54 protein-coding genes and 1 tRNA gene (1 of these 55 only partly in view) are annotated in these 57361 nt (G+C 60.4%); 29 read left to right on the forward strand and 26 right to left on the reverse strand.

Annotated features, from left to right (window positions below):
* The 3 genes from ACO08A_RS01915 to ACO08A_RS01925 all read right to left on the reverse strand — a co-directional run.
* Nucleotides 1-310, reverse strand: partial view of a YHYH protein gene (locus tag ACO08A_RS01915; protein ID WP_422039582.1) — the 5' portion only. 686 nt of this gene lie to the left of the window's left edge; the window shows 310 of its 996 coding nt (coding positions 1-310); it begins with the start codon at nt 308-310; the stop codon falls past the left edge of the window.
* A 106-nt stretch (nt 311-416) separates the two neighbouring features.
* Nucleotides 417-1085: an immunity protein Imm33 domain-containing protein gene (locus tag ACO08A_RS01920; protein WP_422039583.1), complete on the reverse strand. Its 669-nt coding sequence runs from the start codon at nt 1083-1085 to the stop codon at nt 417-419.
* Between the two features lie 47 nt (nt 1086-1132).
* The gene (locus ACO08A_RS01925; RefSeq protein WP_422039584.1) at nt 1133-2032 is read right to left on the reverse strand and encodes an alpha/beta hydrolase; all 900 of its coding nucleotides are present in this window, start codon (nt 2030-2032) and stop codon (nt 1133-1135) included.
* Between the two features lie 394 nt (nt 2033-2426).
* Between ACO08A_RS01925 and ACO08A_RS01930 the strand changes: the two genes are divergently transcribed.
* The 4 genes from ACO08A_RS01930 (at nt 2427) to ACO08A_RS01945 (ending at nt 6605) form a co-directional block, all read left to right on the forward strand.
* Nucleotides 2427-3131 (forward strand): ParA family protein, encoded by a 705-nt coding sequence (locus tag ACO08A_RS01930; RefSeq protein WP_319386479.1) that lies wholly within the window; start codon nt 2427-2429, stop codon nt 3129-3131.
* 440 nt (nt 3132-3571) lie between these two features.
* On the forward strand, nt 3572-4528 hold the full coding sequence (locus tag ACO08A_RS01935; protein WP_422039585.1) for an HlyD family secretion protein: 957 nt from the start codon (nt 3572-3574) through the stop codon (nt 4526-4528).
* Nucleotides 4525-5463, forward strand: a complete 939-nt coding sequence (locus tag ACO08A_RS01940; protein ID WP_422039586.1) for an ABC transporter ATP-binding protein — start codon at nt 4525-4527, stop codon at nt 5461-5463. Before ACO08A_RS01935 ends, ACO08A_RS01940 begins: the two co-directional genes overlap by 4 nt.
* Nucleotides 5460-6605 carry an ABC transporter permease gene (locus ACO08A_RS01945; protein WP_422039587.1) on the forward strand — a complete coding sequence of 382 codons (1146 nt, stop codon included), beginning with the start codon at nt 5460-5462 and terminating at the stop codon, nt 6603-6605. Before ACO08A_RS01940 ends, ACO08A_RS01945 begins: the two co-directional genes overlap by 4 nt.
* A 301-nt stretch (nt 6606-6906) precedes the next feature.
* On the opposite strand, the gene ACO08A_RS01950 is transcribed toward ACO08A_RS01945, so the two are convergent.
* Together ACO08A_RS01950 and ACO08A_RS01955 are read right to left on the reverse strand one after the other, a co-directional pair.
* A complete protein-coding gene (locus ACO08A_RS01950; RefSeq protein WP_422039588.1) occupies nt 6907-7827 on the reverse strand; it encodes a DMT family transporter in 921 nt (306 codons plus the stop codon).
* A 219-nt stretch (nt 7828-8046) separates the two neighbouring features.
* A complete protein-coding gene (locus ACO08A_RS01955) occupies nt 8047-8343 on the reverse strand; it encodes a hypothetical protein (RefSeq protein WP_422039589.1) in 297 nt (98 codons plus the stop codon).
* Nucleotides 8344-8721: 378 nt separating this feature from the next.
* Here ACO08A_RS01955 and minC point away from each other — a divergent pair, with 378 nt between their 5' ends.
* From minC to minE, 3 genes are read left to right on the forward strand one after another with little or no spacing between them, the layout of a single operon-like run.
* Nucleotides 8722-9522 carry a septum site-determining protein MinC gene (gene minC / locus ACO08A_RS01960; RefSeq protein WP_422039590.1) on the forward strand — a complete coding sequence of 267 codons (801 nt, stop codon included), beginning with the start codon at nt 8722-8724 and terminating at the stop codon, nt 9520-9522.
* Nucleotides 9523-9571: 49 nt separating this feature from the next.
* On the forward strand, nt 9572-10393 hold the full coding sequence (minD, locus tag ACO08A_RS01965) for a septum site-determining protein MinD (protein ID WP_422039591.1): 822 nt from the start codon (nt 9572-9574) through the stop codon (nt 10391-10393).
* A complete protein-coding gene (minE, locus tag ACO08A_RS01970) occupies nt 10390-10650 on the forward strand; it encodes a cell division topological specificity factor MinE (RefSeq protein WP_305986260.1) in 261 nt (86 codons plus the stop codon). Before minD ends, minE begins: the two co-directional genes overlap by 4 nt.
* Before the next feature lie 75 nt (nt 10651-10725).
* On the opposite strand, the gene ACO08A_RS01975 is transcribed toward minE, so the two are convergent.
* A complete protein-coding gene (locus tag ACO08A_RS01975; RefSeq protein WP_422039592.1) occupies nt 10726-11208 on the reverse strand; it encodes a hypothetical protein in 483 nt (160 codons plus the stop codon).
* Between the two features lie 111 nt (nt 11209-11319).
* On the opposite strand from ACO08A_RS01975, the gene ACO08A_RS01980 reads away from it, so the two are divergent.
* Nucleotides 11320-11850: a hypothetical protein gene (locus tag ACO08A_RS01980; RefSeq protein WP_422039593.1), complete on the forward strand. Its 531-nt coding sequence runs from the start codon at nt 11320-11322 to the stop codon at nt 11848-11850.
* Nucleotides 11851-11859: 9 nt separating this feature from the next.
* On the opposite strand, the gene ACO08A_RS01985 is transcribed toward ACO08A_RS01980, so the two are convergent.
* Both ACO08A_RS01985 and ACO08A_RS01990 read right to left on the reverse strand, forming a co-directional pair.
* A complete protein-coding gene (locus ACO08A_RS01985) occupies nt 11860-13155 on the reverse strand; it encodes an MFS transporter (protein ID WP_422039594.1) in 1296 nt (431 codons plus the stop codon).
* Nucleotides 13156-13449: 294 nt separating this feature from the next.
* On the reverse strand, nt 13450-14190 hold the full coding sequence (locus ACO08A_RS01990) for a methyltransferase domain-containing protein (protein ID WP_422039595.1): 741 nt from the start codon (nt 14188-14190) through the stop codon (nt 13450-13452).
* Nucleotides 14191-14310: 120 nt separating this feature from the next.
* Between ACO08A_RS01990 and ACO08A_RS01995 the strand changes: the two genes are divergently transcribed.
* Nucleotides 14311-14523, forward strand: coding sequence for a hypothetical protein (locus tag ACO08A_RS01995; protein WP_422039596.1), 213 nt, complete (start codon nt 14311-14313; stop codon nt 14521-14523).
* Between the two features lie 224 nt (nt 14524-14747).
* On the opposite strand, the gene ACO08A_RS02000 is transcribed toward ACO08A_RS01995, so the two are convergent.
* Both ACO08A_RS02000 and ACO08A_RS02005 read right to left on the reverse strand, forming a co-directional pair.
* Nucleotides 14748-15215, reverse strand: a complete 468-nt coding sequence (locus ACO08A_RS02000; RefSeq protein WP_422039597.1) for a GNAT family N-acetyltransferase — start codon at nt 15213-15215, stop codon at nt 14748-14750.
* A 16-nt stretch (nt 15216-15231) separates the two neighbouring features.
* On the reverse strand, nt 15232-16833 hold the full coding sequence (locus ACO08A_RS02005; RefSeq protein ID WP_422039598.1) for a peptide chain release factor 3: 1602 nt from the start codon (nt 16831-16833) through the stop codon (nt 15232-15234).
* 218 nt (nt 16834-17051) lie between these two features.
* Between ACO08A_RS02005 and ACO08A_RS02010 the strand changes: the two genes are divergently transcribed.
* A complete protein-coding gene (locus tag ACO08A_RS02010) occupies nt 17052-17570 on the forward strand; it encodes a DUF2585 domain-containing protein (protein WP_422041843.1) in 519 nt (172 codons plus the stop codon).
* A gap of 677 nt (nt 17571-18247) precedes the next feature.
* Here the strand turns inward: ACO08A_RS02010 and ACO08A_RS02015 are convergent.
* From ACO08A_RS02015 to ACO08A_RS02025, 3 genes are all read right to left on the reverse strand, one after another.
* Nucleotides 18248-19879 (reverse strand): di-heme oxidoredictase family protein, encoded by a 1632-nt coding sequence (locus ACO08A_RS02015; RefSeq protein ID WP_422039599.1) that lies wholly within the window; start codon nt 19877-19879, stop codon nt 18248-18250.
* 279 nt (nt 19880-20158) lie between these two features.
* Nucleotides 20159-20833 carry a GntR family transcriptional regulator gene (locus ACO08A_RS02020; RefSeq protein WP_422039600.1) on the reverse strand — a complete coding sequence of 225 codons (675 nt, stop codon included), beginning with the start codon at nt 20831-20833 and terminating at the stop codon, nt 20159-20161.
* Nucleotides 20826-21863: a Gfo/Idh/MocA family protein gene (locus ACO08A_RS02025; RefSeq protein ID WP_422039601.1), complete on the reverse strand. Its 1038-nt coding sequence runs from the start codon at nt 21861-21863 to the stop codon at nt 20826-20828. The genes ACO08A_RS02020 and ACO08A_RS02025 overlap by 8 nt, the downstream gene beginning before the upstream one ends.
* 186 nt (nt 21864-22049) lie before the next feature.
* Here ACO08A_RS02025 and ACO08A_RS02030 point away from each other — a divergent pair, with 186 nt between their 5' ends.
* From ACO08A_RS02030 to ACO08A_RS02065, 8 genes are all read left to right on the forward strand, one after another.
* On the forward strand, nt 22050-23063 hold the full coding sequence (locus ACO08A_RS02030) for a TRAP transporter substrate-binding protein (RefSeq protein ID WP_422039602.1): 1014 nt from the start codon (nt 22050-22052) through the stop codon (nt 23061-23063).
* A gap of 116 nt (nt 23064-23179) precedes the next feature.
* Nucleotides 23180-23710 carry a TRAP transporter small permease gene (locus ACO08A_RS02035; protein WP_422039603.1) on the forward strand — a complete coding sequence of 177 codons (531 nt, stop codon included), beginning with the start codon at nt 23180-23182 and terminating at the stop codon, nt 23708-23710.
* A complete protein-coding gene (locus ACO08A_RS02040; RefSeq protein ID WP_319386462.1) occupies nt 23707-24990 on the forward strand; it encodes a TRAP transporter large permease in 1284 nt (427 codons plus the stop codon). Before ACO08A_RS02035 ends, ACO08A_RS02040 begins: the two co-directional genes overlap by 4 nt.
* Nucleotides 24991-25003: 13 nt before the next feature.
* Complete coding sequence (locus ACO08A_RS02045; RefSeq protein ID WP_422039604.1) at nt 25004-25294, forward strand: putative quinol monooxygenase; 291 nt, start codon at nt 25004-25006, stop codon at nt 25292-25294.
* A complete protein-coding gene (locus ACO08A_RS02050) occupies nt 25291-26088 on the forward strand; it encodes an N-acyl homoserine lactonase family protein (protein WP_422039605.1) in 798 nt (265 codons plus the stop codon). Before ACO08A_RS02045 ends, ACO08A_RS02050 begins: the two co-directional genes overlap by 4 nt.
* Nucleotides 26085-27311 carry a 3-oxo-tetronate kinase gene (gene otnK / locus ACO08A_RS02055; RefSeq protein ID WP_422039606.1) on the forward strand — a complete coding sequence of 409 codons (1227 nt, stop codon included), beginning with the start codon at nt 26085-26087 and terminating at the stop codon, nt 27309-27311. Before ACO08A_RS02050 ends, otnK begins: the two co-directional genes overlap by 4 nt.
* Complete coding sequence (gene otnC / locus ACO08A_RS02060; protein WP_422039607.1) at nt 27308-27955, forward strand: 3-oxo-tetronate 4-phosphate decarboxylase; 648 nt, start codon at nt 27308-27310, stop codon at nt 27953-27955. Before otnK ends, otnC begins: the two co-directional genes overlap by 4 nt.
* Before the next feature lie 10 nt (nt 27956-27965).
* Nucleotides 27966-29081, forward strand: a complete 1116-nt coding sequence (locus tag ACO08A_RS02065; protein ID WP_422039608.1) for an isocitrate/isopropylmalate dehydrogenase family protein — start codon at nt 27966-27968, stop codon at nt 29079-29081.
* Between the two features lie 8 nt (nt 29082-29089).
* Here the strand turns inward: ACO08A_RS02065 and ACO08A_RS02070 are convergent, their stop codons facing one another.
* Entirely contained in the window at nt 29090-30124 is a 1035-nt protein-coding gene (locus tag ACO08A_RS02070) for a LacI family DNA-binding transcriptional regulator (protein WP_422039609.1), read from the reverse strand.
* A gap of 202 nt (nt 30125-30326) precedes the next feature.
* On the opposite strand from ACO08A_RS02070, the gene ACO08A_RS02075 reads away from it, so the two are divergent.
* The 6 genes from ACO08A_RS02075 (at nt 30327) to ACO08A_RS02100 (ending at nt 44014) form a co-directional block, all read left to right on the forward strand.
* Nucleotides 30327-31850 (forward strand): sugar ABC transporter ATP-binding protein, encoded by a 1524-nt coding sequence (locus ACO08A_RS02075; RefSeq protein WP_422039610.1) that lies wholly within the window; start codon nt 30327-30329, stop codon nt 31848-31850.
* Between the two features lie 2 nt (nt 31851-31852).
* Nucleotides 31853-32875 carry an ABC transporter permease gene (locus ACO08A_RS02080; protein WP_422039611.1) on the forward strand — a complete coding sequence of 341 codons (1023 nt, stop codon included), beginning with the start codon at nt 31853-31855 and terminating at the stop codon, nt 32873-32875.
* Nucleotides 32876-32974: 99 nt separating this feature from the next.
* Entirely contained in the window at nt 32975-33931 is a 957-nt protein-coding gene (locus ACO08A_RS02085) for a substrate-binding domain-containing protein (RefSeq protein WP_420336193.1), read from the forward strand.
* A gap of 87 nt (nt 33932-34018) precedes the next feature.
* Nucleotides 34019-35074, forward strand: coding sequence for a sugar phosphate isomerase/epimerase family protein (locus tag ACO08A_RS02090; RefSeq protein WP_422039612.1), 1056 nt, complete (start codon nt 34019-34021; stop codon nt 35072-35074).
* A 197-nt stretch (nt 35075-35271) separates the two neighbouring features.
* Entirely contained in the window at nt 35272-36432 is a 1161-nt protein-coding gene (locus ACO08A_RS02095) for a Gfo/Idh/MocA family protein (RefSeq protein WP_422039613.1), read from the forward strand.
* Nucleotides 36433-37075: 643 nt separating this feature from the next.
* Nucleotides 37076-44014, forward strand: coding sequence for a LamG-like jellyroll fold domain-containing protein (locus tag ACO08A_RS02100; RefSeq protein ID WP_422039614.1), 6939 nt, complete (start codon nt 37076-37078; stop codon nt 44012-44014).
* 126 nt (nt 44015-44140) lie between these two features.
* Here ACO08A_RS02100 and ACO08A_RS02105 read toward each other — a convergent pair whose 3' ends face one another.
* Nucleotides 44141-44791 carry a hypothetical protein gene (locus ACO08A_RS02105; RefSeq protein ID WP_422039615.1) on the reverse strand — a complete coding sequence of 217 codons (651 nt, stop codon included), beginning with the start codon at nt 44789-44791 and terminating at the stop codon, nt 44141-44143.
* Between the two features lie 945 nt (nt 44792-45736).
* Nucleotides 45737-46117 (reverse strand): hypothetical protein, encoded by a 381-nt coding sequence (locus ACO08A_RS02110; RefSeq protein WP_422039616.1) that lies wholly within the window; start codon nt 46115-46117, stop codon nt 45737-45739.
* A 211-nt stretch (nt 46118-46328) separates the two neighbouring features.
* Here ACO08A_RS02110 and ACO08A_RS02115 point away from each other — a divergent pair, with 211 nt between their 5' ends.
* The 5 genes from ACO08A_RS02115 to pqqE are packed head-to-tail and all read left to right on the forward strand — an operon-like array spanning nt 46329 to nt 49655.
* Nucleotides 46329-46427: a pyrroloquinoline quinone precursor peptide PqqA gene (locus tag ACO08A_RS02115; protein ID WP_306140579.1), complete on the forward strand. Its 99-nt coding sequence runs from the start codon at nt 46329-46331 to the stop codon at nt 46425-46427.
* A 23-nt stretch (nt 46428-46450) separates the two neighbouring features.
* Nucleotides 46451-47392 (forward strand): pyrroloquinoline quinone biosynthesis protein PqqB, encoded by a 942-nt coding sequence (pqqB, locus tag ACO08A_RS02120; RefSeq protein ID WP_422039617.1) that lies wholly within the window; start codon nt 46451-46453, stop codon nt 47390-47392.
* The gene (pqqC, locus tag ACO08A_RS02125) at nt 47389-48231 is read left to right on the forward strand and encodes a pyrroloquinoline-quinone synthase PqqC (RefSeq protein ID WP_422039618.1); all 843 of its coding nucleotides are present in this window, start codon (nt 47389-47391) and stop codon (nt 48229-48231) included. Before pqqB ends, pqqC begins: the two co-directional genes overlap by 4 nt.
* Nucleotides 48232-48246: 15 nt before the next feature.
* Nucleotides 48247-48567, forward strand: a complete 321-nt coding sequence (pqqD, locus tag ACO08A_RS02130) for a pyrroloquinoline quinone biosynthesis peptide chaperone PqqD (protein WP_422039619.1) — start codon at nt 48247-48249, stop codon at nt 48565-48567.
* Nucleotides 48564-49655, forward strand: coding sequence for a pyrroloquinoline quinone biosynthesis protein PqqE (gene pqqE, locus ACO08A_RS02135; protein ID WP_422039620.1), 1092 nt, complete (start codon nt 48564-48566; stop codon nt 49653-49655). The genes pqqD and pqqE overlap by 4 nt, the downstream gene beginning before the upstream one ends.
* On the opposite strand, the gene ACO08A_RS02140 is transcribed toward pqqE, so the two are convergent.
* The 10 genes from ACO08A_RS02140 to ACO08A_RS02185 form a co-directional block, all read right to left on the reverse strand.
* The gene (locus ACO08A_RS02140; RefSeq protein WP_422039621.1) at nt 49561-50160 is read right to left on the reverse strand and encodes a hypothetical protein; all 600 of its coding nucleotides are present in this window, start codon (nt 50158-50160) and stop codon (nt 49561-49563) included. The genes pqqE and ACO08A_RS02140 overlap by 95 nt on opposite strands.
* 372 nt (nt 50161-50532) lie before the next feature.
* A tRNA-Phe gene (locus tag ACO08A_RS02145) sits at nt 50533-50608 on the reverse strand.
* 658 nt (nt 50609-51266) lie between these two features.
* Entirely contained in the window at nt 51267-52877 is a 1611-nt protein-coding gene (locus ACO08A_RS02150) for a bifunctional metallophosphatase/5'-nucleotidase (RefSeq protein WP_422039622.1), read from the reverse strand.
* 346 nt (nt 52878-53223) lie between these two features.
* Complete coding sequence (yacG, locus tag ACO08A_RS02155) at nt 53224-53418, reverse strand: DNA gyrase inhibitor YacG (protein WP_422039623.1); 195 nt, start codon at nt 53416-53418, stop codon at nt 53224-53226.
* A gap of 42 nt (nt 53419-53460) precedes the next feature.
* A complete protein-coding gene (locus tag ACO08A_RS02160) occupies nt 53461-54087 on the reverse strand; it encodes a Maf family nucleotide pyrophosphatase (protein WP_422039624.1) in 627 nt (208 codons plus the stop codon).
* 41 nt (nt 54088-54128) lie between these two features.
* A complete protein-coding gene (gene infA / locus ACO08A_RS02165) occupies nt 54129-54347 on the reverse strand; it encodes a translation initiation factor IF-1 (RefSeq protein ID WP_006939340.1) in 219 nt (72 codons plus the stop codon).
* Nucleotides 54348-54450: 103 nt separating this feature from the next.
* Nucleotides 54451-54834 (reverse strand): low molecular weight phosphatase family protein, encoded by a 384-nt coding sequence (locus ACO08A_RS02170; RefSeq protein ID WP_422039625.1) that lies wholly within the window; start codon nt 54832-54834, stop codon nt 54451-54453.
* A gap of 74 nt (nt 54835-54908) precedes the next feature.
* Nucleotides 54909-55412, reverse strand: a complete 504-nt coding sequence (locus ACO08A_RS02175) for a UPF0262 family protein (RefSeq protein ID WP_421981986.1) — start codon at nt 55410-55412, stop codon at nt 54909-54911.
* A gap of 25 nt (nt 55413-55437) precedes the next feature.
* Nucleotides 55438-56733, reverse strand: a complete 1296-nt coding sequence (gene hisD / locus ACO08A_RS02180; RefSeq protein WP_422041844.1) for a histidinol dehydrogenase — start codon at nt 56731-56733, stop codon at nt 55438-55440.
* An 80-nt stretch (nt 56734-56813) separates the two neighbouring features.
* Nucleotides 56814-57251, reverse strand: a complete 438-nt coding sequence (locus ACO08A_RS02185) for a DUF2948 family protein (protein WP_421981984.1) — start codon at nt 57249-57251, stop codon at nt 56814-56816.
* Nucleotides 57252-57361 lie beyond the last annotated feature (110 nt).

The following is a 57361-nucleotide window of genomic DNA, read 5'->3' on the forward strand; positions in this document are numbered from 1 at the left end:
CGCCGACATCGTGGTTGGGGATACCGTTCGACTGGATCGTGCAGGTATCGTCCTGGGCGGTAACGATCACCGCCCCGCTGAGCGATCTCTTTTGCTGAAGATCGGTGATTTCGGAGGAATAGGCACTGGCATAGTCTGCACAGTCCGGCGACGTGTTCGTCAGGATCTTTCCCGTGATCTTGACGGTCCCGGGATCGCTCTCGACGGCTTCAAGGATGACCCCTGCAGCTTCCTGAGCCGAAGCCGGTCCAGTGAACAGCAACGCGCCATATACGAAGGCCGTCCCGACTGCAAAACCTGATCGCATCATCCTTCCTCCCTACATTCATCGCAACCGAGGCAGCAACCCGAATGAACCTTGCCTGTTCTCAGAACGCCTTCGCCTTCGGCAAGCCACCGTCGCCGCAGCATCCTGGTCAGCTCTCGTCCTCATCCAACTCCAGTTCAGTCGGCTCGTAGTTATTGCCCTCACCGCGGAGAAACGCGCTGCCTACCGGAGCAGACAACAGATCGACAAAACTGTCATCCCTGTTCAGAACAGCCCCGATGGCGACGTAGGACGGGCTCGGGTTTTCGTTGTATTCCTCGTCACTGAGTTCGTCGACATCCGCCCGGATGCGCCAGCCCGTGTCAGGGTAACGATCGCTCTCCTTGTGCTCCGGCTGCTCACGATACAGGAAACCGGCGCGCGCGCGCCCCTCGAGAACCGCCTTGTCGACAAAACAGCGCGCGAACCAGTTGTTGAAGTCGGTCCTGAAGCGTTCCTTCTGCGCAGGATCGTCCCAATCGATGTCGATGATATGATGCAGGCGGAACGCGACCCTGTCTCCGCGTGCGAGGCCAGGGATGTCAACGGGCTCGTTGTCGAGAACTCCAGACAGCACATCGCCATCACGGTGGTCGATTTCCACCCACATGCGTTCGGCGCCATAGGTCTCGGTCGGGGGAACAGCCCTGAAGATCAGCTGCACGAGAACCCCGGCAGCGACTTCCTCCAGCTGTTCGTTTCCAGGCAGATAAAACGTATAGGGCGCTTCCCGCCTGATGGGGCGTGGGTCGTCCAATTCGTAACCGGCATCACTCATCGTTTCGTCCGCTGGCTGCAAACGTTGCCTTCAACCCCGTTCCACCGTCACCGCAGCATCCAGTTGAGCACCAGCCGCCAGTCGGTCATGCGGATCGGGGTGCCGTGGGTGCCGGTGTCGAACAGCGTGAACTTGATGGGATAGTTCGGTGCGCGCGACTTGATCTGCTTGAAGAAGTTTGCCTGGGTTTCCCAGTTGTAGACACGGTCCAGGGTTCCCTGGCCCATATAGATGGGGACGTTGCGCGACAGTGCGCCGGAACCGAAGATGTTGGGGTCCTTGGGCGAACCGAGCAGCATGATGCCGCTCAGGAGCTTCGCGTAGTTGGCATTGCGCACGAGGTTCCAGCAGATGATGCCGCCCATCGAGCCGCAGGCGACAACCACCTTCGCACCCGGCGACACCTGTTTCTGGTACTGGATCAGCGCAGCGACATCCGCTGTGCCGCGCTTGTCGAAATTCTTGATGTCCACGGTCAGATAGGCACCGCCGTTGCGCACCATCAGGTTCTGGATGCGGTTGAAATTGCCGCCGAAGGACACGTCGTTCATGCCCTGGAAGCGGTTGCCGCCCTGGCCGTGGATGTAGATCACGACCATGCGCGCGCCGCCCTTCCACTTGCCGGTCCCCATATAGGTGACGGTGCGCCCGTTGGCCTGGAGCTCCGCGCTGCCCCTGCCCCGCTTCGGCTTGTAGGAGACGTAGTTGCCGAACACCTTGCGTTCATCGACTTCGTCACGGTCGCGCAGGTCGCGCTGCTTGGAATATTCGACGACGATGAAATCACCGTCGTAAAGCGTTTCAGTGACCTTCTTGTATTTGAACAGGCGATCCTTGTAGGGCTTCAAGGCATCTGCCTGTGCGCTCCCCGCCCAGGCGACGAGCGTTCCCAGAACAATGGCCCCGGCCAATCGGGCCGGGACGACTGACTTCAATCGGTGCAGCATTCTGGGTCCTTCATTCGGGCAGCGCGTTCATTCGATTTGCAGGCCAGACTACGCGCCGCCCCGGATCAGTGCAATTGCGGAGGATGCGAAAGCGGGCGGTCATCCCCGCCGGAGAAGTCAAATATCCCGGAGAGTGGATTTCCGGCGCGAAACCCGGAACGGGTGCCAATCACGGGAAAATCAACTCGAAAAACCGGCTTTCACAATCTGTCACTGCGATTATTACCGAGGAATTCCTTAAGGTTATCCACACCTTAGAGCGTGTTTTGAATAACTTGCTCGCAAATTGCGAATTTAAGGAATTGGTAACCATAAAAATCCAAGACTGCAGGACACAAAGGTCCGCAAGAGGCCCGACCGCAAGACAATGCACGGCTAGTTCAGGAGAACCCAGATGCCAGTCATTTCCTTTGCAAATGCAAAAGGCGGCGCAGGTAAGACCACGGCCGCCTTGCTGCTTGCGACAGAAGTCGCGGCGCGGGGCAAACGCGTGACCATATTCGACGCCGACCCGCAGAAATGGATCTCCAAGTGGCACGACCTGCCCGAACACTGCCCCGGCATCTCGGTGGTCAGTGAAATGTCACCGGCCTCGATCACCGAACAGATCACCCATGCCAGCGAAACGTCGGACTACGTGATCGTCGATCTCGAAGGCACCGAGAACCTGATCGTTGCCAACGCGCTGTCGGTCTCCGACCTTGTCGTCGTTCCGATCCAGGGATCTTCGATGGATGCGCGCGGTGGCGCCAAGATCCTGACCCTGATCAAGAAGCTGGAGAAGATCGTCCGGCAGGATATCAACCACTGCGTTGTGCTGACGCGCACCAACGCGGCCGTGACCACCCGCGCCATGAAGGCAGTGCAGGACTTTCTGGCGGCCCAGAATATCGACGTCCTGATGACACCGATCGTGGAACGGGCCGCGTTCCGGGATCTCTTCGAATTCGGCGGCGGGCTCGCCGGTCTCGATCCGAAAGTCGTCTCGGGTGTCGCGAAGGCCAGGGAGAACGCGGCTCTTTACGCTGCCGAGATCCTGGAGCGGGCCATCAAGGTTCCCCAGAAACGGTGGTACAATATCTTCAAGCGCGCCAGTTGACGCCGCGCCATCATGACGGGCAGAAGCCGGGTTTTGTCCCGGCTTTTTCTTTTGGGAAACCCATCCGCTCACGCGCCTGCAAAAACCCTCGCGATTTTCTTCACTTGGTTTCCGGCCGGACGCCACGCTAGGGTACGGACCCATAAATGAAGTCAATTTGGTTTGGATCGGTTTGACCGTCTGTGAGGAGCGAAAGCTCAGGAAATGTGGTGCATTTTCAAGCCTTTTGCGACGATGCAGATGGCCGAAACGGCCAAATCCGAAGGACGGCAAAATGGCTTCCCCTCGCAGCGTCACCGCGCTTGACCGGGCAAAAAGCCCGCTCTGCACACGCTTCCTCGCGAGAATTTGCCATTTCTGTTGCCAAATCGGTTTCATTTATGGGTCCGTACCCTAAGGTAGCCACAGACCGCGCGCCGGTGAATGAACTGGAGGACCTCATGTTTCCGTTGCCCTTTCGTGCCACTCCCCTCTTCGCCGCCGGCTTCCTGCTTGCCGGCTGCTTCGGCGAAGACGGCAATGTTGCGCTCGGGACCATCGAGAGAGACAGGGTCGCGCTGACGGCCACCGCCAACGAGATATTGGTAGACCTGCCTGTCGCGCAGGGAACATTCGTCGAGGCCGGCACCATCCTTGCCCAGCTGGACCCGACCCAGCAGCAGGCCGTCGTCAATCAGGCGCGGGCCGAAATGCAAAAGAGCAAGGCAAACCTCGACAAGCTGGTCAACGGATCCCGGCCGGAGGAAATCGCCCAGGCGCGTGCGAGCGTTGCCAGCGCGCGGGCAAACCTTCTGAACGCGGAAGCCTCGTTCGAGCGCTATGACGACCTGACAACACGGGGCACCACAAGCCAGGCCCAACTGGACAGTGCCCGCGCCAGCCGGGACGCGGCGGCCGCCAGCCTCGACGGGGCAAGAGAGAATCTCAAGGAACTCGAGATCGGCTCGCGCGAGGAAGACATCCAGATCGCCAGGGCCGAACTTGCCGCGGCCGCGGCCAATCTGGAAACCCAGGAAACAATCCTCTCGGACCTTACGATCACGGCGTCCAGGAACGGTGTCCTGGACAGTCTGCCCTGGAACCTCGGCGAACGGGTCACGGTCGGCAGCCCGGTCGCCGTCATGCTGGCAGGCTCGGCTCCCTATGCCCGCATCTATGTACCCGAGCCCTACCGGGTGAAGGTCAAGGAAGGTGACAGTCTCGAGGTTCGGATCGACGGTCTCGACGCCACCATCGAGGGTGAAGTCAGGTGGATCAGTTCGGACCCGTCGTTCACGCCCTATTACGCGCTCAACCAGTCGGAGCGCGCGCGGCTGATGTATGTTGCCGAAATCCAGTTGCCGGACAGTGCGTCGGATCTTCCCAACGGTGTTCCGGCGCAGGTTGTGCTGCCGTGAGCGATCCGGACAGCGACATCGTCGTCAGGGCGACGGGACTCGTCAAGAAGTTCAAGGATTTCCGGGCTGTCGACGGGCTCGACCTGGTGATCGAGCGCGGCATGATCTACGGGTTTCTGGGCCCGAACGGCTGCGGCAAGACGACGGCGATGCGCATGCTGACGGGGCTTCTGACACCAACGGAGGGTACCGTTGAGGTCCTGGGTCTATCGGTGCCGAAGGACGCCGAAACGCTGAAATACAAGATCGGCTACATGACCCAGACCTTCTCGCTCTACGGCGATCTGACGGTGCAGGAAAACCTCAACTTCATGGCGACGATCTACGGCCTGACCGGAGCGCAGCGGACGCAGCGGATCGGCGAGGTCATGGAGCGCTACGATCTCACCGATCTCAAGACCCGCTTCGCCGGAAAGATGTCCGGCGGCCAGCGCCAGCGCCTCGCCCTTGCAACGGCCGTCCTGCACCAGCCGCAACTCCTGTTCCTGGACGAGCCGACCTCGGCGGTCGATCCGGAATCCCGGCGGCATTTCTGGGAACAGCTGTTCGACCTCGTCGAAGGCGGCACGTCGATCATCGTGACGACCCATTTCATGGATGAAGCCGAGCGCTGCCACAAGATCGCCATTCTGGAGGCCGGCCAGAAGCGGGCGGACGGTGCGCCGAAGGACCTGATGGCGGCGATGGGTGCGAATGTCGTGGAGATCGAAGGACCGAACCTGCGCGACATCCGGCGAAAGCTGCTCGGCTCGGAGGGCATCATGGCCGCGGCCCAGCTGGGGGCGCGGTTGCGTGTCCTGGTCAGGAACGACGTGCCCGAGCCCGAAACGTTCCTGAAGGACAAACCGGAGACCGATGGGGCCACCCTGATCGAGCGTGTCCGGCCGAACCTTGAAGACGTCTTCGTGACGGCAACCGGAGAGGGCCGGCAATGAGACCGCTTTCCCGCATCTCCGCAATCTTCTTCAAGGAGCTGGCCCAGCTCAGACGGGATCGCATGACTTTCGGCATGGTGATCATGATCCCGCTGATCCAGCTGATCCTGTTCGGTTATGCCATCAACACGAATATCCGCGACATCCCGGTTGCCGTTGTCGACCAGAGCCAGACCGGCCTCAGCCGCATCCTGATCCAGATGGTCGAGGCAACTCGGGTGGTCAAGGTGACCGAGCGGCTGGCAACGCCGGAAGAGGCGGAAGCGGCCATCAAGGCCGCGCGGGTGCGCGCCGCCTTCATCCTGCCCGATGACCTGCCCCAGCGCATCGCGCGCTCGCCTGCCGTCGGTCTCGGTACACCGCCGTCAACGGATGAAGAAACCAGCCGGCCGGTCGCACAGTGGATCGTTGACGGCTCCGACACGATGATCGCAGGTGCGATCAAGGCGCTCCGGTCAATGCCGCTCTCCGAACTCAACCGGCAGGCACCCAACCGGTCCACGCCGACTTTTGAGGTCGCGCTCTTCTTCAATCCGGAACAGATCACGGCCATCAACATCGTTCCGGGCCTTGTCGGGATCATTCTCACCATGACGATGATCATGTTCACGTCGGCCGCGATCGTGCGTGAACGCGAACGCGGCAACATGGAAATGCTGATCAATACGCCCGTTCGCCCGCTGGAGCTGATGATCGGCAAGATCATCCCCTATATCTTCATCGGTCTCCTGCAGACAGTGATCATTCTCGGGCTCGGGCATGTGCTCTTCAACGTGCCGTTCGGCGACAGGACCTTCGATCTCTTCATCGGAACGCTGCTCTTCATCGGCGCGAGCCTGTCGCTCGGACTGGTCCTGTCGACCATCGCGCAAAGCCAGCTTCAGGCAACGCAGATGACCGTTTTCGTGCTGCTGCCGTCGATCCTGCTGTCCGGTTTCATGTTCCCCTACGAGGGCATGCCGGTGATCGCGCAGTATATCGCCGAAGCCTTCCCCGCGACCCACTTCATGCGCATGATCCGCGGCTTCGTTCTGCGAGACGCCGACCTGATCGACCTGCACCGCGACGTGATCTGGATGTGCGGTTTCTTCGTCCTCGGCATGATCATCGCCGCCCTGCGGTTCAAGAAACGGCTGGATTGAGGGTTTCCATCCCAACCGCGACGGTCCAGACCGCCTGGCCACTGCCTCCCCAATCCCGGCTCTGCGCTGCGCTTGGCCGGGATGACGCATGGCTAACCGCCGCTCCCTGGCAGACTTCCCTTCTCCGGGTCATGCCATGGCCTGACCATGGCATCCATTCCGTTTCGTTTCCGCTGGATCGCTTCGCCGTTTGTGAAACGGAACGGCGTAGATCCCCGATCGAGTCGGGGGTGACACAAGAGGTGAGGCCAAGGCAGTCTGAACTGGCTACTGCGGGCCCTTCCGTGCTGACGCGGCATGCCTATTTCGGCTGCGGACCGGTGTCGACGCGGGGGTTCGCGGTGCGCAGAACCGGTGTCTTTTCCGAGACGTTTTCGCGGCTTTCGCGCCAGACGACGAACATGCCCGACAGGATGATCACCGACGAGCCGATGGCGACGTAGCGGTCGGGCGTTTCGGCAAAGAACAGCGCGCCAAACAGGGTCGCCCACAGGATCTGGCTGTATTGCAGGGGTGCCACGAAGGCGGCTGGCGCGGCCCGGTAGGCGCCCAGGATGCAGAGCTGGGCAAGAACCGACAGGAACCCGACAATCGCCATCAAGCCCAGGTCCGGCAGCGTCACGGGCACATAGACGACCGGCAGGGTCATCGACATCACCAGCATGGACAGGAGCATCGGAAACAGGATCAGGACCGCCGGCCGCTCCTTGCCGCCGAGTTTGCGGGCAAGAATGGAGGACATGGCGCTTGCCGCTGCGGCAATGAGACCGGCGGCATGGCCGGCGGTCAGCTCGGTCAGCCCCGGCCGCAGGACGATCAGGACGCCGACAAGGCCAACGACGACCGCGCCCCAGCGCTGCATGCGGACCGTTTCGCCGAGAAGCGGAACGGACAAGGCGGTGACCAGGAGCGGCGTCGCGAACAGCAGCGAATAGACCTCCGCGAGCGGCAACACCGTGAAGGCGTAGAACGCGCAGGACATGGCAACGATCGAGAGGCCGGCACGGCAAAGGACCAGAACCGGATAGTGCGGGCGGAAATTGTCGATGGCCTTGTCGGCCAGCATGATGATCGACATGGGAACGAAGGCGAACAGCATCGAGAAGAAGATGATCTGGAAGACTTCATAAGTCGCACCGAGCGACTTGATCACCGCATCATGCGTCGAGAACAGGGCGAATGCCCCGAGCGCGGCAAAGAGTCCCTTGAGCGTAGCTGTCATTGCCAGAGCCCTGTCGGTTCGTGCGGATCATGTTGCTTGTTGCGCCGTCCCGGAGACCGGGTCTCACCTGCGCAGCCGTGAATTGAGGCCGCAGGGTGCATCGGGAAAAACGCTCAGAAAGTCATCAATACCAGAAAAGGGGCAGCTGCAACAGATCGCGTGAAGGCCGTTCGGAAATATTGACCGGAGACTTCAAAAAGGTGCCGCCGCGCTGCCCGATCAGACGAACACCCGCGCCAGCGTTGCCACGGCAAGCGCGGTCGCGGCGCGTTTCGGGCCGTCGAATTCGGAGGCGGCCTGCCCGGGCACGGTCAGACGGATGCTGTTGAGGTCATCGGCTTCCAGATGATCAAGATCGGCGGACTTTGCCGCTTCTTCCGCGGACAAACGGATCTCGTCGAGCATCCGCACGAGTCCCTGCCAGATGTGCAGCGGCGGCGCCTCGCTTGTTTCGCACCAGCGAACAATTTCATCTTTCGACACATCAAGAGCCGCTGCAGCCTCGTCGGCCGTCAAGCCAATATATCGAACTATATCACTGAAATTACTCATTTTTTACCCCAAGCGCCGCACGCCGGAAAAATACTTACACCTTATAGTGCGCTGCAATATGGCGAAAATCCAGCACTTTACCAGATTTTCGTTAAATCCTGTTCGGGCTAAGGAATTCTGCGCCGGGTTTCAGCTCTGATTCTGCCGGCCGGGCTCGGTAGATCTGGCGAGCCCTAGCGGCGCCAATTCGCGATCAGGATAGGCTGAACAGTCAATTGCCTGAAATTGTTCGAAAAAATCGATATCGGTGGAAAACAGACCGCTCTCGGGATGCAAGCTCCGGATAATGCTAGGTTTATTCGACCAAATCACCTGACCAGACAATGCCGCCGGACCTCTTAAATGAAGTTCAAGGGAAAATCCTTTATTGCCATCGTGCTCGCCCCGGAGCAGCCGTTCGACAGCTGGTTCGCGGAGCTTGACCGGATCATCGAACGTTCGCCCGGGTTCTTTATCGACCGGCCGATCATTCTCGATGTGCGCGGCAGCAACATTCCGATCGAAGATCTCGAACAGGTCCTGGCCGGTCTCGCAGAGCGGTCGATACGTGTCATGGGCATTGACGGGATTTCCGGGACACGGCTGAAGGAGGGCATGCCGCCAAGTTTTGGCGGCGGGCGCCTGACCACCGACGTAGACGTACCGGAACCCGCTGCGCAGGCCGGCAAGGCTGACGAAGCCGCCGGCGGCAACAATCCACAGGTCAAGGAAAAGAACGGCCCCTCCGGCGATGCCCCGAGCGCATCAGAGGCGAATGGCCATTCTTTTGCCAAGTCTCTGGACGAGCTTGAGCGCGAAAGCGCCAGACAGGGAGATTCGTCCATCGTCATTTCCGATCACGTTCGCTCCGGGCAGAGCATTCTTCATCCCGACGGCGATGTCACCGTGATCGGGTCCGTCAGCTCCGGTGCCGAAATCATCGCCGGCGGCTCGATACACATCTACGGCACCTTGCGCGGCCGTGCACTGGCAGGCGTTGCGGGCAAGGACAATGCCAGGATCTTCTGCACCAAGCTCGACGCCGAGCTTGTTTCCATCAACGGACTTTACAAGGTCGCGGATGACTTCGACGGAACCTTGCGCAATTCGCCTGCGCAAATCCGGTTCGAGAACGAAACGCTGGTCTTTGAAGGACTGAGCTAACAGGGACCGGCTGGAGGTCAGCCGGCCCGGAACACACAGGACGGACACCATGAGCAACGCCACTGTCGTTGTGGTCACGTCGGGCAAGGGCGGCGTCGGCAAGACGACAACAACCGCCGCAATTGCCTCGGCGCTTGCCAAGGAAGGCTACCAGGTCTGCGCGATCGATTTCGACGTCGGACTGCGCAATCTCGACCTGATCATGGGTGCGGAACGCCGGGTCGTCTTCGACCTGGTGAATGTTGTTCGCGGCGAGGCATCCATCAAACAGGCGCTGGTCCGTGACAAGAAGCTCAGCAATCTCTACCTGCTGCCCGCCTCGCAGACCCGCGACAAGGATGCCCTCACCGAAGAAGGCGTCGAGACCGTCATCAACGAATTGCGCGGCTATTTCGACTATGTGATCTGCGACAGCCCAGCCGGGATCGAGCGCGGCGCGACGCTGGCCATGCGCCATGCGGACGAAGCCATCATCGTCTCCAACCCGGAAGTGTCTTCGGTGCGCGACTGCGATCGGATCATCGGCCTGCTCGACGCCAAGACGAAGATCGCCGAAGACGGCGGACGGATGCCAAAACACCTGATGATCACGCGCTACGATACGGACCGGGCGAAGACAGGCGACATGCTGGCAACCGACGACGTCGTCGATATCCTGTCCGTACCGCTGATCGGTGTCGTGCCGGAAAGCAAGGACGTCCTGAAAGCTTCGAACGTCGGGTTGCCCGTGACGCTCTCGGACGAGAACTCGCCACCGGCAAAGGCCTACTTGGAGGCAACGCGCCGGTTGCTGGGGGAGAACATCCCCGTGACGATCCCGGAAGAAAAGAAGAGCCTCTTCGGCAAACTCTTCAGAGGGAGGGCGGCATGAACATCCTGAGCCTCTTTGGCAAAAGAGGCGAAAGCGCCTCGGTCGCCAAGAACCGGCTTCAAATTCTGCTGGCGCATGAACGTGCCGACGACGGCTCGGACGCTGTCCTGATTTCAAGCCTCCGGGAGGATATCCTGGCGGTGGTTGCCAAGCGCGTCGAAATCGACCCGGACTCCGTACGCCTTGAGATGGACCGGTCCGGCGATGTCACCACGCTCGGCATCGATATTGAACTACCGGCGGCCAAGGCCTCCTGAAATTCGCGAACCGGCCCTCAAGGCCGGTTCGCCTTCGGAAAACTTGAGTTCATGCCCTTTCGTGCGAATGGACGGTTACGGGTTCAACGCCGCCTTGCCCGGATCGAGCAGTCTTGACGAATAGATGGCAAGCTGTCCCTTACCCTGACGTTTTGCTGAATAAAGTGCGACATCAGCCTGCCTGAGCAGTTCGGAGGTTGCGATCGCGTTGCTGTCCAGCGAGCGCGCGAGCAGAACAACGAGCGCCAAAGGGCTGACCGCGCCAATCAGAAGGGTTGCCCAAAAGGGTTTTGACAGATGGCGGATCTCCGCCGCCTGCGCGTCAGCCTTCACTTCGTGAAGGATTTTCGAAGGACTGTCGCGGCCCAATTCGACATTTCTGGACTCACTCAACCACCAGAACCCCCACGGTTTCATGTGGCGAATACAATCGTCCTTATCGATTTTAGAGTAAATTCGTGCTTTCACGTAAATAAATTCGAAAATATACCCTTGACTATGCTCAAGCTTTATCAGAACCGAAACTAGAAAGAACACGGTAATTTTCAACAATTCCAAAAATTTTCTACGCGAGTATGAGAAATATCTTTTTCCGGAACTGAATTTCGAACCGCGTTCGTTTTGTTGCTACACTCGCCCAGGCAACCATTCCAGACTGGGGAACCGATCATGTCCACAACCAGATTTCTCGCCTGCGTTTGCGTGTTTGTGCTGGCTGGCATGCCAGAACCCTCTTTCAGCCAGGAAAGCGGGCCCAACATTGGTGGCTGTCTTGATGCGGTCGGCACATACATGACCGAACGCACATCGCAACTGGACGGAAAATCGAGGATCGATCGGGGCCTTATTGCCCTAACGAATGGAGGTCATGCCTTTGTGACGGACTCCGCCCAGGGAGGGCTTGAAGGCTATCAGCCCTTTTCGAACGGAAGCGGTGTCTGGCGCTGTCTCGGAAAAGAGGGCGGCAAAGACAAGTTGAAAATCATGACCTTTGACTTCACGACCACACCGAACGCGCAGACCGATCGCTACATCGCGCGCGTAACCGTCGAGGCGATTGCGGACCCCGTGGCCAATGTCATCAGCGGCACCTCCGTGGTCGAGTTTCTGGCAATCGATGCAGCGCCGGACAGCACCGAGACGGTCCGGCCGCCGGTTTCATATGATTTCAAGGGCGTCAGGGTTGTCCTGAAAGACTGACGGCCGCTTTCATGCCGCGTTCGCTGTGCCGGGCGTCGCGAACTGCCCTGCCCTTTCGATAAGCTTCGGCAAGCGCCAGATGACGGGGATCGCAACAAGCGTTGCGGCGACCGCATAATAGACCGGTGCATAGTCGTCGCCCGTCCTGTTGACCAGGTAGGTTGCGATCATCGGAGTCGTTCCACCGAAGACGGCCATGCAGATGTTGTAGCCGAGGGCGACCACGCTGCAGCGCAGGTGCGCGGGGGCCGTGAGCGTCAGAGCCGTGACCGACAGCGCCCAGCCTGCCGTGCTGCTGAGCGTCAGGCCCAACTGGCCCGCAAACACGGAAAACACGTCCGTCCGGTGCATCAGCCACCAGCTCGGCCCGGCCAGAACCAGCGTCGCAATGGCCCCGGCCATGAAGACAGGGCGCAAGCCGAACCGGTCCGCCGCCAGGCCGCAGACCGGCACGAAGAGCGCCATGACGATGAGGTTGATCGTGGTGATATCCAGCGCTGACGCCGAGGAAAACCCGGCTTCGGAGCTCAGATAGGACACGGCATAGACGTAGATGACGAAGTAGATGACCGCCGTCGGGATCAGCAACAGGACCATCTGTCCGATGAGTGCTTTATGATCCCGCAGGCTCTGGATGACTGGAGACGTTCCGTCACCCGGATCCTCGGATCGTTCGCTTTCGGTCAGGTTCAAACGCAGGATCGCACTGAAGATCGCAACCAGGCCGCCAAGCGCAAACGGTATCCGCCAGCCCCAGTCCGTCATCTGTTCCGAACTGAGGATGGAACTGAGCCCGGCCGGAACGGCAGAGCCGAGAACACAGCCCCACATCATGGCAAAGGCAACCCAGGCGCCGGTCATCGCCTTGCGGCCTTCGCCCGCCTGTTCGACCAGCAGCACGCCGGACGCCGTATATTCCCCGGCGACGGATATTCCCTGAACGATCCGGATTGCCACGAGCAGGAACGCGGCCGTCAACCCGACCTGCTCATAGGTCGGCAATGCGGCGATCGAAAACGATCCGCCACCCATCAGGAGCACGGAAATCATCAGCGCTGCCTTGCGGCCGACCCGGTCGCCGATATGTCCGAATATGACGCTGCCGACCGGCCGCGCCGCGTAACCGACCGCGAGGACCGCGAAGGCGGACAAGAGCGAGGCCAGCTTGTCTTCGGACGGGAAGAACAGGGTTGCGAGCGTCGGGGCGAGAAAGCCGTAAACGGTGAAGTCATACCACTCCAGGACGTTGCCACTGGATGCGGCGACGATTGCCCTCGGTGTCAGTTTCGTTTTCTGTTCGGACATTGCATTCCTTTTGACAAGGATCCTGACGCGTGAAGCCGCACGCAGGCAACAGGCGGACAATCGTGGCGGCGTTAAAGTTCTGGATGAAGAGCGGCTGCGAACGGATTAGATGAGTCTTTGTCCGAGTTTAGAGCGTTTCGTTCCGAAGTTGAATCATTTCCTGAACAAGTACGAAAACGGGAAACAGGCCGTGCCCGCGAGGGTGTCGCGATAACTTGCCGGCGCGACAGGCGCAAACCGGACCACTCGAAAAGCGGCCTTGAAGCCCGTGACCTTTCAGGGCAGCGGTGCTGCCTACCCGGCCTTTTCCGCCGACAGGACGATGCAGCTCGGGTTGTCGAGATACCAGGCCCAGCCGACAAGGTGATGCTCCTGATCCGGCGGAAATTTCAAAGGATGCCAGCGGACATTTTTGAGCCCTGCGCGGTGCAGGGCCTGCTCATGCTGCTCCCTGCTCCACTGCCAGATCGGCACATCGAAATCCCCGATCACGAGCGCGTGCGCCGGTGGTTCGATGATGCGGTAGCGGAAGCCGATGCGGGCCTCCATGTCGTCCGGCGCACTGGTGAAGTCATAGTCCGGATTGATGGTGTAGGTGACGAACCTTCCTCCGGGCGCCAGGTTGCGGCCGATCAGGTCCGCCATCCGGTCGAGTTCTTCACCACTATGCGCATAGTGGAAGAGGTACATTGCCGTGACGATGTCCGCCGGCGGTGTCATCTGGAAGGTCTCGTCCGCCGCGCTGATCTCGGCATAGGTGACCCTGTCGGCGAAGGCTTCCGGCTGCCCCTCCACGTTCTGCGCGCGGGCGCGGTCCAGCATTTCCTCCGAGACGTCGAGCCCGAGAACCTCCGCTGCGCCGCCATGAGCCAGGACACGCGTCAGACGGCCATCCCCGCAGGCGAGGTCCAGGATCCTCCTGCCCTCGACGGAGCCGAGCACGTCCAGGAATGTTGTCCATTCAAGCAACCGGTAGGGGTTGTCGGCAACCGACTGCTGCAGGTACGGCGAGGGATTCTTGTCATAATCTGCCATCGAAGCTCCCCGTCGATTGCGGCACGGCCCATCCTGTCACGCATCGTGGCACGGGCTCTTGTTGTTCCGTGTCCGCAAACCTCAACAGGCTCTTGGACGCTGCCGGGAAGTGTCCTGCGAATGGCGCATGAAATCAATTTCGATTTTGGGCTGGCGCACTGCCGGCACCTGACCCATGTCGACTGGTTCCGCCTGCGTGGTTATCTTTCAGAAGGAAGTGCCTGCGATAGAGAGCCAAATATCGCCCCCCTTCCGATCGTCATTGCAGGGGCTGACCAACTGCTGTTCGGGTTAACCCTTAGGTCATCCAGTTGGGCGGTCCTCAGTCAATGAACCTGTCATTCCGGCTGAAGCGTAGCGGAAGGCCGGAACCCAGTAACCACCTGTTTTTCCTTCTTCTTGCAGCCTCGGGCCACAGGGAGTACTGGATCCCTGCCTTCGCAGGGATGACAAGAAGATAGACGTGCGCGGCTCCAGTTCGCACCAAGTGTTGCCGACAGACGACTGCGCCAGCGCGGGATGCCAGCGGTTTTCTCGGCTCGGAAGCCTGAGAGGCATCAATCCGGTGCCAGAAGCTTTTCCATTTCAGCTGTCCCCCGCCAGCCGTCCTGTTCGTAGAGCGGGCGGGACATGTCCGTTGCGTGGAGAACGGCGTAGGTCAGACCGCGCTTCCTGAATTCGCTCTCGGCTGCCTGCACCAGTTGCCGGGCTATGCCCTGCCCCCGCGCCTCAGGCTCCACAAAAAGGTTCAGAATACGCCCCCGCCTGGTGGTTTCGGGATGGGCCGGATGAGGCGGAAACTCGATCTCCATCAGACCAATGCCGCCGACGGGACGATTGTCCAGGTCGGCGACAAACCCGAAATAGGTCCCGTCAGAAAGCCGGTCCCGAAGCCATGCGCGAAAGGCAGGGTCCATCCGGGTGATCAGGTCCTCGGACATCTCCATCGAGCGGAACATGTCGTTGCGCTGTCGGCAGATCAGGTCCAGGTCGTGAGGCGTCAGGGGTCTGAGATCGCAGGTCATCGGCGGATGGGCAACGTTACGCCTCGTAGACGATCTCGCGGGTTTCGCGGAAGGTCACATCGGGGAATTTCTCGGTGACATGACCGACTTCCCAGGCGTTCTTGAACAGGAACACCGGCTTGTCGTCGCGATCGTTGGCGACCGACATGCGGTGACCCTCGATGATCTTCTGGAGCGTCTGGCCATCCGTCTCGATCCAGCGGGCGGTGTTGTAGGGCACCGCTTCAAAACCGATCTCGGTGCCGTATTCCGCCTTCAGCCTGTCGACAACGACGTCAAGCTGCAGGGCTCCGACCACGCCGACGATCCAGTTGGAGCCGAGATCCGGCTTGAAGATCTGCACGAGCCCCTCCTCGGCGAGGTCCTGCAGGCCCTGGCGCATCTGCTTGACGCGCATGGTGTCGGACAGGCGCACGCGGCGCAGGATTTCCGGCGCGAAGGCCGGTAGACCGGTGACGTGGATGTTCTCGCCCTCGGTCAACGTGTCGCCGACGCGAAGCTGGCCGTGGTTTGGGACGCCAATGACGTCACCCGGATAGGCCAGGTCGGCGATCTCGCGTTCCTCGGCAAAGAAGAAGATCGGCGCGGACACGGCGATCTGCTTGTTCGCACGCACGTGTTTCAGCTTCATGCCGCGCTTGAAGGTGCCCGAACACAGGCGCACGAAGGCGATGCGGTCGCGGTGCTTCGGATCCATGTTGGCCTGCACCTTGAAGACGAAGCCGGTGACCTTGTCCTCTTCCGGCATGATCGTGCGTCCACCGGTGGCCGGCTGGGAATGCGGTGCCGGAGCATTGTCGGCGATGAAGTCGAGCACTTCCTCGATGCCGTAGTCGCGAAGCGCCGAGCCGAAGAAGACCGGGGTCAGGTGGCCCTCGAGAAAGCTCTCCTTATCGAATTCGGCATAACCTTCGGCGCCGAGTTCAACGTTCTCGGTGAGCTCCTCCATGATCCGGTCGAACACGGTGCCGGTCAGCACCTCGTCCTCAAGGCCGGTGACGTCCTTCGTCTCGGCATAAGGCCCGCCGCGCTCGCCCTCGGAGGTGTGGAACTTCTTCTGCTGCCAGTCATAAACGCCGAAGAAATCGGAGCCCATGCCGACCGGCCAGGTCTGGGGCGAGACGTCAAGCGCGAGCGCTTCCTGCACCTCGTCCAGGATCTCCAGCGCGTGGCGGCCTTCCCGGTCGATCTTGTTGACGAAGGTGATGATCGGAATGTCGCGCAGGCGGCAGACCTCGAACAGCTTGCGGGTCTGCGTCTCGATGCCCTTGGCGGCGTCGATCACCATGATCGCCGCGTCCACGGCGGTCAGCGTGCGGTAAGTGTCTTCGGAAAAGTCCTCGTGGCCCGGCGTATCGAGCAGATTGTAGACGATGCCCTTGCGCTCGAAGGTCATGACCGAGGACGAGACGGAGATGCCGCGTTCCTGCTCGATCTTCATCCAGTCGGAACGCGCCCGGCGGCGCTCACCGCGTGCCCGCACCTGCCCGGCGGCCCGGATCGCACCGCCCGACAGAAGCAGCTTTTCGGTCAAGGTCGTCTTGCCGGCATCCGGGTGGGAAATGATTGCAAACGTGCGCCGTGCTTGAAACGGCGCTGCACCGTTGAGGCCAGACATGAAGGTCTCCTGGTCCGTTGAGCCGGCGGCGTCTGCGCATTCGCGACGGTTGAAACCGGTGCGCAACAACACTCTTGGTGGCCGGACGGATTGATGTTTCGTTGGCGCAAGGTCATAGAGGGAATAGCGGCGATTTTCCAGCAAAGAATCGCCGCAAGCCCCAGCGGTCACGGGAGAAACGTTTGAGCCACAAGAAATGCCTGATCATCGGCCTTCTCATGATCGTCGCGACGGCCGTCATTCTGCTGGCCATGGGCCGCATTCCGATCTGTGACTGCGGCTATGTTCTCTTCTGGACGCCTGCGGACGATCTTGCCGGCTCGTCCCAGCATATCGCCGACTGGTACACGTTCTCCCATATCATTCACGGCTTCATTTTCTACTGGGTGCTCTGGCTGCTGTTCCGCCGCAGCACGGTTTGCGAGCGCGCGCTGGGGGCGATCTTTCTGGAAGCGGCGTGGGAGATCGCCGAAAACAGTCCCTGGATCATCGACCGGTACCGCGAGGCGACGATCGCCGTCGGCTACACCGGCGACAGCGTGCTCAACTCCATCTTCGATATCCTCTGGATGCTGGCCGGGTTCTTCTTCGCCTGGCGCGTGCCGGTCTGGGTGACGATCCTCGTTGCAGTCGCCTTCGAACTGCTGGCGCTCTGGGTGATCCGCGACAACCTGACCCTCAATGTCATCATGCTGCTTTATCCCGTCGAGGCGATCAGGACCTGGCAGGGGGGGTAGCGGTCATGGACGCGGTGTTGCGAAACATATCCTCGAAGCTGTAATGCTACGCGAGTAAATCAGCGCTCAAGCTTGTCGCCCCACGCTCCTCATCCTGAGGAAGCGCAACGCGCTGTCTCGAAGGATGGGCTGCTTGCTCAGAGAGGGCCGCCCATCCTTCGAGACAGGCCTGCGGGCTTCCTCAGGATGAGGATGGAAGTCTTGAACAGCGCACAGATACCAAGCGGAACACTTCCAGCTCATCATCCCGGTTTGCCGTATAGGCGTCACCCCGGACAAGCGAGAGCGCAGATCCGGGGTCATCTCGCCTGACGACTTGTCTACGCGACTGCAGGCAACGTGTCGCTGCCGGCCCATGAACTGCGCCGGAAATGAGTTGGTTCCGGATCTCGCTCCGCTCGTCCGGGATGACGATGGAACGATTTAACTTTGCGGAAGTGTCACTTCCCTCGTTCCGGTATCTGAACCCCTGCCTAATTCTGAGGAGAACCGAATGGTTCGTCTCGAAGGATGGATTGCTTGCTCAGAGAGCGCCCCATCCTTCGAGACAGGCCTGCGGCCTTCCTCAGGATGCGGAGGCGTTGCGGGACGCTCCCTGGCCCTTTCAGCCCAGGGAGCCTGTGATCGATGACGGTGCAAAATGGCGGCCGGGCATTCAGGCCCGGCCACCTCACACCTCAGCGCAGCTGCGCGGCCGGCTTGACGGGCGGAATGGCGTTCACGTCCAGCGCGGCTTTGCGGACAACGCCCGGCGCAGCGTCCCGCGCGGCGTGTTCTTCCTCTTCTTTTTCCGGGTCGAGATCGATCAGGATCAGGTTTTCCAGGAAGGCGATCAACGCCGCACGGTCTTCCTCGGGCAGGGTTTCATAGGCCAGACGGCTGTCCTGAGCCTCGCCGCCATGGGCCAGGATGGCGTCTTCCAGCGTCGTTGCATTGCCATCGTGCAGCCAGGGTCCGGTCGAGCCGACGCCTGCCAGTGATGCCGTCGGCCAGACCGAGGCGCCAAACCCGTGTACGTCGACGGGGTCGGTGAGCTTTTCGCCCATGTCGTGACGCTTGAAATCGGCATACCAGGCAACCAGGGCAGACCCGTCTTCCGCTTTCGGGAACGCGCCCAGATTGACGACCTCGCCGCCCGGAAGCTCAACGTGGTTGTTCGGCGAGTCGCTCGTCAGGTCGAACCAGATGGCGGTGTCGGCAGCAAGGCCCGCATCCGCGGTTTTCTGGCCGGACGGAAACACGGTCTCCCGAAACCCATCCTGCAAGCTCGGCTCGCTGAAAATCGGGGTCGAAACACGCATGACGGGGATGTGGCAAGCCGTGCACTTCGCTTCGACAAGCATCTCCTCGCCCCGTTCGATCTGTGCCCTTTCCTCCGGCTCAAGCTGCAGAATTCCGCGGCGGTGAAGTTCCAGCCTGGACACCGGGCGCTCCAGCGCGGCCATGTAGATGGTCAGTGCCGTCAGGTCTCCGACGGACAATTCGTTGGTCACGCCGTCATGATCTCCGTCATGACTGCCCACGAGTTCTTCCGCCTGCATGCCGAGTTCGTTATGCGCCGCGTGGCGGGTGAAGGCGCGCAAGGTGGCGTGCGATCCCTTCCAGCCGAACATCCTGACGACAAGGTCCTCGTCAACGCCCTCCACGCCGCTGCGGTCATAGTCTGCGACACATGTTCCGGTTTCCGGACTGAGCATCGGCTTTGCCGACAGCATGCCGAATTCAACGCTTTTGGCGACAAGCGGTACGGACACGCGGTCGTTGAGCTTGCAGGCGTCCGCTTCTAGCTTCGCCTCCGCGGCTTTCAGCTCGGCCGTCATTTCCTCCGCAATGCGCTGGACTGCACCCAGCGCGAAGAGGTGCGGCGTGTTGCGATGGAGATACTTTGCCGGATCGCCCGAATGCAATGGATCGACAATGGCGTTGAGCGGGTTCGGGCCGGCCCCGTTGGCATAGGGCGCCGAGTGGCACGAGATGCAGGACTGGGCGACCGGTCCGGCCTCCCTCTTCGGCAGATGGTTGGTCCACTCGCCAAAGGCATCGAGATCCGCCCGGGGCATGCGCGTGAAACGGTGGCCGTCCTGAGAGACCTTGGCGCCGACACCGCGCTCCAGCGTGAAGGACGCCTCCGTCAACTCATCCCCCGCATCGAAGGCATCGATGAAGGCCTCCCCGGGGTCCTCCTTCACCTTCTCGTTCAGAACGGACTGGTCGAGTTTCTCGGGTGCCTCGGCCAGGCTGGTTGCGGGTACCCCGAGCGTTAGCAATATCCAGAGAATGCCAGTTTGACGTGCAGATGATGCGGCCATGATTACTGCCCTTATTTTCGGCTTTTCAACAATCACCGATCACGTTTGCGTGAGAATAAGGCGCAAAAAAGTATTCCCTCAAAAATTATTACATTAAATTTTTGGAACAAAATCCGACTTCAGGTGTAGCGAAACGGAGAGTATTTTTCTTATTTAAAATCAAAGGTTAGATATTTTCCGCTTCGGAACTTTATCTGACCATTTGCTTTGCTGTGGTCGCGCCGCCCGCGTTTGCGCGGTCAGTCGTTGACGCGAAACAGGCCATGTCGCTCCACGGATTTAGAGCTGAAACAGCTTGTGCTTCTTGAGAAGATCTATCAGCACCTCACGCGCATCGCGTCGGTGGTTGCGGTGGCGTTCGCGCGCAAGTGCCGGGTTGCCCTGCCGGATCGCGTCATAGACAGCGCGGTGATCTTCGTTCGACTTGACCGGCAACGGGCGGATGAACAGGGTCATGGCGCGCGCGCGCCGGACCTGGTTCGCCATCATCGCCACGATGGTCTCCACCCTGGAATTGCCGCCCAGCCTCACAAGTTCCTCGTGGAAGGCGTTGTCCGCGACGGCCCAGGCCTCACGATCCTGTTGCTCAAGCGCGGTTTCCATCGCCTCGATCGACTGCTTCAGCGCGCCCAGAGCGTCTTCGGAATAGTCCTTTTCCGCCGCTTGTTCCGCAGCGAGGCTCTCCAGTTCGGTCAGGACGGCATAGATTTCTTCCATGTCCTTCAGTGACAGGGATGAAATGCGAACGCCCTTTCTCGGACGGACTTCAAGGAGCCCCTGCTGGGCAAGCATCAGGGTTGCCTCCCTGACCGGTGTGCGCGACATCCCCAGACGCTCGGCAAGTTCACTTTCCAGGTGATCTGATCCGGCTGCAAGTTCACCATCGAAGATCAGCTGACGGATCTGTTCCATCGCCAGTGTCGTGATCGTCTTCGGCTTCGGTGCTTCAAGCAACGGCAAACTCCCGGATTTTCTGACCCAACCGGTCGGACTCATAGATTGCCTGTTCTATCGCAATTACCTTCAGATAGTCACTTGCCTCATTTTCCAATGGTTTACCGTCCAGCATCCCGTCAACCACGTGGCTGATGAGGTTCCTGACACAGTCGCCGCCGAACCCCTCCCATTCCCTCGCGGGAAGCAGGACGCTGTCTTCGAGCGATCCGAAATGGCGCAGATGAACGGACCCGTCGCCGGCAAGGGTCAAGGTGCCCCGCGTCCCCTCAACGAGCGCTTCGCCGAGCGTTGTCCGGCAGTTTTCAGCCGCGTGGTCGAGCAGACGATTGCCGTCGAAAAGCGCCCGCACGCCATTGGCATGATCGAAGATGAAATAACCGGCGTCCTCTCCGGCGATAACCGGATTGAGTTTGCGAAGGTCGGCATAGACGGCCTCGGGCTCTCCAAGGAGGTAGCGGAAGGTGTCGACCCAGTGCACGCCGGTTTCGTGGATCAGAAGCTTCGGCATCGTCTGAAAATAAGGCTGCCGGTCGAGGTAAGCCTCCGGCCCCTGCCCGTCCCCTGTGCGGAGCCTGAACGTGAGCTGGAGAAGATCTCCGATCAGGTTTTCGTCCAGCGCCTGCTTGATCGCACGATACCAGGGCTGGAAGCGGAAGTTTTCGTGGACCACCAGCACGACGCCCGCCTTCGATGCCAAATCTGCCGCCTCGCGCGCTTCGGACAGCGAGGTGCAAAACGGTTTCTGGCAGATGATCGCCCTGACCCCGCTTGAAATCGCGGCCGTTATTGCCGGCAGGTGGGTTGGCGGCGGCGTGATGATGTCCAGCAGGTCGGGACTGGTCATCCTGAGCATGGTGTCCAGGTCATCAAAGGCGGATTGTCCCGTTGCCTTTGCCTTTTCCGGATCGCGGTCGCACGCACCGACAAGTCTGACCCTTTGCAGTTTCCGCCAGGCTTCGTAGTGGAACCGGGCAAAATAGCCCGCTCCCAAGCAGGCGACGCGCAAGGTGTCCTTGCCTTCCACCATCGGTTCACTCCCCTTCAGACGAGTCTTTCTAGCAGTTCTTTTGAGCCGTTGCCCGCTGTTCCGGCGCCGGCCTGTTGCCTTTCGTGATACGGGAGCCGGGCCGAGTTGACAAGGGATTGAATTACGTATACGCAAACAAATGTGCAAATTGATACGATCTCAAATCCGATCGTGGGAGGAGACCCAATGCTTGACAAGAAATCCCTGAGCCGCCTGTTTTTGAGCGCGGCGCTCGTCGTCGCCGGTGCCGGCAGCGCCCTTGCCGTCGAAACGCTTCGGTTCAGCCACACCGACAACCCCGGCGGATCGCGCCAGGCGGCTGCGGAGCTGTTCGCCGAGAAGGTCGCCGAGTACACGGACGGCCGCTACGAAGTGCAGATCTTCCCGTCCGGACAGCTCGCCAACGACCCGAAGGCAATCGAACTTCTGCAGCTTGGCGGCATCGACTTCACGGTGTCCGCGACAGGCAGCTATGCAACGCATCTGCCGTCCCTGAACCTCACCGCCATGCCGTTCCTCGTCGACACCTACGAGCAGGGCTGGGAGCTCTATGACAACTCGGCCTGGCTGCAGGGCGAATTCGAAAAACTGCCGGAAAAAGGGTTCCGCGTCCTGTCGACCTGGGAAGCCGGCTTCCGCAGCTTCACCACCAACGAGCCGCTCGCGTCGCCGACCGATGCGGAATCAATGAAAATGCGCGTTTTCCCGAACGACATGATCCGCTGGTCCATGGAGGCAATCGGCTTCCAGACGGTGGTGATGCCGATCACCGACGTTTATCTCTCCATCCAGCAGGGCATCGTGAACGGCCAGGAAAACCCGGTCGACACGATCAACTCCCTGAGGTTCTACGAGGTCGCGCCGCATATCACGCTGACCCGGCACGTCTACAGCCCGCTGCCGCTGACCATCGCGGAAAAGACCTGGCAGTCCTTCTCCGATGAAGACAAGGAAGCCGTCCTGAAGGCGGCTGCGGAATCGGCAACATTCAGCCGCGACCTCGTCAAAAGCTCGGTCGACAGCCAGCTGACGCAGATGACCGAGGAAGGCGCCAAGGTCAGCGTGCCGGAGATCGGCCCGTTCCGCGATGCCGTCCAGCCGGTCTATGCAAAGGCGAAGGACGTCTATGGAGCAGAAGCCGTCGACAACATCCTTTCCGATGCCGCGGCCATCAGGGAAGCGCTTCCGGCTCAGAACTGACCAAGCAGGAAGGTCATCCCCTGCACGCCGGGCTGCAACGGCGTGCAGGCATGACCTGACGGATTGACTGGCCGGAACCGGATCGGTTCCGGCTCTTTTCGAAAAAGAGAAATCCCTTGGATTACCGAGATCATTATCCGGCTGTGCTGCGCTGGCTCAGCCATCTGGTGGACGTTTGCCTCATGCTGGGCGGGTTTTCCATCGTCACGCTGGTTTTCTGCAACGCATCGCTGCGCGGTTTTGCCGGCTTCGATCTGGCCTGGTCGCTCGAGGTCACCAGCTTCCTGTTGCTCTGGAGCACGTTCATCGGTTGCGCCGCAGCCGTTGCGAGAGGGGCGCATATGCGCGTGACCGAAATCGTCGAACGGTTGATGCCCCATCGCGGCCAGCGCGTGCTTTCGATCGCCATCGATGTCATCATCGCCGTCCTGCTCATGAGCCTGATCTACACCGGATACAACATCTCGGTTCATACCTGGGCGCAGAAGACGACGGTCCTCTACTGGCCGGTCGGGCTCCTGTACGCGTCCATGCCGGTCGGCATGGCCCTCACGCTGATTTTCCATCTCTTCAACATGGTGTTCGACATTCGCAATCCCGTCGTTCCCCATGCAACCCATTCTGACGGTGGCGAGGCGCTGCTATGATCCTGCTGTTTGTCGTTGCCGTTTTCCTGACGACGGTTTTTCTCGGTATTCCCCTGGTCTGGGCCATCCTGATCACGGCCGTTCTGCCCATCATCGTGTTCGATCTCGGCTATCCGCTGCAGGCGCTGTTCCTGAACTTCATCGGCGGTGTCGAACCGAACCACTTCCTCGCCATACCGCTGTTCATCGTCGCGGGCGAAATGATGAGCCGGGGCGGTGTCGGACTGCGCATCATCGGCTTCGCCCGTGCCGCCTTCGGCTTCATGGCAGGCGGGCTCGGAATGGTCGTCGTCGGCGCATCAATGATCTTCGGCGGCATTTCAGGATCGGCGATCGCGGACAGCGCCGCGATCGGATCGGTCATGATCAAGAACATGTCGCGGGAAGGCTACAACACCGCATTCGCGGCCGGGCTTGTCGCGGCAGCCGGCACCATCGGTATCATTATCCCACCCTCGATCCCGATGCTGATCTACGGTTTTGTCGGAAATGTCTCGGTCGCGGACCTGTTTCTGGCCGGCATGGTCCCCGGCATCCTGTTCGGCGCCATGTTCATGGCGGTCTGCTACTATGTCGGCAAGACCAGCAAATGCGATCCGGGCGGACGCACCACCACCTTGCAGGAGCTGACGAGCTCGTTCATCGGCACGGCCCCGGCCCTTTTCATGCCGGTGCTGATCCTAGGCGGCATCTTCACCGGATGGGTGACACCCACAGAAGCCGCGGCGCTTGCCGTTGTCTACGGCCTGTTCGTCACCACCGTCGTCTACCGGGACTTCAAGCTGAAGGATCTGCCCAGGCTGCTGGTCGATTCCTTCGTGACCAGTTCCGTCGTCATGGTCGTGATCGGCGCGACAACCGTCCTCGGCTGGCTGATCACGCTGGAACAGATGCCGCAGATCCTGGTGGGATTTGTCCAGGACTTTTCCAGCGGCCCGTGGATGTTCCTGCTCCTGGTCAACATTGTCCTCTTGGTTCTCGGCCTGGTGCTGGACCCGGTGCCCGCCATCCTGCTGACCGCGCCGCTGTTCCTGCCGACAGCCAAGGCGTTCGGGGTCGACCCGGTCCATCTCGGCGTGATCATGACCTGCAACGTGGCCGTCGGCCTGTTTACCCCGCCTGTCGGCGCGACACTTTATGTCGCCTCGAGGATCTCCGGGGTCGGCGTCCTGTCGATCGCCCGCAACATGGCGCATCTTTACCTGGCGGCGATCGCTGCCCTTCTCGCTGTCACCTACCTTCCCTTCGTGTCGATGGGTATGGTCTACTTGTTCCGATAGGGAGGAAAGACAGGTGTTTGCAGTCACAGTCCGATTCGAAATCAGGGACGGGATGTTCGAGACGTTCATGAACCTGATGCTCGACAACGCAAAAGCGTCTCTCCGGGAAGAGCCCGGTTGCCACCAGTTCGATGTCTGTACCGATCCGGGCAGGCCCGGCGAGGTTTTTCTCTACGAGATCTACGACGACGCCGAAGCCTTTCAGGTTCATCTGAAGACGCCGCATTTTCTTGCCTTCGATGCGCAGGTTTCAACGATGATCACGGACAAGTCGGTCGCGACCTATTCGAAGGTGAGTTCATGACACCCTGGGAAGTTTTTGCCGTCAAATATGCCGACCGGAATGAACGGACGCGGAAGGACAGTTTTCTTTTTGATGACGACCATCACCTGCCGCATGACATGGACTACTTCATCTGGGTGCTCCGGCGGGTCAACGAGATCATCCTCGTGGACACCGGTTACGACCAGGACGAGGGAGACCGGCGCGGCCGTCCGGTCCGGCTGAACCCCGTTGAGGCGCTGGCGCCGCTCGGGATCGATCCCGAAGCGGTCTCAACCATCATCGTGACCCATCTCCATTACGACCACGCCGGCGGTCTGAAACACTTTCCAAACGCCACCATCCACCTGCAGGCGGCGGAAATGGCCTACGCGACCGGCCCGTGCATGTGCCACGGCACCCTGCAGGCGCCGTTCACGGTCGACCACGTCTGCGAAGCCGTCAAGCGGCTCTATTCCGGGCGTGTCGTCTTTCATGAAGGCGAAGGTGAAGTCCGCGAAGGCGTCACCGTTCATCACACGGGCGGCCACAGCAAGGGGCTCCAGGCCGTGCGCGTGCTGACGCAGGCCGGCTGGATGTGCCTGGCGTCGGACACCTCGCACTATTACGAGAACTTCCTGGAAGCCAAACCGTTCCCGATCGTGGTCGATCTGGACGACATGCTGGAAGGCTTCCAGACCATTCGCAAGCTGGCGAGTTCCGACAGGCTCGTCGTGCCGGGGCACGATCCGCTGGTGCGCGATCTCTTCCCCGCACATGGACCGGATCATGTCATCCGTCTCGACGCCGGCCCGCAAAAATGGATCAAGCCATGAAGCTCGGCGTGATCGCAGACGATTTTACCGGCGCATCCGACATTGCACTGACGCTTTCGGAGGGCGGCCTGCGGACGGCCCAGTTCGTTGGCGTCCCGAAGCGTGCGCCGGACGGCGACATAGCGGCCGGAGTTGTCGGACTGAAGTCACGAACGATCCCGGCCGCCGAAGCCGTGAAAGGCTCACTGGCAGCCTGCGACTGGCTTCTCGCCCAGGGCTGCACGCAAATCGTGTTCAAGGTCTGCTCGACCTTCGATTCCACGGACGAGGGCAATATCGGCACCGTCGCCGCCGCGCTTGCCAAGCGTCTCGGCGAGACCCGGGTTCTGGTCTGCCCGGCGTTCCCGGAAAACGGACGGACGGTTTACCAGGGGCACCTGTTCGTCAAGGACACGCTGCTGAGCGAAAGCGGCATGCAGAACCATCCGCTCACGCCCATGCGCGATCCCGATCTTCGCCGGGTTCTGTCCCGGCAGACGGACTGGCCTGTCTCGCACCTGTCGCTGTCCGGTCTCCACGAAGGTGAAGACGCGTCTTCCGATCCAGCAGCGGACAAATCCATGGTCATCGCCGACGCGATCACGAATGAGGACCTGTTCGCGATCGGACGCGCCGCGAAAAACAGGAAACTGGTTGTCGGCGGTTCGGGCATCGCTCTCGGACTACCCGGCAATTTCGGAGCAACACCCGGAGATACCGCGTGGCAGGGGCATCGCGGCAAGGCAATCGTCCTTTCCGGTTCCTGCTCGGTTGCGACGCGCGAACAGGTCGAAACCTTCAAGGCCAAGGCCCCGAGCCGGGAACTGGCTGTCTCCGACATCATGGAAAACAGGCTGTCCCTTCAAGAGCTCGTCGAATGGACCCTGCAACAGGAACAGCCCCCCCTGCTCTATTCGTCCGCCGAGCCGGAAACCGTTGCTGCCGCGCAGCAGAAATACGGCAAGGAAAAGAGCTCTCAAGCCGTTGAACGGCTGTTTGCAAATCTTGCCGCGGCTCTTTCGCAGTCCGGTGTGACGCGGATCGTCGTCGCCGGCGGCGAAACCTCCGGCGCTGTGGTATCCGGCGTGTCTGCGCAATCGCTTGAAGTCGGTCCGCGTATCGCGGCGGGCGTTCCTGCGCTCAAGGTTGCCGAAAGCGACCTTCTGCTGGCGCTCAAATCGGGCAATTTCGGAGGCCCGGACTTTTTCCGCGAAGCGCTCTCGGTTCTGGGAGAGGCTTCGTGAGCGAAATCGCACGGACACGGGAACAGATCGCGACATACGCAAAGTCCATGTTCGACCGGGGCCTGACGCACGGCTCGACAGGCAACATATCGGCGAGACTTTCCGACGGCAGCCTCCTGGTGACGCCGACAGGTTCTTCCATGGGGTTTCTCGATCCGGCCCGCATCAGCCATCTGTCGGAAAAAGGCGCGCTCATTTCCGGGGACAAGCCGACCAAGGAAATACCGCTGCATGCAGCGTTTTATGAAACGCGGCACCGGACCGGGGCCGTGGTGCATCTGCATTCCTGTCATTCGGTCGCATTGTCGCTTCTGCCTGAAATCGACCCGGACAATGTGCTGCCTCCCCTGACCGCCTACGGAATCATGCTGCTCGGAAAGGTCCGCTTGCTTCCGTTTTTCGTACCAGGTGATCCGGCGATGGGTGATGCGGTCCGCGGTCTCGCCGGAAAACGGTCCGCCGTGCTCTTGGCAAATCACGGGCCGGTTGTTGCGGGGAAGGACCTTCAGGCGGCCGTTTACGCGATGGAAGAGCTGGAAGCGACTGCTAAACTCGCGTTGCTGTTGCGCGGCGCAAATGCTACCGCGCTGAATGAGGACCAGATAGATATGGTCGTGAAGCAGTTTGACGTTGAATGGACGTGAGGACAAAAGAATGAGAATTGCCCTGATCAAAGGCGACGGTATCGGCGTGGACGTTTCCGAAGCGACCATGGCCGTGGTGGAGTCCGCGCTTCACAAAACGGGACACGCCAAACCGTCCTATGACGAGATTCATGCAGGTGCCGGCTACTTCAGGGATACGGGAAGCGATATCGAAGCCGACGGCGAAAAACGCGCCGAGGAAGCCGACGCAATCTTTCTCGGCGCGATCGGCCTGCCGTCGATAAGGCATGCGGACGGCACGGAGATTTCGCCCCATCTCAGGCTGCGCGACGCTTTCGGCCTTTATGCCGGCGTCCGGCCGGTCAAGGCCTATCCCAACGCACCGCAACGGCTGGCAGACCCGCGTGCATCCGACATCGATCTCGTCATCCTGAGGGAGTCGACGGAAGGTCTGTTTTACTCCGCAGCCACCCACAATCGCAGTCTTGTCGTCAATGACGACGAGGTTCAGGACATTCTGAGGATCACCCGCAAGACCACGACGAAGCTGCATGAGTTTGCCTTCAACCTCGCCCGCAAGCGGCGCGAACGCGGCAGTTCCGGCAAACTGACCTGCGTCGACAAGGCCAATGTCTTCACCTCCCTCGCTTTCTTCCGGCAGCTCTTTGACGAGGTGAAAGCAAGGCACCCGGACGTAGACGTGGGTTACAACTATGTCGATGCGCAGGCGCTCGATCTCGTGCGCAAGCCCTGGGAATTCGACGTACTGGTGACCGAGAACATGTTCGGCGACATCCTGTCGGACCTGGCCGGCGGGCTGGTCGGCGGCATGGGCATGGCCGCCTGTGCGGAGATCGGCGATCAGGTCGGCCTGTTCCAGCCCGCACATGGCAGCGCACCCGACATCATGGGCCAGGACAAGGCCAACCCGCTCGCCGCCATTCTCAGCGGCGCCCTGATGCTGGACTACCTGTCGGAGAAACTCGACGACCCCGGCCTTGCAGACGCGGCGGATCTGATCAACGCAGCCGTGGACACAGGGTTTGCGCAAAATGCCCTGAGACCGATGGAATTCGGCGGCGACATGGGTACACGCGCGGTGACGGAGCAGATCCTCGCGACCATTCAGGACACATCGGCGGCGCGCAGCAGCGCCAGCGCGTAGTCGCGCGTTCAGCTCCGTTTTCTGGCAACGCCCGCGCAGCTTTCGCGCACGATCAGATCGCCGTGCAGAAGCTGCGAACGCGTCTCGAGCGACCGGTTCGCCAGGCGGTCGAGCAGAATGTTCATCGCCTTTTCGCCGATGTGGTGGCGCGGCTGGCGGATCGTCGTCAGCGCCGGCGAAAAATTGCTGGCGAAAGGAATGTCGTCAAAGCCCAGAACGGAAAAGTCCTCCGGGACCCGGTAACCGCGCAGCTGCAACGCCGAGATAACGCCGATGGCCGTGTTGTCGTTGAAGCAGAAGAACGCGGTCGGCAGGTCATCCTTGATGAACAGCCTTTCGACGGCCGCACGGCCGCTTTCGCTCGTGCCGTCTCCCTCGACGCGCCAGTCACGCAGGGCTTCGGGCGATTCCTTCAATCCCTGGCAATAGCCCTCGTGCCTCAGATCGCTGCGGATATCGGCACGTCCGCCGGAGATGAAGGTGATCCTGCGATGGCCGAGCGAGATCAGGTACTCCGTTGCCATCTTGGAGGCGGCCACATCGTCCACACCGACATAACTGATCTCGGAGGTGTTGACCGGCCGCTCCGTGGCAACGATCGGCGGCAGTGTCGTCAAAGGTGTTTTCGGCTCGCCGGCGACCGGAATGTGACCGGTCAGGAGCACAAGTCCGTCGGCCATGCCTGTCGACAGAAAGCGCAGGTAATTCTGTTCCAGACCCGTGGTTCCCTCGGTATTGCCGATGAGGACGCCGTAGCCGCGGTCGTTGGCCGCCTTTTCCAGACCAGTCAGGATGCCGGCGAAATTCGGATCGGCAATCGAGGACGCAAGCACCAACACCATCTTGGACCGCTGCATGCGCAGGTTCTGCGCCATCGCGTTTGCGGTGTAGCCGGTGCGCGCAATGGCGGCGGTGACCTTCTTGCGCGTGCTCTCGGCAACCTTTTCCGGTGACCGCAACGCGCGGCTCACAGTTGCGATGGAGACACCCGCAAGCTTTGCAACATCTTCAATTGTCGCCGGACGGTCCACCGGTTCGCTCATTCAACGATCCCTGCCGCGTTGCTCTTTGCACATCGATAAGTGCATGAAATTCAACGTACTCATTGCTGTATATAGCCTGAACTGATTCATGAAAAGGTTTACAAATGCGAATGTAAAGGTTTACATCAACTGTGAAAACGTTTACATAAGAATCATTGCGCCAGTGTGAAACAATATCAGCGGCGCGTGGGAGGATCTTCAGATGGATGTCGCGACGTCCGCTTCGGCGGCGGTGATTGAAGCTGTCAATATCAGCAAGTCATTCGGGCCCGTACCGGTTCTGTTCAGCGTGAGCATGGATGTCCGCGCCGGCGAAGTGCACGCGCTGATCGGCGAGAACGGCGCCGGAAAATCCACCCTGATGAAAATCCTCTCCGGGTTCCACGATCCGACATCCGGCCAGATCCGGCTGGACGGAAAGACCACCGACCTGCCGCCGAATGGCGGCGCGGAAAAACTCGGCATCGTTCTCATTCACCAGGAACTCAACCTTGCCGAACAGATGACGGTCGAGGAAAACGTCTTTCTGGGAAGAGAGACCCGTTCGCGCGGTTTTCTGGACCGCGCCGGCATGCGCCGGACCGTGCAGAAATACCTGGACGAGATCGGTCTCGACATCTCGCCCGCGGACCGGATCTCCGACCTGACGATCGCGCAGAAGCAGATGGTCGAAATCGTGAAGGCCGTCAGCCGGAATGCGCGTATCCTGATCATGGACGAGCCGACCGCCGTGCTCACCGAGGAAGAAACCGACGTGTTTTTCCGGCAGGTGGAGAAGCTGAAAGCCGGCGGTGTCGGCATCGTGTTCGTTTCCCACAAACTCAATGAAGTGAAGGCGATCGCCGACAGGATCACGATCCTGAGGGACGGGCAGTGGATCGACACGCGCCCGTCCGGTGACCTGACTCCGGATACCATGGCCCAGATGATGGTCGGGCGCGAATTGTCCGATCTCTATCCGCCCATGCACGAGGCGGATGTGGATGCCGACCTGGTCCTTGAGGTCACGAACCTGAAGGCGCCCGGCGTCCACGATGTCAGTTTCGGCCTGCGCAAGGGCGAGATCCTCGGATTCTCCGGCCTGATCGGCTCCGGACGCACCGCCGTCTTTGAAGCGATTTGCGGGCTCGCGCCGATCGAAAGCGGCACGGTCAGCCTTTACGGACGCGAGGCCGGCGCCATGAGCGTTGCCCAGGCCCGGGACGCGGGTCTCGCCTACCTGACCAAGGACAGGAAGGAAAAGGGGCTGCTGCTCGACAAGAAAATGCAGCCGAACCTCACACTGTTCGCCTTGCCGAAATTCGTGAAGACCCTTGCCGTGAACCGGAAGGCGGAAGAAAAGGCCCTTGAACGCGCCATTCGCCGCTTCGATGTGCGTGCGCGCGATCCGAACGTGACCGTCGGCAAGCTCTCCGGCGGCAACCAGCAGAAACTGCTGCTTGCCAAGATCATGGAATGCGATCCGAAGATCGTCATCATCGACGAGCCGACGCGGGGCATCGATGTCGGCACCAAGCAGCAGATCTACCATTTTATTGCCGCGCTTGCCGCCGAAGGCGTGTCCGTCGTGGTGATCTCGTCGGAAATGCCGGAGATCATTGGCATCTGCCACCGGGTCGCCGTGATGCGCGAGGGCCGGATTGCCGGTGTCCTGACCGGCGATCACATCAACGAAAACGAAATCATGCGCTACGCCGCCGGGCTGAAACGGGAGGACCTCCATTGACCATGATGACCGCATCTGAAGACGGAAACGCAAAGGCCGCCAGGAAGGTTGCCGTCGACTTCAAGACACTCGGCCCTGCCCTCGCCCTGCTGCTGCTGTGCGTGATCGGATACCTGCTCAACCCGGCCTTCGCGAGCGAGGGCAACCTGACCAACCTGCTTACACGTTCGGCCTTTATCGGCATCATCGCGGTCGGCGCGACCTTCGTCATCACGGCAGGCGGCATCGACCTGTCCGTCGGCTCGATGGCGGCAGCCATATCGGGTGTCATGATCATCGTCATGAACAACGCGGTGGAAACGCTCGGAACAGGCGTTCCGACGGTCCTGCTCGGATGCGGGCTGGCGATCCTGCTCGGCATCGGCGCCGGCTGGATCAACGGAGCGTTGACGACGAAAGGCAAGATCGAGGCCTTCATCGTGACGCTCGGCACGATGGGCATCTACCGCTCGCTGGTGACCTATTTCGCCGACGGGGGAACCCTGTCGCTCAACTTCGACATCCGCGGAACCTACCGCCCGGTCTATTACGACAGCTTTCTGGGACTGCCCTTCCCGGTCTGGGTGTTCATTGGCGTCGCCATCTGCGGCTGGCTGCTCCTGAACCGGACCGCGTTCGGACGGTACTGCACCGCGATCGGCTCCAACGAGGCGGTCGCCAAATACTCGGCCATCAATGTCGACCGCGTGAAAACGCTGACCTACATCATCCAGGGCCTGTGCGTCTCCTTCGCGACGATCATCTACGTGCCACGGCTCGGATCGGCCTCCGCATCCACCGGCGTTCTGTGGGAACTGGAGGCAATCGCGGCCGTGATCATCGGCGGCACCGTTCTGAAAGGCGGCTATGGCCGGATCGGCGGCACGATCCTGGGTGCGCTCATTCTCACGACCATCGGCAACATCCTGAACTTCACCGACATGATCTCGAACTATCTCAACGGAACGATGCAGGGCCTGATCATCATCGTCGCGGTTCTCCTGCAGCGAAGTGACTGGAAATTCGGCAAGAAAACCAAAACCTGACGTTCTGATTTCAACCCATCGGGGCCCGTCCCCTGCACGGAACCGGTTCGCACCGGACGGGAGAGGTGCGTCCGAACGGAAGCAATTGAGGAGGAAACAATGCTCTGGAAAACAACACTCGGAATGATGGCGGTCACAAGCATGCTGGCCTTTGCCGGCCCGGCCGCCGCCGAAGACAAGATCAAGATCGGCGTCAGCTATCCGACGCCGACCCACGCCTGGGCAGCCGGCATGAACTGGCACGCCGAGCAGGCTGAAAAACGCCTTGAGGCGCTTCACCCGGATGTGGATCTGATCCTGGTCAACTCGCCCGATCCGGGCGCTCAGGCAAGCGCCCTTGAGGATCTCGTGTCCGTTCACCAGATCGACGCCCTTGTCGTTTTGCCGTTCGAATCCGAGCCCCTGACCGATCCCGTTCTCAACGTGAAGAAATCGGGAGCCTGGATCACCGTCGTGGACCGGGGCCTCAGCCAGCCCGGTATCGAGGATCTCTATGTTGCCGGAAACAACCCGGAACTCGGCCGCGTTTCGGCGCAGTACATGAAGGGCCGCCTCAAGGACGGCGACAACATAGTCGTCCTGCGCGGCATTCCGACCGTCATCGACAATGAACGCTTCGACGCGTTCATGGCCGAGATCGAAGGTTCGGGGATCAATGTGCTGGATCACAAGCATGCCAACTGGAACCGCGACGACGGCTTCGAGGTCATGCAGGATTTCCTCTCGCGCTTTCCCGACATCGATGCCGTGTGGGCGCAGGACGATGACATCGCAATCGGTGTCGTGGCCGCCCTCAAGCAGGCCGGCCGGGACGGCAACGGCATGTTCGTCGTCGGCGGCGCAGGCATGAAAGAGATCATCAAGGGCATCATGGATGGCGATGAACTGATCCCGGTCAACGTGCTTTATCCGCCCGCAATGATCGCGACCGCCATGGACGCGACGGTCAATGCGGTCAAGTCGAACGGACCGGTCGCAGGACGCTATATCCTCGGCGCCACCTTGATCACACGCGACAATGCCGAGAGCTACTACTTCCCGGACTCTCCGTTCTAAGCACTGTCACGCACCTACCTGGCCGGGGTCTTTCGCGATGGGATCCCGGCCCTTTTTCAATCAGCCTGCCGGAATCGGGAGACCATCATGAAGACCATCAAGGGCCCTGCCCTTTTCCTTGCCCAGTTCGCCGGTGACGACGCTCCGTTCAATTCCTGGGACAGCATCACGAAATGGGCCGCCGATTGCGGCTATGCCGGCGTACAGATACCGAGTTGGGACAGCCGCCTGATCGATCTCTCCAAAGCCGCCAGTTCCATGTCCTATTGCGAGGATCTTGCCGGGCGCGCCAGGGAGAACGGCGTCGAGATCACCGAACTCTCGACCCATCTTCAAGGGCAACTGGTCGCCGTGCATCCGGCCTATGACACTGCGTTTGACGGCTTTGCCGCGCCGAAAGTCCGCGGCAACCCTTCTGCCCGGCAGGCCTGGGCCGTGGATCAGGTCAAACTGGCGCTGGCTGCGAGCCGGAACCTCGGCATCGGTGCGCATGCAACCTTCTCCGGCGCCCTCGCCTGGCCCTATCTCTATCCGTGGCCGCAACGGCCGGCCGGACTTGTCGAAACGGCGTTTGACGAACTGGCCAAGCGCTGGCGTCCGATCCTCGACTATGCGGACGAGATGGGTGTCGATGTCTGCTACGAGATCCATCCGGGGGAAGACCTGCATGACGGCGTCACTTTCGAGATGTTCCTCGACTGCGTCGATGCGCATCCGCGCTGCAAGATGCTCTACGATCCGTCGCACTACGTTCTTCAGTGCCTCGACTATCTCGACAATCTCGACATCTACAAGGACAGGATCGGCATGTTCCACGTCAAGGATGCCGAGTTCAACCCGACGGGCCGCCAGGGCGTCTACGGCGGCTACGCGTCCTGGGTGGACCGCGCCGGCCGGTTCCGTTCGCTTGGAGACGGACAGGTCGACTTCGGCGCGGTTTTCTCCAAGATGGCGGCGAACGATTTCGACGGCTGGGCCGTTGTCGAGTGGGAGTGCTGTCTGAAACACCCCGAGGACGGAGCCCGCGAGGGCGCGGCCTTTGTCCGGGATCACATCATCAGAGTGACGGAAAAAGCCTTTGACGATTTCGCAGATGGCGGTACCGATGATGCAGCCAACAGGAAAATGCTGGGTATAGGCTAGGCCCGGCCCACTCAGCGCCAAAGGTGAAACTTTGATACCCTTGAAGACCGGACACGAAAAACGCCACGACCCGTCACGGCGGGCCGGGCCCTTTTGCAGCCTCTTGAGCGATTGCCTGGCAAGAGGTTTCTCTATAGAAATGTAATCGATTACAGAGCGACTGCCCGCGCACATGAAGGGCAAACAGGAGGAGCAGAATGGCGATAGAAGGAAAAGACAATCCGCAGTCGAAACCAATCCGGCTCGGCATGGTCGGGGGCGGCAAGGATGCCTTTATCGGCGCGGTTCACCGCATCGCGTCGAGGATCGACGGACGCTACGAACTGGTTGCCGGTGCGCTCTCCTCGACGCCGGAAAAGGCCCTGGAATCGGGCCAGGCACTCGGGCTGAAGCAGGACCGGATCTACACCGATTTCGAGGCAATGGCCAAGCGCGAGGCGCGTCTGAAAGACGGCATCGAAGCGGTCGCCATCGTCACGCCCAACCATGTCCACTATCCGGCGGCAAAGGCGTTTCTCAAACGCGGCATCCACGTAATCTGCGACAAGCCGCTGACATCGACATTGGCCGACGCCAGGAAACTGGTCAAAGCGGCCGAAAGCTCAGATGCGTTGTTCTTCCTGACGCATAACTACACCGGCTACCCGATGGTGCGGCAGGCGCGCGAAATGGTTCAAAATGGCGATCTCGGCGCCATCCGTGTGATCCAGGTCGAGTATCCGCAGGACTGGCTGACCGTCGAGCAGAACAACAAGCAGGCGGACTGGCGCACCGATCCCGCCAGGTCGGGTGCCGGGGGATCGACCGGCGATATCGGTACTCATGCCTACAATCTCGCCTGTTTCATCACCGGCCAGTCCGCCGAAAGCCTTGCAGCCGACCTGCAATCCTTCGTGCCCGGACGGCAGGTCGACGACAACGGTCACGTCATGCTGCGCTACGCCAGCGGTACGCGCGGCATGCTCTGGTGTTCCCAGGTCGCGCCGGGCAACGAGAACAATCTCAAGATCCGTATCTATGGCGACAAGGGCGGCCTCGAGTGGCACCAGGAGAACCCGAACTACCTTCATGTCACGCCCTTCGGCGAACCGAAGCGCATCATCACGCGTGGAGGCGCCGGCATGCTGGACAGCATCGCCCCGGCAACGCGCATCCCTCCGGGCCACCCGGAAGGTTACCTGGAAGGCTTCGCAAATCTCTACAAGGACGCCGCGGATGTGATCCGGGCGCACCAGGCCGGCAATAACCAGGACTCGCTCGTGCCGGGCATCAGCGACGGACTTGTCGGTGTTCAATTCGTCGATGCGTGCGTCAGGTCCTCCGCGAGAAACGCCGCCTGGGTGAAGCTCGGCGGCTGAGGCACCTGATCCTCGGGCGCGGGGAGATCAAAGACCCCTGCCACGAGGCGAATGAAACCGACTGCCTGCGAAACCGGTCCGGACACGGAGCGTTTCGCAGGCAGTTGCATATTCAACGCATGGCACATGCGATTCATTTGCAGGCCAAACGCGGCCCTGTTCGCCGCTCAGTTGTATCCGGTGTCATGCTGCGCGTCTGGAACGCAGAACCCGCGATGCTCTGCGAAATGCAACCCGCCTACAACCAAGCTAAATTTTGATTGATAAATTTAATAGAAAAGAGCCTGAAAAAAGACTTACGGAATGTCAGGTCCGAGCCGCCTGAAGTTTAAGCGAAAATTAAATAATAATGGCCCTCCGGGCAGCGATGAGGATGAAGTCTCATCGTCATTTTTCACATTAATTCCAATGCCTTCATGATTTTTGACAAATCGACGCTTTTACTTGCGTTACTTGAGACAGATTTTTTTCAAATTATTGTATCTTTTTTGCCTTATTTGACCTGATTTTTTGTCAAATTGTCGCGAATACATTAAGCGCACAAGAACAAATCACCCAACAAATCGCTTGGACACAATCGCCAAAAATGCCGAGGCACACTTCGGCAAAACGGGCCTTTTTTGCCTGATCAGGGGAGCCAAGCATGCCAACGACAAGATCGACCACAGTCCCGTCTCCCGTCTTCGCTCTTGAAGGCGCAACGGAGTTCTCCGGCGAGAAGGGTGACTACCTGGATGCGGGCGATGCGCAAGCGCTGTCGCTTGAGGCCGGCACCATCGCCCTGACCTTCAATGCCGATCATGTCTGGGGCAGCCAGGCCCTGTTTTCCAAGGACGGCAGCGGCTATGACGACGGCGGGCATCTGACCGTCTGGCTCAAGGACGGGCGCATCATCGTGCGCCAGCAAACCGACGACAGCACCGAGTATCTCAAGGTCCCGGACCTGATGATCGAGAAGGACACCGACTACCACTTCGCCGTCTCCTTCGGCGAGGGCGGGCTCAATGTCTATGTCAACGGACAGCTCTGGGCCGCCGAGCCGGAGATGAAGCAGGGCATGGACATGAACGAGCGCTCCTTCCTGGTCGGCGCCTCCGGGGCCTGGCGATCCGATGACGCCCACACCGCACACCAGCAGTTCAACGGCACAATCTCAAACGTCATGGTCTTCGACGAACAGGTCGGGGGCGAGGCCATGGCAGCGCTGGCAGGCGAGGTCGACCCGGCATTCGAGGCCGATGCCCTGGCCGCCCTTGCCCAGGACGACCTGATGCCTGCCTTCCAGCAGCTCCATCACGGCTCCGACGAGGCCAAGGCGCTCGCCATGGCCTACGGCTTCAACCACATGGGCGAGATGACCTCCGGCGCCGCCTACCAGGAAGGCACCGACCAGGGCGAGACCATCGAGGGAACCGATCAGGACGACGCCATCAATGCCGGCCTCGGCGACGACACCGTCAACGGCAACGGCGGCAACGACATCCTCCAGGGCTCCTACGGCAACGACATTCTCAATGGCGGCGACGGCAACGACGTCCTGGACGGCGGACACGGCGAGGACATCCTCAACGGCGGTAACGGCAACGACCTGCTCATCTCCCAGTCCGACGGACGCGAGGGCGACGTCGCCTACGACCCGGACCGCGACGAGGGCGATCCGCTCGGAGAACTCACAAACGGCAAGCTCTATCCCGACCAGCCCCTTCATGCCGACGACGTCATGACAGGCGGTGCGGGCGCAGACACCTTCTACTTCCAGACCCTCATCAACGCCAAGGCCCGCTTCATCGAGGAACACACACAGGATGACGGCACAATAAGGTGGCATGGCGTGGCCGGAGAGAACGCCAACATCCACGACCACTGGGTCGGCGTCATCGGCAACGACATCATCACCGACTTCAACCGCGCAGAGGGCGACAGCATCCTGATCGAGGGACACACCACCAAGATCAGCTCCATCACCTATGGCGACAGCAACAATGACGGCATCGTCGACCACTCCGTCATCTCCCTTTATTCCGACCAGGGATCGGGCGGCGGTGCCCACGCGAATGACGAACTGGGAACCGTCACCGTCTATGGCGACCTGATCACGCTCTCCGACATCTCCACCTCGGCGAAACCGGCCTACGGCATCGTCAAGTCCATCGCCGACATCGACGAGGCCATCAAGCCCATCGAGATGGGAACCGACCGCGGCGAGATCGCACCGCCCGACGACATCCCAACCAAGGACGACCTGCCCCTGCCCGAAGGCATGGCCCCCGTCTTCGCCATCGCGGGACCGACGGAGTTCTCCGGCGAGAAGGGTGACTACCTGGATGCGGGCGATGCGCAAGCGCTGTCGCTTGAGGCCGGCACCATCGCGCTGACCTTCAATGCCGATCATGTCTGGGGCAGCCAGGCCCTGTTTTCCAAGGACGGCAGCGGCTATGACGACGGCGGGCACCTCACCGTCTGGCTCAAGGACGGGCGCATTCTCGTGCGCCAGCAAACAGACGACAGCACCGAGTATCTCAAGGTCCCGGACCTGATGATCGAGAAGGACACCGACTACCACTTCGCCGTCTCCTTCGGCGAGGACGGGCTCAATGTCTATGTCAACGGACAGCTCTGGGCCGCCGAGCCGGAGATGAAGCAGGGCATGGACATGAACGAGCGCTCCTTCCTGGTCGGCGCCTCCGGGGCCTGGCGATCCGATGACGCCCACACCGCACACCAGCAGTTCAACGGCACAATCTCAAACGTCATGGTCTTCGACGAACAGGTCGGGGGCGAGGCCATGGCAGCGCTGGCAGGCGAGGTCGACCCGGCATTCGAGGCCGATGCCCTGGCCGCCCTTGCCCAGGACGACCTGATGCCTGCCTTCCAGCAGCTCCATCACGGCTCCGACGAGGCCAAGGCGCTCGCCATGGCCTACGGCTTCAACCACATGGGCGAGATGACCTCCGGCGCAACATATTCCGAAGGCACCGACCAGGGCGAGACCATCGAGGGAACCGATCAGGACGACGCCATCAATGCCGGCCTCGGCGACGACACCGTCAACGGCAACGGCGGCAACGACATCCTCCAGGGCTCCTACGGCAACGACATTCTCAATGGCGGTGACGGCAACGACGTCCTGGACGGCGGACACGGCGAGGACATCCTCAACGGCGGTGACGGCAACGACCTGCTCATCTCCCAGTCCGACGGACGCGAGGGCGACGTCGCCTACGACCCGGACCGCGACGAGGGTGATCCGCTCGGAGAACTCACAAACGGCAAGCTCTATCCCGACCAGCCCCTTCATGCCGACGACGTCATGACAGGCGGTGCGGGCGCAGACACCTTCTACTTCCAGACCCTCATCAACGCCAAGGCCCGCTTCATCGAGGAACACACACAGGATGACGGCACAATAAGGTGGCATGGCGTGGCCGGAGAGAACGAAAACATCCACGACCACTGGGTCGGCGTCATCGGCAACGACATCATCACCGACTTCAACCGCGCAGAGGGCGACAGCATCCTGATCGAGGGACACACCACCAAGATCAGCTCCATCACCTATGGCGACAGCAACAATGACGGCATCGTCGACCACTCCGTCATCTCCCTTTATTCCGACCAGGGATCGGGCGGCGGTGCCCACGCGAATGACGAACTGGGAACCGTCACCGTCTATGGCGACCTGATCACGCTCTCCGACATCTCCACCTCGGCGAAACCGGCCTACGGCATCGTCAAGTCCATCGCCGACATCGACGAGGCCATCAAGCCCATCGAGATGGCAACCGACCGCGGCGAGATCGCACCGCCCGACGACATCCCAACCAAGGACGACCTGCCCCTGCCCGAAGGCATGGCCCCCGTCTTCGCCATCGCGGGACCGACGGAGTTCTCCGGCGAGAAGGGTGACTACCTGGATGCGGGCGATGCGCAAGCGCTGTCGCTTGAGGCCGGCACCATCGCGCTGACCTTCAACGCCGATCATGTCTGGGGCAGCCAGGCCCTGTTTTCCAAGGACGGCAGCGGCTATGACGACGGCGGGCACCTCACCGTCTGGCTCAAGGACGGGCGCATTCTCGTGCGCCAGCAAACAGACGACAGCACCGAGTATCTCAAGGTCCCGGACCTGATGATCGAGAAGGACACCGACTACCACTTCGCCGTCTCCTTCGGCGAGGACGGGCTCAATGTCTATGTCAACGGACAGCTCTGGGCCGCCGAGCCGGAGATGAAGCAGGGCATGGACATGAACGAGCGCTCCTTCCTGGTCGGCGCCTCCGGGGCCTGGCGATCCGATGACGCCCACACCGCACACCAGCAGTTCAACGGCACAATCTCAAACGTCATGGTCTTCGACGAACAGGTCGGGGGCGAGGCCATGGCAGCGCTGGCAGGCGAGGTCGACCCGGCATTCGAGGCCGATGCCCTGGCCGCCCTTGCCCAGGACGACCTGATGCCTGCCTTCCAGCAGCTCCATCACGGCTCCGACGAGGCCAAGGCGCTCGCCATGGCCTACGGCTTCAACCACATGGGCGAGATGACCTCCGGCGCAACATATTCCGAAGGCACCGACCAGGGCGAGACCATCGAGGGAACCGATCAGGACGACGCCATCAATGCCGGCCTCGGCGACGACACCGTCAACGGCAACGGCGGCAACGACATCCTCCAGGGCTCCTACGGCAACGACATTCTCAATGGCGGTGACGGCAACGACGTCCTGGACGGCGGACACGGCGAGGACATCCTCAACGGCGGTGACGGCAACGACCTGCTCATCTCCCAGTCCGACGGACGCGAGGGCGACGTCGCCTACGACCCGGACCGCGACGAGGGTGATCCGCTCGGAGAACTCACAAACGGCAAGCTCTATCCCGACCAGCCCCTTCATGCCGACGACGTCATGACAGGCGGTGCGGGCGCAGACACCTTCTACTTCCAGACCCTCATCAACGCCAAGGCCCGCTTCATCGAGGAACACACACAGGATGACGGCACAATAAGGTGGCATGGCGTGGCCGGAGAGAACGAAAACATCCACGACCACTGGGTCGGCGTCATCGGCAACGACATCATCACCGACTTCAACCGCGCAGAGGGCGACAGCATCCTGATCGAGGGACACACCACCAAGATCAGCTCCATCACCTATGGCGACAGCAACAATGACGGCATCGTCGACCACTCCGTCATCTCCCTTTATTCCGACCAGGGATCGGGCGGCGGTGCCCACGCGAATGACGAACTGGGAACCGTCACCGTCTATGGCGACCTGATCACGCTCTCCGACATCTCCACCTCGGCAAAACCGGCCTACGGCATCGTCAAGTCCATCGCCGACATCGACGAGGCCATCAAGCCCATCGAGATGGGAACCGACCGCGGCGAGATCGCACCGCCCGACGACATCCCAACCAAGGACGACCTGCCCCTGCCCGAAGGCATGGCCCCCGTCTTCGCCATCGCGGGACCGACGGAGTTCTCCGGCGAGAAGGGTGACTACCTGGATGCGGGCGATGCGCAAGCGCTGTCGCTTGAGGCCGGCACCATCGCGCTGACCTTCAATGCCGATCATGTCTGGGGCAGCCAGGCCCTGTTTTCCAAGGACGGCAGCGGCTATGACGACGGCGGGCACCTCACCGTCTGGCTCAAGGACGGGCGCATTCTCGTGCGCCAGCAAACAGACGACAGCACCGAGTATCTCAAGGTCCCGGACCTGATGATCGAGAAGGACACCGACTACCACTTCGCCGTCTCCTTCGGCGAGGACGGGCTCAATGTCTATGTCAACGGACAGCTCTGGGCCGCCGAGCCGGAGATGAAGCAGGGCATGGACATGAACGAGCGCTCCTTCCTGGTCGGCGCCTCCGGGGCCTGGCGATCCGATGACGCCCACACCGCACACCAGCAGTTCAACGGCACAATCTCAAACGTCATGGTCTTCGACGAACAGGTCGGGGGCGAGGCCATGGCAGCGCTGGCAGGCGAGGTCGACCCGGCATTCGAGGCCGATGCCCTGGCCGCCCTTGCCCAGGACGACCTGATGCCTGCCTTCCAGCAGCTCCATCACGGCTCCGACGAGGCCAAGGCGCTCGCCATGGCCTACGGCTTCAACCACATGGGCGAGATGACCTCCGGCGCAACATATTCCGAAGGCACCGACCAGGGCGAGACCATCGAGGGAACCGATCAGGACGACGCCATCAATGCCGGCCTCGGCGACGACACCGTCAACGGCAACGGCGGCAACGACATCCTCCAGGGCTCCTACGGCAACGACATTCTCAATGGCGGTGACGGCAACGACGTCCTGGACGGCGGACACGGCGAGGACATCCTCAACGGCGGTGACGGCAACGACCTGCTCATCTCCCAGTCCGACGGACGCGAGGGCGACGTCGCCTACGACCCGGACCGCGACGAGGGTGATCCGCTCGGAGAACTCACAAACGGCAAGCTCTATCCCGACCAGCCCCTTCATGCCGACGACGTCATGACAGGCGGTGCGGGCGCAGACACCTTCTACTTCCAGACCCTCATCAACGCCAAGGCCCGCTTCATCGAGGAACACACACAGGATGACGGCACAATAAGGTGGCATGGCGTGGCCGGAGAGAACGAAAACATCCACGACCACTGGGTCGGCGTCATCGGCAACGACATCATCACCGACTTCAACCGCGCAGAGGGCGACAGCATCCTGATCGAGGGACACACCACCAAGATCAGCTCCATCACCTATGGCGACAGCAACAATGACGGCATCGTCGACCACTCCGTCATCTCCCTTTATTCCGACCAGGGATCGGGCGGCGGTGCCCACGCGAATGACGAACTGGGAACCGTCACCGTCTATGGCGACCTGATCACGCTCTCCGACATCTCCACCTCGGCGAAACCGGCCTACGGCATCGTCAAGTCCATCGCCGACATCGACGAGGCCATCAAGCCCATCGAGATGGCAACCGACCGCGGCGAGATCGCACCGCCCGACGACATCCCAACCAAGGACGACCTGCCCCTGCCCGAAGGCATGTCCCCCGTCTTCGCCATCGCGGGGGAGATGGTGCTGGACGGCACGCGCGACGGCCAGATTGCGATACAGCATTCCGAGACAATGGAAATCCCTGAAGGAACGATCGCATTTTCCTTCAGGGCCGATACCGTCAGCGGCTGCGATGCGCTGTTTTCGAAGGATGCAAGCGGATACGTCACCGGCGGTCATCTCACCGCCTGGGTCACCGACGGAGGCGACATCAAGGTGCGCTTCCAGGATGAGACAAGTTCGCTATGGCTCAAGGCGGAAGACGTCTTCGAAGTCGGCAAGGAACACGATTTCGCGTTCACGTTCGGCGAAGAAGGCGCGGTCCTTTATGTCGACGGGGTCGCCGTCGACAGCGACGACGACTTTGAGTCCGACTGGCTCGGCAACGAGGAATACCTGATGATCGGTGCGAACGGCTGGAGCAGCCCGAGCGGTGAAATCGGATGGACCGGCAATCACTTCGACGGGGTCATTTCGGACTTCACCGTGCTGGGTGAACAGCTCGACGCGGACCGGGTCAGGGACGAGCTGTTCGCTTAGGCGACGTGGGCGACACGGACAGTCGTACATGCAGCGGCGGTCCGAGAGACATTGGCCCTGCTTGATCCGCCGCACAAAAAGAAAGCGGCCCGAGGGCCGCTTTCCAGAGATCTATAGGCAACGCGTTCAGGACGCTTTTCTTCTGCGCCAGCCAAAGAAACCGAGCGCACCCAGAGCACCACCCAGGAGCGGAAGTGCTGCCGGGATCGGCACGTTCGTCGGGTTGATGACAGTCCCGGAAATCGTGAACTGGCCGTTCATATTCGGATTCAACAATGACCACTCCGCCGTCGGATTGGCAATCGGCGTCCAGTTGAACTGGTAGGTTCCCGGTGTCAGACCCGCGAACAACGCACCCTGCCAGTGATCCGGCTGACCGAAGCTTGAAGCACTACCGGTACAGGAGTTTGTAAGCGCGCCGGTACTGTTACAACCGTAGAAGTTTGTAGTGCCATCGACCAAGCCCGCCGGCTTCGCGGCACCCTGATACCCGGCATAACCCTGCCAAAGCGCGCCACCGACACCGGCAGCAAGCGTGAACGGGTTGGTCTGATTGTAGATCACGTCCACACCTGTCAGGTTCATGCTACCTTCAAGATGGTGGCTGCTCGTGCCGTGGTTATATGTACCAAGCCAAACGGCGACGATCCCCGGACCGGCATTCGCATAGCCGATAGAGGTCGCGTGCGCGCTAGCCTCTTTCATTCCAACCAAAGAGGCGCCAGCTGCGAACAATCCCACAGCCAAGCCCCTCAAATATTTACTTTTAGCAAACATAAAAACCCCCTTCTTTCAAATCTCTAAATTCGCTAAAATTTACGCTTGGTTAGTTTAGCGTAAAAATTAAGCAAACGTCAATAAAATTAGCAAAATTTTAAATAATTTTCCTTTGCTGAACGCAAGACATGCTAAGATGATACTTAAGTTGAGCATGCGCACTCGGGACTTTGCCACAGTATTACTGTGACAGTCCTTGATCGGCTGACACCGTTCTAATCACTCAGTGTTGGTTCACCTATCGGCGAAATATGCCGAAGCCCCGTGAAAAAGCAAAATCAATCGATACTCAGCCCACGCCCCCATAAGCAAAATTATCACGTATATGTTATTCGTATTTTAAACAAAATTCAATCTAATTTTTGCCGGAAGCTCCGCGACAACCCTGCACCCTCCCCAACGGAAAAAAGAAATTAATCTAAATATCTGTCAGATATGATTATTTCTTGTCACTACGATTTCCGGAGAGCTGTATCCCGGGGCAGTATCATGCACTCTCCGGCCTATGAAGCGGCAATGACCGATCTGCAAACAGGAGAACAAGCCGCGCCGGAACAGGCAAGACGGGTCAGAACCTGGCCTGCCCGCAGTTGCACACAAATTGGTTCCACCGCGAGTGTGTTGTCCGGCGCAGGTGCGACCGGCCGGTCTTTGGCCCGTCCTCGTTTACCAAATCACACTAGGTGATGGACCCATAAATGAGACTGAAATGGCATGCGAAATGGCGAGATCCCGTTAGGAAGCGTGTGCGGAGCAGGCTTCCTGCCCGGTCAAGCACGCTGACGCCACGGGGTGAAGCCATTTCCATGTCCTTCGGATTTGACCGGATTGCGCCTCCCCGGCGTCGCGGAAGGCTTGAAAATGAGCCACATTTCCTGCGCTTCCGCTCCTTGAGGAGAAGCAATCCGCCTCACACCACCTCCGCCTCATTTAAGTGCCCGTACCCTAGAGGCCGTTTTGCGAGATGAACTGGCTCAACTCGTTCTCACAGAAGGATCTTTCCGGCCTCAGCCCGTAATCCTTGAGCCGCGTTACCAAAGTAACGCCGTTCAGATTTGCCGTGTAAAGATCGGCGCCCTCGCCGGCATCAAAATCAAACAGATCCTGGCTCAGCTCCTGATGGCCACACAGCACGGACAAACCCTTGACGAAGGCCGCGATTTCGGTGCGCTTCACCAATTCAAGCCTCCCGACCCGCGCGGACAGCTGATCGATTTCATGTATTTCCAAGCGTGCAATCCGTTCGGAAAGCTGATTGGTGACGTATAGGGTTCCTGTGAGAAGCACTGCGATGACCACGAGCGCGGCGTACCAGACAAGTTTCACTTGTATCTCCGAATCCGGAAGGTCCCCGCAACCTCCATGCAATCAGACGTGGTCGCCTTTTTCAATAGCTACTTTTCAGGGATTTGATCGTCTGCTGAACGATTCACCGCACCTGACATCTGTGCAGCGATACCGGCACCAAAGTACCGGTTACATATCCCGGATGGCATGCTAGGCTTTTTTTGCGAAAATCGCTTAGAGGAGGAAAAACATGAAAACCTGGAAAAAGCCGTCCACGAAGGCCACTGAAGCCGGCTTCGAAGTCACGCGTTACATGCCTGCCGAAATCGGCACCTGCAAGCGCAAGTAAGTCACGGCTAAGCAAGAGCCACGATGAAAATCAGGGTTCTGGGCGCGGCGGCCGGAGGCGGCTTCCCGCAATGGAATTGTAATGCGCCTCTCAGCCGCGCAGTTCGTGAAAACCGGCCCGGTTTTCTAGCCAGAACGCAGTCCAGCATTGCTGCGAGTGCCGATGGCCGGAACTGGGCCGTTTTCAATGCGTCACCGGACATCCGCCAGCAAATCGCCGCAACATCGGACCTGCAGCCTGCCGCCGATGCACCCCTGCGCTCAACGCCGATCAGGGCCGTCATTCTCACGAATGCCGACGTCGATCACATTGCGGGTCTTCTTTCCCTGCGCGAAAGGGAGCCGTTCACCCTTTACGCCACGCGGCGGGTTCTTGAGACGCTGGCCTCGAACAGCATTTTTCAGGTGCTCAACCCGGATCATGTCGAGCGCCGCGAGCTGGCGCTTGAAGGAGAAACGGAGCTTCACGGTCCCGATGGCCCTCTCGGCCTTTCCATCGAGACCTTCAGCGTCCCGGGAAAAGTTGCGCTGTTTCTTGAAGACCCGGAAAAGTCGGATTTCGGCACGTCAAGCGGTGACACGATCGGACTTGCCGTCCGCAGGACCGCCAACATCGGCGCGGCGGACAAGACGCTCTTCTACGTCCCCGGCTGTGCCGCAATCGAGGCCCCATTCAAGCAACGGATCTCCGGCGGAGGCTGCCTGATGTTCGACGGGACCGTATTTGAGAACGATGAAATGGCCAACACGGGCGTTGGCTCGAAGACCGGCGCGCGCATGGGGCATCTTGCCATCGGCGGACCGGAGGGAAGTCTGGCGGGCCTGGCCGATGTCTACCTGAAGCGCCGTGTCTTCATCCATATCAACAACACCAACCCGATCCTCGATCCGCGTTCGGCCGAAACGTCAGCCGTTCTTGCGGCAGGCTGGGAAGTCGCCTTCGACGGAATGGAGCTGGAGCTATGACAGATCTTGCCGTTTCTCACCCTGCCGCGATCGCGGAGCCGATCGGCAGCGGCGTCCCGGAATCGGCGGCGGACCGCATCAGGAAAGACGGCAGGCTGCTCTCTGCGGCCGAACTGACGGAGGTCCTGCGCACCGCCGGATTCGACCGCTACCATATCCATCACCCGTTCCACAAAATGATGAACGCGGGCGAGCTCAGCAAAGCGCAAATGCAGGCCTGGGCGCTCAATCGTTTCTGTTACCAGGATGCCATTCCCAAGAAGGACAGCATCATCCTGTCCCGGTCCGACGATCCCGAGTTCCGGCGGGAATGGATCAAGCGCATCGTCGATCACGACGGCAATGACGACCTTGAACAGGACGGTGGCATAAAGCGCTGGCTCAAGCTTGCGGAAGGGCTGGGGCTCGACACGGGCATGGTGCGCTCGCGCAGGTTTGCCCTGCCCGCAACGCGATACGCGGTCGGTGCCTATCTCGATCTTGTTTCGAATTCGTCCCTGCTTGTCGCCGTTGCCTCCTCCCTGACGGAACTGTTCTCGCCGGTGGCGATCGGCGAGCGCGTGCCCGCGATGCTAGCCCGCTACGACTACATCACCGAGGACACGCTGGCCTATTTCACGCCACGGCTGAAACAGGCACCGCGAGATGCGGAACATGCCCTGGCGCTCGTCATTGCGTGGGCGGACACACCGGACAAACAGGCCGATGCGGTCGACGCCCTTCTTTCCAAGTGTGACCTGTTGTGGGCGATGCTGGACGCGCTTCAGCACGCCTATGTTTCGCCCGGCAGCATTCCGCCCGGCGCGTTCCGTCCGCGCGAGGAAGACAAAAGACAATAAGGGTGGCGACAGGCCGTGACGGTGGTACGCAAACGGATAATCCTGAAAGCAGACAGCATTCCAAGACTGCCTGCGCATGTGCGCCTGGTTTTCAACGAAAAACGCGATAGCTGGGTGGTGCTTGCGCCCGAGAAAATCCTGTGGCCGGACGATATAAGCGTGGTGATCCTGAAAAACTGCGACGGCACACGGTCCATTGGTGAGATCGCGGAGGCCTTGTCGAAGGAATTCAGCGCGCCCTGTTCGGAAATCCTGGCAGACGTCCTGGAGTTTCTCCAGGACTGGAGCGACAGGCTGCTTGTCAGACCTGCTTGCGGGAATGGCGCTCCGCAATGAGCGACACGATCGACATGCCTCTCGGACTCCTTGCGGAACTCACGCACCGGTGTCCGCTGCAATGCGGTTATTGTTCCAATCCGCTTGAACTGCTGAAGGCCAACCGGGAGCTGGACACGGCAACCTGGCTCGACGTTTTCAGACAGGCCGCCGATCTCGGCGTCCTGCAGGTGCATCTTTCAGGCGGCGAACCGACGCTCAGGCCGGATCTTGAAAACCTTGTCGCCCGCCTCGCGGAAGGCGGCGTCTATACCAACCTGATCACGGCGGCCGTGACACTTTCTGCCGAGCGTCTGCAGGCCCTGAAAGACGCGGGACTGGACCATATCCAGATCAGTTTTCAGGGGGCAACCGACGAGACGACGTTCAGGATCGGGCATTACAGGAACGCCTTCGAAAAGAAGCGTGCAGCGGCCCGTCAGGCCCGCGAACTTGGGCTGCCGCTGACGATCAATGCGCCGATCCACAGGCTCAATATCGAAGAGGTTCCGAAGTTCGTGGAGCTCGCGCTCGACCTTGATGCGGAGCGTCTCGAGATTGCCAATGTGCAGTATTACGGCTGGGCGGAGCTCAACAAGGCGGCCCTCTTGCCCGACCGCGAGCAGGTCTCCCGGCAGATCGACTTCGTGACCCGGGTGCGGGAAGAGCTGACAGGTGTGCTCAACATCGACTTTGTGCCCCCCGACTACTACGCCGACTATCCTAAACCCTGCATGGGCGGGTGGGCGAAGGACGCCTTCATGATCGCACCTGACGGCACGATGCTGCCGTGTCATGCGGCGCAATCGATCACAAGCCTTTCCTTCGAGAACGTGCGCGAGAAACCGCTGCAAACGATCTGGGAGCACTCCGACAGCTTCAACGCCTACCGCGGAACGGACTGGATGTCGGACCGTTGCAAAGCGTGCCCGCGCCAGGACATCGATTTCGGCGGCTGCCGCTGCCAGGCCTTCGCCGTCACCGGCAATGCCGCGGAGACCGACCCCGCCTGCATCAAGTCGCCGTTCCACGAGGATCTGCGGGCCTTCTCAACCAGCACCACGGTCCACAAACGCGTGATCGGCGCAGGTAATACAGAACGGCACTGAGCCCCACTGAGACAAGACCCGTTGCAATGCCAACCATGAGGCGCTGAAAAACAGGTGCGACGTAGGTGTCGGCTGTTTCCGCTACCTGAGGCAACACGGGGATGAGCCGACTTTCCATGACATACGTGTTGGAAGCGACCATAATGAGCAGCAGACCGTTGAAACACAAAGCCCATTGCAGAAAAAGCAAGGCAAGATTGGCTGTTTGACGCATGGCTCGTTTCACCTTTGAATGAATCGTGCGCCGATCGGGAGACGCCATCCTTGTTTGTCGCGTCTCGTTCGGTATTCCAACCAGTTCTTCTGGTTTCAGATCGGGATATGCTTCGAAGATCGGGTTCATGACATCGAGCAACATGTTCCCCATCACCTTTCCGACCGACCGGCGATAGGTATTGTATTCGCTTTCGGAGCTGGCGTGCTGCACAAGTGACACCGACTGATCGAGCCTTGCACCGAACTCCAGAAACAGGTCAACGACCTGCGCTGCAACTTCCTTTTTCATATTGCTCAGGCGCTCCGTATTTCAGCCAAGAGCTTGTACACAAACCACATGGATGCCCGTTTTCCCTGGGTTCAGATCCCACGACCTCGTCACCTCGTGCCACGATTTCCGCAGAAAAAAGCCGGAAATAGGCTGCCATGGACCCCGCATTGTTCCTGTTGAAAGGAGGAAAACTATAGGAGAAGCACTGGCAGCGAATTATGCCGAGAGCGCAACTTCTGAAGACTTCGCCGTCACATTCAGCGTCTATTCCGGCGCACCAGCAAGCACCCCCGGCACACCAGAGAATACCTGCAGCGGCGTTTGTCCATATATTCCCCGCAACACGGGCGAATGGAGCAACAAAACAATGTGATAAAGGAAGGGAAAGAGTGGTGCCCAGAGGCGGAATCGAACCACCGACACGCGGATTTTCAATCCGCTGCTCTACCAACTGAGCTATCTGGGCGCGCTTGCAAGCAGGTGGAGCGGAGCCCCGTTCGTTGAAAGCCCGGTCCTTATAGAGGCTCGCTCAGACCTTGTCCAGCATTCCGGCAAAGTTTTTTGAGCTTCGATGACGATGTGGATGAGATCCTCCGGCAGAAGCATCAAGACGCTGAAAAACATGACCTTTCTGCGAACAATCGAAGCGGTTCGCGCGGCAGGAAATCAGCGTCCTGCCTCGGGTCGATGTCCCTGCCCGGTGCGGTCAGGCGCAGAGCCTGGCGGGCTTCCGGTTCATGACCTCGAAAGCAGGGCGTCGAGACGCGCAGTCGTCTTACGCCGGCGTCCTTCGAGACAGGCCTGCGGCCTTCCTCAGGATGAGACCGGGTCGGGAACAGGGATCGGAAAGCACCCATCCGTCGGTTTTTGCCAGACTTGATCCACTGCCGTCCGGTCCAACCCGGATATGATTTGTTGAGGCGATCTCCAATCAATGAACTTGTCATTCCGGCTGAAGCGCAGCGGAGGGCCGGAAACCAGTAGCCAGTTGTTTCTCCTTCTTCATTTCACACCCCGAGTGTCGGGGTACCGGATCCCGACCTGGCGCGTTACAGCGCGGGCAGCGGCCACATAAAAAAGCGCGCCGTGCTTCGGCGCGCTTCCTTTTCCCGCTAATGCGTGGATTACTGTTCGGTGATCCGGCCATCCGTATAGGGCGCATAGCCGCCCTGAGCGGCGATATAATCCGCCACGACGACCTCAAGACCCGGCCCGTAGTCATAGGCATTCATGCCGTTATCGGCGAAGACCTTGTAGCCGTCGCCACCGCCGCGCATGTAGTTGTTGGATACGACGCCATAGACCTTGTCCGGGTCAAGCGGCACCCAGTTGCCGTCTTCCATGACTTCCACCAGCAGAACGCGGCCAGCGCCCGGGTCCTTCTTGCGGGTCCAGGAGTACTTGATACCGGAGACCTGCGGGAAGCGCCCGGCGCCCTCCTCGACCTGGGAGACACCGTTTTCAAGTGCGGCCACGACGTCCGAGCCCTTCAGCTGAAAGGTGGACAGCGTGTTCTGGAAAGGCAGCACGGTCAGCACTTCGCCCATGGTGACTTCACCGCCGTCAATGGAGGCGCGCAGGCCGCCGCCGTTCTGGATCGCGATCTGGACACCCTGGTCCTTCACCCGGTCGAGCATGGCGTCGGCGACGAGATTGCCCATCTGGCACTCGCCAGCGCGGCAGGATCCGCGGTCGCCGTCGATCGCGCCTTCGCTCGACCCGATGACCTTTGCCTTCAGTTCCTCGATCGGCGCTGCCAGCTCCGCAACCCGGGCCGCAAAGCCCTCGTCCGGCGTCACGGATGCATCGAGAAGGATGGGCTCACCTTCGGCCTTCACAAGATTGCCGTCATCGTCCCAGGTCACGTCCAGTTCGCCGAGGAACTTGCCATAGGCATAGGCCTGGACAATCGGCACCTCGTTGCCATCGGGGTTCTTTACCAGAACCGGATAGGGGCCGGACGCCCTTTCCTGGGTGTTGGACAGAAGCGTGTGCGAATGCCCTCCGACAATCACGTCGATCCCGGGAACCGCAGCCGCGATCTCCATGTCCCGTGACAGGCCCATGTGGGTCAGTGCGATGATCTTGTTGATGCCGGCGGCTTCAAGACCTTCAACCGCTCCCTTCAGGTAGTCCTCGGCCTGGATGAAGCGGACATTCTCGCCCGGCGAGGAGGTTTCGGACGTGTCTTCGGCGAGCGCGGAGACAATACCGATCTTCTCGCCGCCACGCTCCAGGATGACGATGCCCGGAACCTTGCCCGTCAAGGCCGGTTCGGCACTGACATCGATGTTGCCTGAAATGACCGGAAACTCGGCCTTGTCGATGAATGTCGCCAGGACTTCGGGGCCATCATCAAACTCGTGGTTGCCGACGACCATGGCATCGAGACCGAGGCCATTGGCAAACTCCACCGCGGCGTCGCCCTTATAGGTGGTGTAGAAGAGAGAGCCCTGGAACTGGTCACCCGCATCGACCACGATCACATTCTTGCCCTCGGCCTCAAGCTCCGCGCGCCGTTGATCGAGCATGGTCTTGATCCGGGCGATGCCGCCGAAACACTTTCCTTCCGCCTCATCCTCGGCACCGCAGGTGGAATCGTACTTGTTGATCGATTCAATGCGTGAATGCAGATCGTTCAAATGCAATATGGAAAGTGAATAGTCGGCATATGCCGCCGTCGACAGGCCTGTCGACAGACACAGCGCCGAAGCGATCAGAAAACGGTTCTTCATCGGACCCTCGCCCTTGATTCTGTTTGTTTGCTCAGAGGCACCTGCGCCTTTCCGTCCCGCAACCCAACGCCATGCCGCAGCCTCGCGCCTCGGGCGTGAAATGTCCGCGATGACCGGGAGTTGGAGACCGACTGGCCGGTGAAGGCAAATCTTCGAACAGATTTCCAGCAACCGCAAGCGCTCTTGCCGGATTGTGGGAAATAAAATTAGCCAGATAATTTCTGCAGCAGAATGAAAGGTATAGGGTCAGGACCCATTCATTTGGTTGAATTGGCACAGCAAACGGTGCAGTTGCGGCCCCTTCAGGAAAAACCGCACCGTCGGCACCAGTCCAAGCGCGAAAGGCTCACTCGTCCGGAAAGTTGCTTTCGTCGATGTCGTCGGTTTCCACGACCGGAATCGTGTAGCCTTCGGTGAACCAGCGGTTCAGATCGATCTTCGCACACCTGTCGGAGCAGAAAGGATAGTCCTCGCGCGTGGACAGTTTCGAACAGATCGGACACGGGCGCATGCGGCGCGCGGATGTCTTGTCATCACTCACTGATTTGTGCCTCGTCGTGTTGCCCGGACAGCCGGGCGCGCATCAGGCTGCAGCGGTCGCCCACCCCTGGTGCACAGGATACCCGGCGGCCGTCAACAGGTTGACGGTCTCGACCAGTGGCAATCCGACCACCGAGGGATAGGATCCCACAAGCTTGACCACGAAACTGCCTGCCAGGCCCTGGATGGCATAGCCACCGGCCTTGCCGCGCCATTCCCCGGATGCAATGTAATCATCGACGTCCTTGCGCGACAAGCGTTTGAAGCGAATGCGTGTCTCGACCAGCTTGGAGCGCACCTTGCCATTCGCCTCGGCGACGGCAACCCCGGTGAAAACCCGGTGCCCCCTGCCCGAAAGCATCGACAGGCACATGAGCGCCTGCTCGGTCAGTTCCGCCTTGGGCAAGGCACGCCGCCCGACCGCGACAACCGTATCTGCGGCGAGCACGATGCCGCCCTGTGTTTCCTGCAGGGCATCTGCGGACTGGCGAACAGTTTCCGCTTTTGTCCGGGCAAGTCTCAGCGCAAGCGAGCGCGGCGTTTCGTGCTTTCTGGGAGCTTCGTCGATGTCGGCCGGCATGAGATGATCGGGATCAAGACCGATCTGCTGGAGCAGCGCGAGGCGGCGCGGAGATGCGGAAGCCAGAATAAGCTGAGGAGCATCGGTCATGTGGGAAAGAACCTTGCAGCCGGCATCACAGTGCGAACCCGCTATTTGAAGCGGTAGGTGATCCGCCCCTTGGTGAGATCGTAAGGGGTCATTTCAACGAGAACCTTGTCGCCCGCCAGAACGCGGATGCGGTTCTTGCGCATGCGCCCTGCCGTGTGGGCGATGATCTCGTGATCGTTTTCCAGTTTTACGCGGAACGTGGCATTGGGCAACAGTTCCGTCACGACGCCCGGAAACTCCAGAGCTTCTTCTTTGGCCATTTGATATCCTGATTAAAGCGGGCCCGGCCCGCGGGTGCCGGGGAAACTAACGGATTAGCGGGCGAAAGTGAACCTTTCTTTCCGATCCTTACAAAAAAGAAATTCAGTCCGCGGCAGTCGGTGACCAGTCGAGCCTTTTCTTGATGCGCATCATGAGCTGATCGCGTACGGCACGGTATTCATTCAGGATCTGCTCGCGGCTTCCGGTTGCCAGTGTCGGGTCCAGGGTCGGCCAGTATTCCACGTCCACGGCCTCTGTCCGGGTCATTTCAAGCGCCTTGTGGTGGGCCTCAGGCGCGAGCGACACGATCAGGTCGAAGCCGGATTCATCCAGGTCCTCGAACGTCTTGGGCTGATGGCGGCTCATGTCGACACCGATTTCCGACATGACGGCATCCACGAAAGGGTCGGTCTTGCCCTCCCGTACGCCCGCAGAGCGCACGTAAATCTGTCCCGGAAACAGTTTTTGCGTCAGGGCTTCGGCCATGGGAGAGCGAACGGAATTCATCCCGCAGGCAAACAGAACCGCAGTCGGACGGAGGCCCGGCCCGGTCACCTGTGTCAGCCCTTCCAGTGGAGGGCATAAACGAGCGTGAACAATCGTCTTGCCGTTTGCATGTCCACCTCGATCTTGCCTTCCAGGCGCTCCATCAGGATCGTCGATCCTTCATTGTGGACACCCCTGCGACCCATGTCGATCGCCTCGATCTGACTGGGTGTCGCATGACGTATAGCCTCGTAGTAGCTCTCGCAGATCAGGTCGTAGTCCTTGACGATCTTGCGCAGTGGCGAGAGAGAAAGGACGTGCGTGACCACATCCCGCTCATCTTCCGTCTTGATCCGAAAGACGAGCCTCTTTTCGACCACGGCAAGATTGAGAACATATTTCGTCGCCGGATGCCCGACGGGCTGGAAGCTGTTTTCCTCGATGAGGTCGTAGATCGCAACGGCCCGATCGTGCTCCACTTCCGGTGTCGAGCGCGCGATCGAGGCCTCGTCCAGCACAACATCGACCAACCGCCCTCCGGCGGATTGCGAGCTGGTGTCCGGTTGCGTATCGCTCATGGGCGAGAAACCTCTTTGCTCCCGATTACATGTTCAACCTGATGGAAACAGAGCGCGCGTGCGCCGACAAGCCCTCAGATTCACCCAGCGTGATAGCTGCCGGGCCAAGCGCCCGCAGATTATCCGCATTACACTTCAGGATCGAGGTGCGTTTGACAAATTCCAATACGGAAAGACCTGAGGAAAACCGTGCGGATCGCGCCGTCGGCAGCACGTGATTGGAGCCGCCGACATAGTCCCCGATCGCTTCGGGGGTATAATGCCCCAGAAAAACCGCGCCCGCGTTGCGGACCTTCTTCAACAGAGCTTCCGGATCGGTAACGGCGAGTTCAAGATGCTCAGGTGCGATCCGGTTGGCGAGCGGCATTGCAGCCGCAAGGTCTTCAACCACGATGACCGCACCGAAATCCTGCCAACTCGCCCTGGCGACCTCTTCGCGCGGCAAGGTCCTGAGCTGTGCCTCGACCGCTTCTTCCACCTGCAGTGCCAGATCTTCGCTGTCGGTGATCAGAATCGACTGAGCGGCAGTGTCGTGTTCTGCCTGCGCGAGCAGATCCGCAGCGATCCAGTCCGGATTGTTGCCTTCGTCGGCGACGATCAGGACCTCGGACGGTCCGGCGATCATGTCGATGCCCACCGTTCCGAAAACACGCCGCTTTGCGGCAGCAACATAGGCATTTCCCGGACCGACGATCTTGGCGACCGGGGCGATGGTCTCGGTCCCGAAGGCAAGCGCGGCAATCGCCTGCGCGCCGCCGATCCGGTAAATTTCCGTGACGCCCGCGACCTTTGCCGCCGCCAGAACAAGCGGATTCAGAACCCCGTCGGGGCTCGGCACGACCATGACGATGCGCTCAACGCCTGCGACGCGAGCCGGAACGACATTCATGAGAACCGAACTCGGATAGCTCGCAAGACCGCCCGGCACGTAGACGCCGACAGCCTCGATGGCCGTCCACAGGGATCCGAGCTCCACCCCGAGCGCGTCCCGGTAACGGTCGTCCTGCGGCATCTGGCGCGCATGATGGGAGCTGATCCGGTCATGTGCGAGCTGCAGGGCTTCCAGCGTTTCGGCAGGAACCTCGCTGACGGCCCTGTCGATCTCCTCTTCGGAGACAGTCAGCGCCGCCATGTCGCCCGCGTCGAGCCTGTCGAATTTCGCCGTGTACTCCAGCACGGCCCTGTCGCCGTTCCTGCGGACCGCGTCGATGATGTCCCTCACGACAAGATCAACGTCCTCCGAGACCTCGCGCTTGGAGGACAGAAGTTCGTCGAACCTTGCTTCGAAACCGGCTTCGGATTTGTTCAGGCGGTGGACCACGCGTGGCTCCATCATGGTTTTTCGGTGTCAGTGCTGATGTCCTTTCGGCATCCGGCGCCAGCCGGAGCCGTCGGCGTCCATCAGCTCAGATCATGTTGCGGCAGATTGGGGGTTGCCCACGCAGCACCGAGATCGGACAGCTGGGCCTCGATACATTCGACTTGAAGGGCAATGCTCGAACCGCCTGCAAAGGCAAGCTGGATCGTACCGGAGGGGTCTTCGCCTGCCTCGAAGGTGACCGCGAGCAACTCCAGAACAAGACCTTTCGCATCCTGGCGGATGTTCTGGGCCTTCATGTTGGTGACCTGGGTGAACGCGAGCGCGGACCGGCGCCGTTCATGCTCCCTGCTCCGCTTGTCCGCCTTCTTGTCCCAGACGAAACGGTTCATCACGAACACCGCTTTTTTCTCTTTCGGAAGAAAGCGGATATCGGCAACCGTCAGGACGGCGTCCTGGATATGTGCGGAAAGAACTTCGAGATCTTCCTGGTCGAGGGCGGCAAGTTTCAGTTGATCCATGGCGGTCTGAATTCTGATCCGTTCGTTCGTTTTCGGGCAGTCCGCATATAGGTGGGGTTCTGCCGCATCCCAAGATTGTTGACCTAATGCGGATTCAAGAATTTTGCAAC

It is taken from the genome of Roseibium sp. (assembly GCF_965232425.1).
Taxonomy (GTDB): Bacteria; Pseudomonadota; Alphaproteobacteria; order Rhizobiales; family Stappiaceae; genus Roseibium.

Bases quoted from the DNA above. Each gene is read 5' to 3' on its own strand.
- ACO08A_RS01920 (WP_422039583.1), bottom strand. From the start codon at position 1,085: ATGAGTGATGCCGGTTACGAATTGGACGACCCACGCCCCATCAGGCGG.
- ACO08A_RS01925 (WP_422039584.1), bottom strand. From the start codon at position 2,032: ATGCTGCACCGATTGAAGTCAGTCGTCCCGGCCCGATTGGCCGGGGCC.
- ACO08A_RS01930 (WP_319386479.1), top strand. From the start codon at position 2,427: ATGCCAGTCATTTCCTTTGCAAATGCAAAAGGCGGCGCAGGTAAGACC.
- ACO08A_RS01935 (WP_422039585.1), top strand. From the start codon at position 3,572: ATGTTTCCGTTGCCCTTTCGTGCCACTCCCCTCTTCGCCGCCGGCTTC.
- ACO08A_RS01945 (WP_422039587.1), top strand. From the start codon at position 5,460: ATGAGACCGCTTTCCCGCATCTCCGCAATCTTCTTCAAGGAGCTGGCC.
- ACO08A_RS01950 (WP_422039588.1), bottom strand. From the start codon at position 7,827: ATGACAGCTACGCTCAAGGGACTCTTTGCCGCGCTCGGGGCATTCGCC.
- minC (WP_422039590.1), top strand. From the start codon at position 8,722: ATGAAGTTCAAGGGAAAATCCTTTATTGCCATCGTGCTCGCCCCGGAG.
- minD (WP_422039591.1), top strand. From the start codon at position 9,572: ATGAGCAACGCCACTGTCGTTGTGGTCACGTCGGGCAAGGGCGGCGTC.
- minE (WP_305986260.1), top strand. From the start codon at position 10,390: ATGAACATCCTGAGCCTCTTTGGCAAAAGAGGCGAAAGCGCCTCGGTC.
- ACO08A_RS01980 (WP_422039593.1), top strand. From the start codon at position 11,320: ATGTCCACAACCAGATTTCTCGCCTGCGTTTGCGTGTTTGTGCTGGCT.
- ACO08A_RS01985 (WP_422039594.1), bottom strand. From the start codon at position 13,155: ATGTCCGAACAGAAAACGAAACTGACACCGAGGGCAATCGTCGCCGCA.
- ACO08A_RS01990 (WP_422039595.1), bottom strand. From the start codon at position 14,190: ATGGCAGATTATGACAAGAATCCCTCGCCGTACCTGCAGCAGTCGGTT.
- ACO08A_RS01995 (WP_422039596.1), top strand. From the start codon at position 14,311: ATGGCGCATGAAATCAATTTCGATTTTGGGCTGGCGCACTGCCGGCAC.
- ACO08A_RS02000 (WP_422039597.1), bottom strand. From the start codon at position 15,215: ATGACCTGCGATCTCAGACCCCTGACGCCTCACGACCTGGACCTGATC.
- ACO08A_RS02005 (WP_422039598.1), bottom strand. From the start codon at position 16,833: ATGTCTGGCCTCAACGGTGCAGCGCCGTTTCAAGCACGGCGCACGTTT.
- ACO08A_RS02010 (WP_422041843.1), top strand. From the start codon at position 17,052: ATGATCGTCGCGACGGCCGTCATTCTGCTGGCCATGGGCCGCATTCCG.
- ACO08A_RS02015 (WP_422039599.1), bottom strand. From the start codon at position 19,879: ATGGCCGCATCATCTGCACGTCAAACTGGCATTCTCTGGATATTGCTA.
- ACO08A_RS02025 (WP_422039601.1), bottom strand. From the start codon at position 21,863: ATGGTGGAAGGCAAGGACACCTTGCGCGTCGCCTGCTTGGGAGCGGGC.
- ACO08A_RS02030 (WP_422039602.1), top strand. From the start codon at position 22,050: ATGCTTGACAAGAAATCCCTGAGCCGCCTGTTTTTGAGCGCGGCGCTC.
- ACO08A_RS02040 (WP_319386462.1), top strand. From the start codon at position 23,707: ATGATCCTGCTGTTTGTCGTTGCCGTTTTCCTGACGACGGTTTTTCTC.
- ACO08A_RS02050 (WP_422039605.1), top strand. From the start codon at position 25,291: ATGACACCCTGGGAAGTTTTTGCCGTCAAATATGCCGACCGGAATGAA.
- otnK (WP_422039606.1), top strand. From the start codon at position 26,085: ATGAAGCTCGGCGTGATCGCAGACGATTTTACCGGCGCATCCGACATT.
- ACO08A_RS02065 (WP_422039608.1), top strand. From the start codon at position 27,966: ATGAGAATTGCCCTGATCAAAGGCGACGGTATCGGCGTGGACGTTTCC.
- ACO08A_RS02070 (WP_422039609.1), bottom strand. From the start codon at position 30,124: ATGAGCGAACCGGTGGACCGTCCGGCGACAATTGAAGATGTTGCAAAG.
- ACO08A_RS02075 (WP_422039610.1), top strand. From the start codon at position 30,327: ATGGATGTCGCGACGTCCGCTTCGGCGGCGGTGATTGAAGCTGTCAAT.
- ACO08A_RS02080 (WP_422039611.1), top strand. From the start codon at position 31,853: ATGATGACCGCATCTGAAGACGGAAACGCAAAGGCCGCCAGGAAGGTT.
- ACO08A_RS02085 (WP_420336193.1), top strand. From the start codon at position 32,975: ATGCTCTGGAAAACAACACTCGGAATGATGGCGGTCACAAGCATGCTG.
- ACO08A_RS02090 (WP_422039612.1), top strand. From the start codon at position 34,019: ATGAAGACCATCAAGGGCCCTGCCCTTTTCCTTGCCCAGTTCGCCGGT.
- ACO08A_RS02095 (WP_422039613.1), top strand. From the start codon at position 35,272: ATGGCGATAGAAGGAAAAGACAATCCGCAGTCGAAACCAATCCGGCTC.
- ACO08A_RS02100 (WP_422039614.1), top strand. From the start codon at position 37,076: ATGCCAACGACAAGATCGACCACAGTCCCGTCTCCCGTCTTCGCTCTT.
- ACO08A_RS02105 (WP_422039615.1), bottom strand. From the start codon at position 44,791: ATGTTTGCTAAAAGTAAATATTTGAGGGGCTTGGCTGTGGGATTGTTC.
- ACO08A_RS02115 (WP_306140579.1), top strand. From the start codon at position 46,329: ATGAAAACCTGGAAAAAGCCGTCCACGAAGGCCACTGAAGCCGGCTTC.
- pqqB (WP_422039617.1), top strand. From the start codon at position 46,451: ATGAAAATCAGGGTTCTGGGCGCGGCGGCCGGAGGCGGCTTCCCGCAA.
- pqqC (WP_422039618.1), top strand. From the start codon at position 47,389: ATGACAGATCTTGCCGTTTCTCACCCTGCCGCGATCGCGGAGCCGATC.
- pqqE (WP_422039620.1), top strand. From the start codon at position 48,564: ATGAGCGACACGATCGACATGCCTCTCGGACTCCTTGCGGAACTCACG.
- ACO08A_RS02140 (WP_422039621.1), bottom strand. From the start codon at position 50,160: ATGAAAAAGGAAGTTGCAGCGCAGGTCGTTGACCTGTTTCTGGAGTTC.
- ACO08A_RS02150 (WP_422039622.1), bottom strand. From the start codon at position 52,877: ATGAAGAACCGTTTTCTGATCGCTTCGGCGCTGTGTCTGTCGACAGGC.
- ACO08A_RS02160 (WP_422039624.1), bottom strand. From the start codon at position 54,087: ATGACCGATGCTCCTCAGCTTATTCTGGCTTCCGCATCTCCGCGCCGC.
- infA (WP_006939340.1), bottom strand. From the start codon at position 54,347: ATGGCCAAAGAAGAAGCTCTGGAGTTTCCGGGCGTCGTGACGGAACTG.
- ACO08A_RS02170 (WP_422039625.1), bottom strand. From the start codon at position 54,834: ATGGCCGAAGCCCTGACGCAAAAACTGTTTCCGGGACAGATTTACGTG.
- ACO08A_RS02175 (WP_421981986.1), bottom strand. From the start codon at position 55,412: ATGAGCGATACGCAACCGGACACCAGCTCGCAATCCGCCGGAGGGCGG.
- ACO08A_RS02185 (WP_421981984.1), bottom strand. From the start codon at position 57,251: ATGGATCAACTGAAACTTGCCGCCCTCGACCAGGAAGATCTCGAAGTT.